Source organism: Prevotella denticola, from assembly GCF_900454835.1.
In the GTDB taxonomy this organism is placed as follows: Bacteria; Bacteroidota; Bacteroidia; order Bacteroidales; family Bacteroidaceae; genus Prevotella; species Prevotella denticola.
In genome coordinates, this window is the sequence record NZ_UGTM01000002.1 from 980,412 (window position 1) to 1,038,082 (window position 57,671).

Sequence of the window (57,671 nt, forward strand, 5' to 3'; positions counted from 1 at the left end):
GACTTCGATATCCGCGATTTTGTATAACCCGTTAACAAGAAATGACAATGAAGGAAAAAGACTACGGATAAGGCGCACCTGCTGCCACTATATCCACAAGAAAGTTAAGTAAGACAATTTCAATTCAACCCCGACGGGCGGTGTATGACCGTTTTTCATGCACGCCCGTCACCAAACAAAGCTTTATGAACAACAAGCAAAAACCATTTCTCTCGGCAGTATTGCTTTTTACTGCCGCTTCCGCCCTTGCGCAGGGCAACGGTCTTTCGGGCATCAACCAAGCCACCAACATGGTGACCTCGTACTTCGATCCCGCCACGAAACTCATCTACGCCATCGGCGCCGTCGTGGGGCTTATCGGGGGTATGAAGGTGTATTCGAAGTTCTCGTCCGGCGACCCGGACACCTCGAAGACCGCCGCCTCTTGGTTCGGTGCCTGCATCTTCCTCATCGTGGCGGCCACTATCCTGCGTTCCTTCTTCCTCTAAACGACGAAAGGAATAGAAACGATGGCTGAGTTTTCAATCAACAAGGGGATTGGGGCGTCGGTCGAATTCAAGGGGCTGAAGGCGCAGTACCTTTTCATCTTCGCGGCGGGACTGCTCACGCTGTTCGTCCTGTTCGTCATCCTCTACATGACGGGCATCGACCAGTGGTTCTGCATCGGTTTCGGGGTCGTCTCCGCCTCTGCCTTGGTGTGGGGTACGTTCGCCCTGAACCGCAAGTACGGCGCGCACGGGCTCATGAAGCTCGGTGCCGCCCGCAACCGTCCGCGCTACCTGCTCCACCGCAAATCCCTTCCCCGTATCATCAGACACAAGAAACTTAAAAAGAAAGACGAAAATGAGGAACATTCTTAAAGCCACCACAGTGGAGAATAAACTGCCGCTACTTGCCGTGGAGAGCGGGTGCATCATCTCCAAAGATGCCGACCTGACGGTCTGCTTCGCGGTGACGCTGCCCGAACTCTACACCGTCACGGCGCAGGAGTACGAGGCGATACACGCCGCGTGGTGCAAGGCCGTCAAGGTGCTGCCCGACTTCTGCATCGTGCACAAGCAGGACTGGTTCATTAGGGAAAGCTACCGCCCCGATTTGCAAAAGGAGGACATGAGCTTCCTTTCCCGCAGCTTCGAGCGGCACTTCAACGAACGTCCGTACCTCAAGCACAGCTGCTACCTCTACCTCACCAAGACGACCAAGGAGCGCAACCGCCGCGAGAGCAACTTCTCCACGCTCTGCCGCGGACACATCGTGCCCAAGGAGATAGACAAGGAGACGGCAGGCAAGTTCTTGGAGGCTACGGAGCAGTTCGAGCGCATCATGAACGACTCGGGCTTCATCACGCTGAAGAGACTCTCCGACGAGGAGCTGGTCGGCACCGACGACACGGCGGGCATCATCGAGCGGTATCTCTCCCTGCTACCCGAGGGCGACACCTGCCTGCAGGACATCGACCTCTCGCCGCGCGAGATGCGGGTGGGCGACAACCGCCTGTGCCTCTTCACCCTCTCCGAGCCAGGCGACCTGCCCGCCAAGGTGGGCACCGACATCCGCTACGAACGGCTCTCCACCGACCGCTCCGACTGCCGCCTGTCGTTCGCCGCACCCGTGGGACTGCTGCTGCCCTGCAACCACATCTACAACCAGTACCTCTTCCTCGACAACAGCGAGGAGAACTTGCAGAAGTTCGAAAAATCCACCAAGAACATGCAGTCGCTCTCGCGCTACAGCCGCAGCAACGCTATCAATCAGGACTGGATAGAGGAGTATCTCAACGAGGCACGCTCCTTCGGGCTGACCTCCGTCAGGGCGCACTTCAACGTCATGGCATGGAGCGACGACGAGGAGGAGCTCAGGCACATCAAGAACGACACGGGCAGCCAGCTGGCGAGCATGGAGTGCATGCCGCGCCACAACACCGTGGACTGCCCGACGCTCTTCTGGGCGGCCATGCCCGGCAACGGCGCCGACTTCCCCGCCGAGGAGAGTTTTTACACGTTCACCGAGCAGGCGGTGTGCCTCTTCACCGAGGAGACCAACTACCGCAGCTCGCCCTCGCCCTTCGGCATCAAGATGGTCGACCGCCTCACGGGCAAGCCCCTGCATCTGGACATCTCCGACCTGCCCATGAAGCGTGGCGTCATCACCAACCGCAACAAGTTCGTGCTCGGTCCCTCGGGCAGCGGCAAGTCGTTCTTCATGAACCACCTCGTGCGCCAGTACTACGAGCAGGGCACGCACGTGGTGCTCGTGGACACGGGCAACTCCTATCAGGGGCTCTGCGAGATGATACGGCGCAAGACAGGCGGGGCGGACGGCGTCTACTTCACCTACACGGAAGAGAAGCCCATCTCGTTCAACCCCTTCTACACCGACGACTACGTCTTCGACGTGGAGAAGAAGGACAGCATCAAGACGCTGCTGCTCACGCTGTGGAAGAGCGAGAGTCAGGAAGTCTCCAAGACCGAGTCCGCCGAACTGGGCAGCGCCGTGTCCGCCTATGTGGAGCTGATTCGCACCGACAGGAGCGTCACGCCCTGTTTCAACACCTTTTACGAGTATATGAAAGGTACCTACCGGCAGGAGCTGGAGGCACGCGACATCAAGGTGGAGAAGTCCGACTTCAACATCGACAACTTCCTCACCACGCTCCGGCAGTACTACCGCGGCGGACGTTACGACTTCCTATTGAACTCGGCGGAGAATATCGACCTGCTTTCCAAGCGTTTCATCGTCTTCGAAATCGACAGCATCAAGGAGAACCGCGAACTCTTCCCCGTGGTGACCATCATCATCATGGAGGCGTTCATAGGCAAGATGCGGCGGCTCAAGGGCGTGCGCAAGCAGCTCATCGTGGAAGAGGCGTGGAAGGCGCTCTCCTCGGCAAACATGGCCGAATACCTGCGCTACATGTACAAGACGGTGAGAAAATACTTCGGCGAGGCCATCGTGGTGACGCAGGAGGTGGACGACATCATCTCCTCGCCCGTGGTCAAGGAGAGCATCATCAACAACTCCGACTGCAAGATACTGCTCGACCAGCGCAAGTACATGAACAAGTTCGACCAGATACAGGCGCTCTTGGGGCTCACTGACAAGGAACGCGGGCAGATACTCTCCATCAACATGGCCAACCACCCGGGGCGGCTCTACAAGGAGGTGTGGATCGGGCTGGGCGGCGTGCAGAGTGCCGTCTACGCCACGGAGGTAAGTCCCGAGGAATACCTCGCCTACACCACCGAGGAGACCGAGAAAGTGGAAGTGCGCGCACTGGCGGAGCAGTACGGCGGCGACATCGAGAAAGCCATCCGGGAGCTGGCCGGGCGAAGACGGGCGGCACGGAGCGGTTAATCCCGTCGGATATATCATTGGATGTATCGGTTTAGTCAAACGTGGATAAATAATTGGACAAACGTGTCCAAACACTTGGACTAACTTGTCCAGCTTATTGGACAAACGTGTCCAATCAATTAGACAGGCGTGTCCAAACGGTTGGACTAATGTGTCCAATGAATTATACAAACGTGTATAATGAGCTGTACAAGTCTGTATAAGTAATTATACAAGCCTGTATAACCGGTTATACAAACGTGTATAAGCTGCCTTGTTCACGTATGCGAGGCTGACACATCCTTATCTTAGTCAAGAGACAGCATATTTAGTATTCACATCAACATCAACAAAGAAATGAAAACAAGAGTATTTACCATCATCGCCCTTTGCCTGCTCTTTGCGGGCAGGGCAAGCGCGCAGTGGGCGGTCATCGACCCCTCCAACATCGCACAGAGCATCATCAACGCCGGGAAGAACATCGCACAGACCACGACCACGGCGCAGAACATGGTCAAGAACTTTCGGGAGACCGTGAAGATTTACGAGCAGGGCAAGAAATACTACGACGCCCTCAAATCAGTGAATGGTCTCATCAAGGACGCCCAGAAGGTGCGCAAGACCATTCTGATGGTGGGCGAGATTACCGACGTCTACGTGAACAGCTATCGCCGGATGCTGCACGACAGCAATTTTTCACCCGCAGAACTCAGTGCCATCGCCTTCGGCTATACCAAGCTCCTCGAAGAGAGCAACGACGTGCTCAAGGAACTCAAGCAGGTGGTGAACATCACCACGCTCTCGATGACCGACAAGGACAGAATGGACGTGGTAGACCGCTGTTACATGCGGATGAAGAACTATCGCAACCTCGTGAATTACTACACCAATAAGAACATCTCCGTGAGCTATCTGCGCGCCAAGAAGAGGAACGACCTCGACCGCGTGATGGCGCTCTACGGCAATGCGAACCAAAGATACTGGTAGGCCATGAACTTCGACAACCTTCACGAAATCCTCCGTTCGCTCTACGAGGAGATGATGCCGCTGTGTGCCGACATGGCGGGCGTGGCGAAGGGCATCGCCGGTCTGGGTGCGCTCTTCTACGTGGCTTACCGCGTGTGGCAGTCGCTCGCCCGTGCCGAGCCCATCGACGTCTTCCCGATGCTCCGCCCGTTCGTCATCGGGCTGTGCATCATGTTCTTCCCCACGGTGGTGCTCGGCACGCTTAACGGCGTGATGAGTCCCATCGTCAAGGGTACCAACGGGATGTTGCAGGAGCAGACCTTCGACATGAAGAAGTACCGCGAGCAGAAAGACAAGTTGGAATACGAGGCGATGGCGCGCAACCCCGAAACCGCCTACTTGGTGAGCGACGAGGCGTTCGACAAGCAGATCGAGGAGCTGGGGTTCTCGCCTGCCGACTTGGCGACGATGACGGGGATGTACCTCGAACGGGGTGCTTACAACCTCGAAAAGAAGGTGCGCGACTTCTTCCGCAGCATCATGGAGCTGCTCTTCGAGGCCGCCGCGCTCATCATCGACACCCTGCGCACGTTCTTCCTCGTCGTGCTGGCGATACTCGGTCCGATTGCCTTTGCCATCTCCGTGTGGGACGGCTTTCAGTCCACGCTCACGCAGTGGGTCTGCCGCTATGTGCAGGTGTACCTCTGGCTGCCCGTGTCCGACCTGTTCAGCACCATCCTTGCGAGGATACAGATACTGATGCTGCAGAACGACATCACCGAGTTGCAGAACAACCCCGCCTTCTCCATCGACGCGAGCAACGGGGTGTACATCGTCTTCCTCGTCATCGGCATCGTGGGCTACTTCACCATCCCCACCGTCTCGGGCTGGATCATTCAGGCGGGCGGCATGGGCAGCTACAACCGCAGCATCAACAACATGGCGAGCCTTGCCGGCAAGCGTGCGGCAGGTGCAGCGGGAGCCGTGGCGGGCAACGCCGCCGGACGTGCGGGACACCTCATCAAGTCCGCTTACCAGCGCATGAAATCGTAAAACAGAAAAGAAAGAAACGAATAGAACAATGGAATTCAAATCTCTAAAGAACATCGAAAGCTCGTTCAGGCAGATACGCCTGTTCGGCATCATCTTCCTCTGCCTGTGCACGGCCATCGTGGGCTACACGCTGTGGAGCTCCTACCGGTTTGCCGAGCGGCAGCGCGAGAAGATTTACGTGTTGGACGGGGGCAAGAGCCTGATGCTCGCCCTCTCGCAGGACTTGTCGCAGAACCGCCCCGCCGAAGCGCGGGAGCATGTGCGGCGTTTCCACGAACTCTTCTTCACCCTCTCGCCGGACAAGAGCGCCATCGAACACAATGTCCGCCGCGCCCTGCTCTTGGCAGACAAGAGTGCCTACGACTGCTATGCCGACTTTGCTGAAAAGGGCTATTACAACCGCATCATCGCGGGCGGCATCAACCAGACGCTCCGGGTGGACAGCGTGGTGTGCAGCTTCGACGCCTATCCCTATCGCGCCGTGACCTATGCCACACAGCTCATCATCCGGCAGAGCAACGTCACCCGACGGAGTCTCAAGACGGAGTGCCGCCTCCTGAACGCTGCCCGTTCGGACGACAATCCCAACGGCTTTACTATCGAGGGTTTTAATATTCTCGAAAACAAGGACCTTCAAACCGTGAAGCGATGAAAAGGAAAAAGACCAGCAAAGTATTGTGGTGGGCATTGTGGAAAGCCTACGACTTCCGTAAACGCGCTTTACGGCGGTTGCGGGCTTACCACGACAGCCTGTCCGAGCGGACGCGGCGGCGCATCGTCCTGACGATGCTCGTCCTTTTCGCCCTGCTCTCGCTCTATACCGTCGGCAAATCAGTCTATGGTCTGCTGCATGGTGGCGGCGAGCACATGGAAATCAAACATATTCAAACGTTCAAACAAAAACGATAATGACACTGACAAGTAAAGAAAAACAGAAACGACCGCTCACCGAAGCCGAGCGGCAGCGGAGGATGAAACTGCTCGTCTATCCGCTCATGGTGCTGCTCTTCGCCGGCTCGATGTGGCTCATCTTCGCGCCCTCGTCCGCGGATAAGGCAAAGGAAGACGCAGGCAAGGGCTTCAACATAGAGATGCCTGCTGCTGACAGCACGGGCATCATCGCCGACAAGCGGAAAGCCTACGAGGCGGCAGAGATGGAGCAGCGGCAGCAACAGCGCAACCGAGACCTGCAAGACCTCGGCTCGCTCTTTTCCTCGGATAATACGAGCACAGCCCATACCGCCATCGATGATTTCGGCACGGGCGGGCAACCCGCCCCGCAGGACAATGCACAGGGCAGCACATCTTCCGTACGCTCTTCATTGGGTGCCTACCGCGACCTCAACACCACGCTGGGCGGCTTTTACGAGCGCGAACAACCGAGGCAGGACACGGAAAAGGAAGAACTCAAAGTCCGCCTGCACGAATTGGAAGAGCGTCTGAATACGCAAAGCAGCCGTTCCTCTGCGATGGACGAGCAGGAGGCGCTCTTGGAAAAGTCCTACCGGCTGGCGGCGAAGTACATGCCCGCTTCGGGCGGCTCTGCACCTTTCGGCAAGGCTGCCACGGGCGACACGCTGCAAGCGGCCGCCTCGGCAGGCGTACACAGGAAAGCCGTGATGACACCCGTCAAGCGGGTGGTGCGGCAGGTGGTATCTGCGCTCGGGCAGCCTATGACGGACGAAGCTTTTATTGCTGCCCACTCCCAAGCGCGTAACTACGGCTTTCAGACGGCAGTAGGTGTGCAGGCTGCGGCGGAGAAGAACACCATCGCCGCCACCGTCTACGGCAACCAGACCGTCAGCGACGGACAGGCGGTGCGCCTACGGCTCTCTGAACCGATGGCAGCGGGCGAACGTATCCTGCCGAAGAACACCCTTATAACGGGCGCGGCCAAGATACAGAGCGAACGGCTCACCATCGTCATCGAGACGCTCGAATACGGCGGTACGCTCATCCCCACCGCTCTCTCGGTCTATGATACCGACGGACAGGAGGGCATCTTTATTCCCAACTCGATGGAGCGCAGTGCCGCCAAGGAGATTGCCGCCAACATGGGCACCGCCGCAGGCAGCAGCGTGAACATCTCCACCGATGCGGGGGCACAGCTCGCCGCCGACGTGGGCAAGGGACTGCTGCAAGGCACGTCGCAGTACTTCGCCAAAAAGGTGCGCGCCGTCAAGGTGCATCTCAAGGCGGGCTACCGCGTGCTACTTTTTCAAAAGAAAGATTAATCGACAATGTTTTTATTACCAACTAAATCCAACAGTAAAATGAAGAAAATGTTATTTGTCCTCGCCCTCTTCATGGGCGTAACATGTGCGAATGCACAGCAACAGGGTATCAAACAGGTAAAACCGGTGGGCGTTGCCGCCGCTGCACCGTATGACGGGCTGACGCGGCAGCTGACCTTCGAGCGGATGATACCGCCCCACGGATTGGAAGTGACCTATGGAAAGACGGTGCACATCCTTTTTCCCGCAGAAGTGCGCTACGTAGACCTCGGCTCGCCCAACCTCATCGCCGGTAAGGCGGACGGAGCGGAGAATGTCATCCGCGTAAAATCCACCGTCAAGGGCTTTCAGGGGGAGACGAACATGAGCGTCATCACCGAAGATGGCTGCTTCTACACTTTTAATGTGCGCTATGCCGACGAGCCGCTGCTGCTCAATGTGGAGATGACGGACATCATTCACGACGGTGAAAGTGCGAACCGTCCGAACAATGCGCAGGAGGTGTACCTTAACGAACTGGGCAGCGAGAGCCCGATGCTCGTGCGGCTCATCATGAAGTCCATTTACAGGCAGGACAGGCGAACAGTCAAGCACATCGGCTGCAAGCGTTTCGGCGTGCAATACCTGCTCAAGGGCATCTATACGCACGGCGGACTGATTTACTTCCACACCGAAATCAGGAACCAAAGCCACATTCCTTTCGACGTGGATTACATGACGTGGAAAATCGTGGACAAGAAAGTGGCCAAGCGCACGGCCGTGCAGGAGCAGGTCGTGCTTCCGCTGCGGGCGCAGAACTACGTTACCTGCGTGCCGGGCGGCAAGAGTGAGCGCACGGTCTTTGCCATGTCGAAGTTCACCATCCCCGATGGTAAGCAGCTCGTTGTGGAGCTGTGCGAGAAGAACGGCGGCAGGCATCAATCGTTCACCATTGAGGACGAAGACCTTGTGTGTGCAAGGGAAATCAGCGAACTTGAAGTGAAGTAATGATGAGAAAGCTTGCATTTTTTCTCTTTGTCGTGTCGCTTGCACTTTTTCGGGGGCAGGCACACGCCCAACGCTGTCTGCCCGGAATGAAAGGCATACGCCTCACGGCTGGCATGGCAGACGGTTTTTATTCCAAGTCTGCAAGTAATAATGCGGGCTATTCGTTCGGGGCTTCGCTTGCCACCTACACCAAAGGCGGCCATCAATGGGTGTTCGGGGCGGAATATCTCCGCAGATACCATCCCTATCGCGAAAGCCGTATTCCTGTGGAGCAGTTCACGGGTGAGGGAGGTTTCTTCTGTGACGTGCTTTCGGACGTCAGCAAGACCTTCTTCCTGTCGGCGGGTGTTTCCGCCTTGGCGGGCTATGAGACGGTCAATGGCGGCAAGAAGTTGCTTTTCGACGGCTCTACGATATGTAATAAAGACGGTTTTGTTTACGGTGGTGCCGTTACCTTACAGGCGGAGACCTATCTGACGGACAGATTGGTGCTGCTGCTCTACGGCAGGGAACGCTGTCTGTGGGGAGGTGCTACGGGGCATTTTCATGCACAGTACGGTGTCGGACTGAAAATCATGATGGACTGACGATGGATGCACGACGAATGAGAGAAATCCCCATTGCGGACTTCCTGAACGCGATGGGGGTTCGTCCGGCAAAACAGCGAGGACAGGTCTTGTGGTATTCCGCTCCGTACCGCACGGAGCGGACGCCCTCCTTCAAGGTCGACACCACCAAGAATGTATGGTTCGACTTTGGAACGGGCAAGGGTGGCGACATCTTCGATTTGGCAGGAGCTTTCATCGGGAGTGAGGATTTTCTTTTGCGGGCGGCTTTTATCGCAAAGAGCGGTGCGTGTCCGCTTCCCGTTATGACGCAATCGACAAGGAATAAAGAAAGAGAGCCTGCCTTTGAGGATATTTGGGTGCGTTCCTTACAGGACAGCAAATTGCTGGGCTATCTGGAAGAACGGGGCATCGATGCTTATGTTGCCATCCCCAACTGCGAGGAGATAAGGTATCGTGTACATGGAAAACGGTACTATGCCATCGGCTTCCGCAACAGGAGCGGAGGACTGGAATTGCGCAATCGCTTCTTCAAGGGGTGCATACCGCCCAAGGATATTTCACTGAAACGTAGCGGTGCAGACGTGTGTGCCGTCTTCGAGGGTTTTATGGATTACCTCTCGGCTATGCAACTCGGCATCATCGCTTCGGATTGGCTTGTGCTTAATTCCGTTTCCAACGTGGAGAAAGCTTTGCAAATGCTTGGCGACTATCAGAGGATAGAATGCTATCTTGACAATGACGATGCAGGGCGACGGACTTTTGATAGGTTGAGGGTAAACTTCGGGGATAAGGTCGTTGACTGTTCCACTCTGTATGCCGGCCACAAGGATTTGAATGAGTACCTGCTCTCTTGGCGAGCAGGATTGAATATATAACGATAAAAAATAACGAACAAATGAGAAAGAAAATTTTTAATATGATTTGGGTAATGGGAGTGCTTGCCCTTGCAGGGTTTTGTCTATCTGCTTGTGATAACGAGTTGGATATTCAAACGGCATATCCGTTCAAGTTAGAAACGATGCCCATACCGGGCAGGATAACAAAAGGGCAGACCGTGGAGATACGCTGCATGCTCGTGCGGCAGGGGCGGTTTGCCGACACGCGCTACAGTATCAGGTATTTCCAATATGATGGTGTAGGCGTACTGCGCATGGATGACGGCACGGTATTCAAGCCCAACGACCGTTATCCGCTTAAACGCGAGGTGTTCCGTCTCTATTACACCTCTACCACCACCGATGCACAGAAACTCACGGTAACGGTGGAGAGCACCGACGGGCAGGCACAGGAGCTGGAACTTAGTTTCAACAACGACACGAAAAAGGACGAGAGTGGTGGGCAGGACACTTCGTCAAAAGAGAATGAGAGGCATTTTGGCGGCAGGCGTTAGGCGGATATTTTGCTTGTGTCTGCTTGTACTCACTGCTCTTTCCTTGCCTGCACAGCCACGACAACCGCTTTCACGCTTCGAACGTGCTGTGCGCTGCGTGAAATACTTCGAGGGCTGGCATGGGCGCGGTCGGTATCCGTATGTCGGTTACGGTCACCGCCTGCTGAAAGGGGAACGGTTTACGGCAAGTATGACCGAACGGCAGGCGGACTCGCTCCTGCGTGCCGACCTGCTCAGCCGATACGCCCTTTTCCGTCGTTTCGGCAAGGATGCTTTGCTCCTGACCGTACTCTCCTACAATGTAGGTACCGGCACGCTGCTCGGTGGTAGAAACCGCCCTAAAAGCCGACTGATACGGAAACTTGAACGGGGCGACAGAAACATCCTGCCCGAATACCTCTCTTTCTGCCGCTATAAAGGCAAGGTGCTGCCTGGTCTGCTCAAACGGCGGCGCGTGGAGTTCGCCTTGTTTTATATCCCATGCGTAAAATTCTAAATACTCCAATAAAACTCCCTCCAACAGTATAAAATACCGATAGAGGGAGTTTTTGTGTGCTATTTTTCTTCGTGTTGCTTTCTGCCATTCGCAGAATGAAGACTTATGGTTTCTTTGCTCCTTTCTTTTCCGCCTTTTTTCTGCTCACGAAAGAAAGGAGAGGGCGGCAGACATACCGCCGTTAAGTACGCTGTTGTTTACTCCTTTTGAATGGTTACTCGCGTGGTCTTTACTTCGGGGTGGGTAGAGAATGCCCAGTTTATCTTTTCATCGGGCAAGGTGCTGTGAATGCTTCCGCCCATCACCAACCCGCAATCTTGCAGGACTTTCTGCCGTGCATTTTCTTTACTATCGGCAAGAACTTCAAACACACCCTCGAAAATATATTGCGTTTGTACTCTGTAAATCCGTTTCTCCTTCATGTATTTAAAACTTTGCCATTAATAATCTGCGTTCCATTGGTTCGCCATTCGATAGCCTGCGATGGGTGAGCCAAAAATGATGTTTACCATATCCATAGACAAAGAACTTGTCGAGTTCCGTTTCTTCGGCAATCTTATGGATTGCATCTTTCAATTCTTCCTTGTTGGTAGACAAGGTTATCGCATTGATAACCCTAACGAAAATGTGGGGTACCTCATTTGCCCAGTTGCATACGATGCTCTCTATTTCTATTTTCATTGCTGTGATAATTTGGTGGTTTATATTTTTCTTTATGCTGTTGCCTTCATTCTTTGGCGGATTAACCTGCTATTGGCATTCACAAGATTTACTATCTGCTCGTGGTACTCCGTATTCTTGTTGCACACGCCACGACTTTGTACTACTTTTAAGGTTTGCAGTGATACTTCGATAGTCTCTATCCGCCTGTCCTCAATGGTCGCCGAAAGGATAAGGGAGTCTTCTCTGAGGTAGTATCTATTTGAAAACACGCAATGATGCATAGCTACCCCTTCTTCCAAATGCTCCTGCACACTCTCCAACACGTGGACTTGGATTGTGCCGTCCGTGAAATGGATACCGAAGAATTTGGATTTGAGTTCTCGGAAACGTTTTTCATCTTCGATTGCTTTTTGCCATTTTTTCTCGATTTCTTCTTTTTCTCTTTTCCTGCGTATTTGGGCTTCTATGCGGTCGTGCTCGGCCTTAAGGTCTTTGGCGCAAAGGTACTTCGGACTGTGAACGTCCTTGCCCAACCTGCGGAGCATATCCACATAATCGCACCATAAGGAAATGTCTTTTATCTCATACCCGTTACGAACGGCAATCTTATACGACTGCCAATAGGCTTCAAATGCCCTTGTGTTGTTGAGGAAATAGCGCAAATGGTCTATGCGTTCTGCCTTGATGAGGGTTTCCACACGGCTGTCGGTGAGTAGTGCTGGAATAAGGGCAATGGGTGCGATTTTGTGAAAATCATTCTTAAATCCATTCCTGCGGAGTGCTTCCGTTGCCTTGAACTTCGGATATATCGGAGAGTACGATATATGGCGGTAGGCTTCGTTGTCGTTTCGCACTGCCATTGGCGAATAGAAAGAGAACGTGTCCACGTAATGCCCCAATATGCGTTGAACGGCTATCACGACCTTTCGCCCTTGCCCGTTCCACCAATACTGACCGATTTCGATTGTCGCATATTTCGCCTTACAACCTTTCTCCATGCCCACTACTATCAGGAACATACGCAACACTTGGTATGCTCCGCAGGTAGTAAGGACTGTGAAGTATTGCTTTTGTTTCAACTTGCGCCCGTAGGTTTCTTCAACCTGCAACCTTGCCCCACAATGGGGGCAGGTGCAAGTTTCTCTATGTTTGTCCATTATCCAACTATGTCCGCAGTCCATACACGTAGTATGACCTTTGGGCAATCGGTAGGCGAAGTGGTCGATGCACTCATGGAATGCCCACTTGCTTTGCGTCTTGGTAATGGGGCGCAAATGCTTGCTTTCAGCAAGCACAGCCTTTTCAAATCTGTTTCTCGGTTTCATACTCTTTCCTCCTTGCTTTATTCGTTACGAAATACATAGCCGTCCTTATACCAATAGTCTGTATCAAAAAGGTCGTCGGCATATTTTGAGAAGTCGAAGTAGCTCAATGCAAAATCGGACAAGTCGTTTTCCATTCTCACAAGTTCTTCAGCAAAGTCCTCCTTGCTCGCATAACTGCCGATATAGGCGGATTGGAAAGACTTCACAAGGCTGTAAGCGTCTTGCGTGAGTTTGATGTTGTTGCCTTCCGCCCATACCCAAAAGGCTTCTTTCTCCGTGCCGTTCAGTCTGTCCAACTCGTCCCGAAGTTCAAAGAAATTTTCTTCCAAGTTGCTCTCGTCTATCAGACTGTCGGGAATGTTCTCCCAATCTTGGAACATATATTCGGGTTCTTCCTCGTCTTCGTGTATCTCGGCACAATACTCCAGAAAGCCGTCCAAATCATAAAAATCCGAAAGGCTTACCCACTCGCCCTGCAAAGTGCCGTTGTTGTACTTGGCATAAGTGCCTACGTAAATCCGTGCTTCGTTCAAGTCCATTGCTTCCATATTGCGATATTGTCTAAGGGTTAAAAATCAAATAGTGAAGGTTGTACAACCTTATTTTCTGTTTTCTTGGTTCGCTCGCTGTGGCTGCGCATCTTGGCAAGCTGTTCGCGTTGGTATTGCTCAATGGCTTGCCTGCGTGCTTCCGCCTTTTCCTCGTCTGTGAGCTGTACCACGTGGTTTACGGCTATGTGGCAATTAAGGGGCTTGCCGATGTCGATATTATCCTCGTCAAAATAATGTACTGCCTGCGAATATATCTCCCCGTCTGAAAAGCCTGCACATCCGCTGTTCTTCACATAGTTGAGGATATAGGTAATGCAGTCGTCAATGTTCTTGCCCTCCTTGCGGTAGCTTACTGCAAAAAGTTCGTCTTCGGCTGCCCTATTGTTCAAATAGGCTTGAATGGTTCGTTTGAAATGGTCGGTTGCTTTCATTGTCGTATGCTGTTTTTAATTGAATAATGTTCCATTGGATAGAAATTCGTAGTTGTTGGCTTCGCAACTCTCTGCAAAGGCTTCCTCGCTGAGTTGGTATTCCATATCGTCCCTGCAAGTTTTGAAAAAGCCATCCAAGCACTTGTCTATAAGTTCGCACAGCGTGGTGTTGTCGGGAGATTTCAAAAAGTCGTATATGGGCTTCAAAATATCATAGTCTATGTAGTAGCCTGTCAGTACGCAATCATTGGTGACGAATACACGGCTCTTGCGTTTCTTCTTATAGTTTTTGCCCCAATAGGTCTTGGAGATATACAAATCGTTCCAATGGTTATTGACAAGGTATTTGAGAAGCCTTATTCCTTTCAAATTGTCTTCTTCCTCGCTATAATGAGAGGTAAAACGATAGTTGTAGGTGCAACTGTCGTATGACCATTTTTCTACTTTGATTTTGAAAACCTGCTCAAAGGCTTGCAAGGTGTTTCGGTTCTCTTCGCTCCAAATATAGTCGAAATGTTCTACCCAATGGCGGTGTGCCTTAACTTGTGCTTCCTTTGTCAGTTCGTGGAACTGATACACCTCGTATATTTTTGTTTCTATTCTCATTGTCGTATGATTTTAATTAAACGATAGCTTGGATAATTTGCATTCTGTGTTGGGGACTGACCATTTCAAAGCAGAATGCGATAAACTCTTTTCTTGCTTCTCTGCGCAACTCCTTGTACAATGTTTTCAGTTGCGAATAGTTGCCGTTGATGTAGGTTTCATACATATACTCGAAGATATTGTCCACTTCGTAGTATCGGCATTGCTGGCTGGGTGTCTTGCTGTGTCTTGTTTTCATCTTGATTTATGTTTATAGGGTGAATATCCAAAGAATAAGGGCGAGAATACTTACGAGGGTGAGCACGTAGAGGACTATTGCCCAAAGGGTGCGGAGAATGCCTGCGACGATTTCCGCAAGTAAACCGACAACCACACCGACCGCCCCAAAGACGATGCTTAGAATGCTTGTGAGCAGCAAACGGAGGGTTGTGCGCAAGGCTCGGTGAATGTTGATTGACTTTTCCATTTTATTCGAGTTTTTAATGTTTAATGCGGATCCAAGAGCTTGAAGGAGTTGAGTTTCACTGCTTATCGGTCTCTCGTTTATCCGACATTTTTTTTAATGCGTCTTCCTGTCGCATCGGTCGTTTTCGTTTCAGGTGCCTCACAAAGGTAGGGATGAGCGAATGCAAGGTTTTTGAGGGAAAATACTACCCGGAGCAAAACGCAGTGGAGCGTAGGCGTGGAGATTTTCTCCAAAACCGAAGGCTCCGACCTTGCAGCAGCGTAACATCCCGGAATTACCTTTGCGCCTGAACGGGGACGACCAGCGGATGCGATACGGTGGAGACCGCATCGAAATGGAGGTAAACGGAAAAGAGACAGATTCGGATGAAAAAGTAAAAAATCTGATTGCATGCCATACTATCAGATAGTAAAAAGCGTAATGAAGCGGGCATGTAAAAGCCACCTATAGAAGACAAAGACGGAAGAGGAAAGGTACGAAGTCTGCCTTTCGGGCTTGCTGCGATGGGCAGGCGTGTACTTTTCCTACGGCTTTGTCAGACAAGTCGGAGGTGTCGAAGGTAGACGGGTGAGGGATTTATCACCACCTGAATAGCTCCGACTTCTCCGACGACAAACAATGCGGCTTTTACGACCGCTTCCAAGAAAAGAAAATACCAAAAGAGAAAAGTATTGAAAATTGTCTTGCTGAAATCCATACCTTAGAAAGTATGGTCGGTACACAGAAAAGTGGCAGGAAGCAGATTTGCCGAAATCCTTTTCGACAGGCAGCTCCCTGCCTCTTTTCGTCGGTCATGAAAGGCAGGAATGTGTTATGCCCGATAGCGAAGTTTACGAAGAGAGGGCATAACTTGTTCCTGCCGAAGATGAGAAGGATTTCAGCAAGACAATTAAACCATCGAAATGACAATGGAAAAGTCTGCCTGATAAGAAAAAATAAGTTTTTCTTTGGTCGTACAGCACATTTTGTTTATCTTTGCATTGATAAAAGAGTTGTTTGAAACGACAGCAAATCAAGGAAGTCCAGGGAATTTGAGTAGTAACCAAATCGTAACCCTTTTCCTTTTTCCAATTTCATAAGTACTTATAATCAAAGAGTTATAAAGAATCGGCACTTTTGCCAAGTAAAAGTATGAAAAATAATCTTTATGAATGGATGCTCTCTCTTATTTTTTTGCTAACTTTGCGACGATGGAATTCAGAACAATCGTCCATATTCCCCGCCCGGCATTTGAGCTGATGCCCTGTGAACGGATTATCTTCGTAGGGTCATGCTTTGCAGACTGCATAGGAAAACGGTTTCAGGAAGAGAAATTCAGGGCTGTAATAAACCCCTCGGGAGTGATGTACAACCCTGTATCCATCCTGCATACAGTGGAGAAGATGGAGAACTGCACATTTGACACCGCCGTATTCACGCTGGGAACAAACCACGTCTATGTGGAACGGGCGACCGGCAAAATCGTTGACAACTGCAGGAAACGTCCGCAGCAGCTGTTCGAGGAACGGGAACTGACCATTGAGGAATGTACCGATGCCCTGCTGAAAGCCATACTGCTGTTGTGGAAGAACAACCCCGCCGGCAGGGTCATCCTTACCGTCAGTCCTATCCGTTATGCCAAATACGGCTACCATGAAAGCCAGCTCTCCAAGGCCGTACTGCTTCTGGCAGCAGACAGACTGGTGAAGGAACTGGGCGATACAGTGTATTATTTCCCGGCCTACGAGATAGTGAATGACGAACTGCGCGACTACCGTTTCTACAAGGCTGATATGCTGCACCCCAGCAGTCAGGCGGTAGACTATATATGGGAGCGGCTCGTAGAGACCTGCTTCTCTGCCGAGGCAAAGAGATTTCTCGAAGCATGGAAACCCATCAGGGAAGCACTGGGACACCGCCCGTTCGACCCCGAATCGGAGGAATACCGGCATTTCCTGACGAAGACGAAAGAAGCGGCAAAGGCACTGAAAAAGAAATATCCGGATATGGAACCGGACCTATAAGAAAAGACGAAATGGACGACAAACAAATTGAAAACCTATTGAGGACACACAACGTCAGAATGACTGCCAACCGCATCCTCATCGCACGGACACTGGCGGCACTGGACTATCCTGTCTCAATGAAGGAGCTGACAGCAATGATCCTGACGATTGACAAGTCGAGCATCTTCCGCACGCTGCTCCTGTTCAAGGACCACCATCTGGTACACCAGCTCGAGGACGGCAGCGACGTAGCGCGGTACGAACTGTGCCTGAGCCATGATCCGGATGAGGATGAAGACGTACATGTACACTTCTACTGCGAGCAGTGCCAACGTACATTCTGCCTCAGCGACACACCTGTCCCGAAGGTCAGCCTGCCCGAAGGCTACGAGCAGACCTCCGTCAACTATATGGTGAAAGGCGTCTGTCCCGACTGTTCCCGCCGTCATTACCATAAGCGGTAAACCGATTCCTGAATCTGGCACATATATGACTCGCTCCTGATTCCTTACCATTCTTCCCCCCTATATCCTGGCCTTTTCCTCTTTCCGTTCTCTTCTCGTCAGTCGTGCAGTCCCGCCACACGCCTTCCCCAACACCTCAGACAGGCCGAAAACCCGGCCCGAAAATATCGGCAGACCATCATGCACAGCCGCCAAAGTCGAAAAAACAGCATGGATGATAGGCTGTATAGAGACTTTTGATTACCTTTGCATCAGAATAAAAACAATTTAGATAGTAATGAATTATACTATTGAGAAAGTAACGACGCTCATCGGCGCACACCGTTATGGCGACAAGGATGCAGACATCAGCTTTGTCCTTACCGACAGCCGCTCCCTATGTTTCCCGGAAGAAACATTGTTCTTTGCCCTCAAGTCCGAGCGCAACGACGGGCACAACTACATCCCGGAACTCTACGGAAGGGGTGTCAGGAACTTTGTTGTAGAAACGGTCCCGGAAGACTGGAACAAGCGTTATCCCGACTCCAACTTTCTGAAGGTCGTCGGCTCGCTGGAGGCTCTGCAGCGGCTGGCAGAACGCCACCGTGACGAATACCTCATTCCGGTTGTCGGCATCACCGGCTCCAACGGCAAGACGATGGTCAAGGAGTGGCTCTATCAGTTGCTTTCTCCGCAGATGGTCGTCACACGCTCACCGCGCAGCTATAACTCACAGATCGGCGTGCCGCTGTCCGTACTGCTGCTGAACGAGAACACACAGGTAGGTGTCTTCGAAGCGGGTATCAGCCAGCCGGGTGAGATGTCGGCACTCCGCGACATCATCCAGCCTACGATCGGTGTGTTCACCTGCCTCGGTTCGGCCCATCAGGAGAACTTTCCGTCCCTGGAGGCAAAATGCAAGGAGAAGCTGCACCTCTTCCACGACACGCAGGCGATTGTCTACTCCCTGGACGACGAGGTGCTGAACCGCTGTCTGGACGAATACGACTACAAAGGAGAGAAGCTCTGCTGGTCGGCAAAGGATGAAAAGGCGGTCTTCTACATCAAGTCTATCGAAAAGAAGGACGTTGAAACCACCGTCACCTACACATGGAAAAACGGAAAGGAAGCACAGTACAGACTTCCGTTCATCGATGATGCCAGCGTCGAGAATTCCATCACCTGTGCCGTGACGGCACTCCAGCTGGGTGTCACTCAGGCTGCCCTCGGAGAACGGATGGCACGGCTGGAACCCGTCGCCATGCGGCTGGAGGTGAAAGAAGGACAGCACGGCTGCACGCTTATCAACGACTCCTACAACTCCGACTTCAACTCGCTGGACATCGCACTCGACTTCATGAACCGCCGTCCCGACCACAAGGGACGCAGACGCACACTGATTCTGAGCGACATCCTGCAGAGCGGCGACACCGACAAGGACCTGTATAACAAGGTGGCATTCCTGTGTGAGAAACGTGGTGTGGAGAAGTTCATCGGCATCGGCGAGGGACTGCTCGGTCAGCGTTCCGCCTTCAGACATCTGGGGAAAAAGCATTTCTTCGCCACCGTCAATGCCTTTATCCACAGCGATGTATTTGCCAATCTGCACGATGAAGTAATCCTGCTGAAAGGCGCACGACAGTTCGGCTTCGACCGGCTGACAGAGCTGCTGGTGAAGAAAGTACACGAAACCGTACTGGAAGTGAACCTCAACGCCGTTGTCGACAACCTCAACTGGTACCGTTCTTTCCTGAAGCCGGAGACGAAACTTGTCTGCATGATCAAGGCCGATGCCTATGGTGCAGGTGCCGTGGAGATTGCCAAGACGCTGCAGGACCACCGTGTGGACTACCTTGCCGTGGCCGTGGCCGACGAAGGCGTGACGCTCCGCAAGAACGGCATCACGAGCAACATCATGATCATGAACCCCGAGATGAGTTCGTTCAAGACCCTCTTCGACTACGACCTTGAGCCGGAGGTATATTGCTTCCGGCTGCTGGATGCACTCGTAAAGGCGGCGCAGAAAGAGGGCATCACCGGCTTCCCTGTCCACATCAAGCTCGACACGGGAATGCACCGGCTGGGCTTCGACCCGCAGAAAGACATGGATGAACTGATCAGCCGGCTGAAGCACCAGAACGCCATCATACCCCGTTCCGTCTTCTCGCATTTCGTCGGTTCCGACGCTGACAGCTTCGACGGGTTCTCTGCCCGCCAGTTCGCTCTCTTCGAGGAGGGCAGCGGAAAGCTGCAGTCAGCTTTCAAGCATAAAATCATCCGCCACATGGACAACTCGGCAGGTATCGAACATTTCCCTGAACGACAGATGGACATGTGCCGGCTGGGACTGGGACTCTACGGCATCAATCCCCGTACGAACAAGATCATCAACAACGTCTCTACCCTGAAGACGACCATCCTCCAGCTGCGCCATGTGCCTGCCGGTGACACCGTTGGCTATTCGCGCAAGGGGACTATCGAGCATGACAGCCTGATTGCCGCCATACCAATCGGCTATGCAGACGGCCTGAACCGCCATCTCGGCAACCGGCACTGCTATTGCCTGGTAAACGGAAAGAAGGCAGCGTATGTCGGCAACATCTGCATGGATGTGGCCATGATCGACGTCACGGGCATCGACTGTAAAGAAGGCGACAGTGTCGAGATTTTCGGTGACCACTTGCCGGTCACTGTGCTCAGCGATGTACTTGACACCATTCCATACGAGGTCCTTACCACGGTCAGCAACCGTGTAAAAAGAGTTTACTTCCAAGACTGACAGGGTTAAAACATCCGTACTGCTGCGCCGTTCTCCCGATGGTGGAAATACCACCGTTAGGCTGCAACATTACCAGACAGTTCCGGAAATCCACGAATCGACGACTTTCAGTCTTGTAAGTTGAGGTTCTCTAAAAGCAAAGAAAAGCCCGTTTCTCTACTCACAGACGAGTTCTGAAATGGGCTTTTCCTATTGAGACGTTTCTGGCTGTAAGACTCTGAAAAAGACATTTGTATCTGCCGCATCCGTTCGTGATACAAGCAAGCATTTTTTCATGCCGGTGACAATCTTCTGAAAGACAATCAATCACAGATGTTACTGTCCGACAGAACTTAAATAACGGACTTTCCCATACAGAATCTCTTTTAAAGAGATAACACCGTATTGTCTTTGGGAAACAAGTTCCCTTATCAAACAAATTTTGATTGCCTTGGGCATCCTGTCTCTTTTCCGAAAACAAGTTGATACCGCATCGGCGGCATATTGCATCGCATTTAGCCCTCAACACCATGGGTGTTCGCCGACAACACAACACGTGACAGGCAACAACACAACGGCTGGAAACAGGTCCTATAACAGATATGAATGACATCCTGATGACAGGCAGACTGAAGAGACGGATGCGCTCGCCAGTCCGAAAGATGAGGTCAGACTGATGAGAACACCTTTTTCTATAAACAGGATGTCTGGAACTCCCTCCTTAGGCTATTCCCCAGAGGGAAGTCGTTTTTTACAGAAAACGCATTGCCTTTCCAGGAAACAAGGTGCCTGTTGTTAAAATTATGCCTGTTCATGTCACTTTTTGTGCGCCGGCAACGTTATATATGTGAATCGGTTCAGAAAGAAAACCAAATGTATAACCTACTTAAAAATGAATGATTATGGATTCTGTAGTTCTCCACACCCTTGCTGATGCTGTTTTCCCCCTGGCCGTTGCAGTAGTTCTTCCTATTGTATATACCTGGCTGACTTACAGGAACAAGCAGCACGAAACAGACAAGAGAAGCCAGATTGTAATGGCTTTCATCGAAAAGAACCCTGATGTCGACATACAGGAGTTCCTCAACAAGCTGAACCCTCCAAGGAAATCATTTAGAGAGCAGCTGATTACAAAAATGCACTATGAAATGCTTTGGGGGACTATCTGCATGATAGGCGGCATAGCGACCCTTCTGGTGATTATAGTCCTGAGTCTCCTGCTTGGCTTTGACGAGACGTATATTCCCATTGGATCCGTCTTCGGCGTACTCCCACTGGCTGTCGGGTGTGGTCTTTTAGCTGCCTGCAACAATGCGAAGAAGACCTTGGGCAACCTGAGGGAAAACGACTAAAAGACTATGACAAGAGAACAATTCGTTAAACAGGTCGGTCGGGAGCAGGCGGCGTTGCGCCGGTTCCTGACGGCCTTGTGCTGCGGCGACAGTGCCGAAGCCGACGATATTGCTCAGGAGACACTCATCAAAGCCTATCTTCACAGCAGTCAATACGATGAGCGCGGACAGTTTGCGGCATGGCTGATGAAGATTGCCTACCGTGTCTTCATCGATTTGCACCGCAGGCAGAAGAGCCGGACTGAACTCCCCATCGAGAAGGCTTTGATGCTGCAGGGAGACAACAGGAGCGATGAAGCCTTCCGCTATCAGGAACTGCACAGTGCCCTGGCAACGCTTTCAGAAATGATGCGGACGAGCATTCTGCTTTATTATATGCAAGGCTATCAGGTCAAAGAGATAGCCGGAATAACCGACAGCAGTGAGAGTGCGGTCAGAAAACAGCTCTCACGGGGGCGGGAAGAACTTAGACACTTATTGGAAAAATGAACGAAGATAAATTCTTGAAGGACTTGTTGACGGACTATCATCCGCAACTGTCGGATGACAGGCAGTTCATGGAAAAGCTGCAACGGCAGATGGAACTTGTTGAAGAGGTAAAGGCTTATCAACGTGCAGAGACCCGTAAGAACAGGCAGCTGTCAGCCTGGATGCTTGCCGTTGGCATTGTTGTGGGCTGTATGGCGACGCTCGCAAGTTTCACACTGCCTGCCATCGTGGAGACATACGTCAATGGAACGGAATCAGAATTCATCCTTCTCTTGCTGCATAACGTCCAGTATATCGGCTTGGCCGTCGGTGCTGCATTCGTCACACTCAGCCTGCTGTTCACCATGAAGATAGCGAGTATGAAACAGCCGGAAACTTCCTGTTAAGAGTCCTCCAGACAGGAAACCTGCAAGGAGAAGTACTGCGTTGGGAATTGCCTGCATACTTTGCAGGGGGACACGGCTATACATGAAGACTCCATGATACTGACGGAGCTGATTCAAAGTAAAGCCGTTCTTCTTGTCAGATAAAGGTTTCCTGTTTTAAACCATATAAAACAAGAGGGTGCATCATGAACCAACTTTCACAAGCTTTACTTCTGATGCGCCCCTCTTGCCATGAGAGAGTTACGAAAAGAGTTTTTATGTGTATCTTTCTGTCTTACTTTCTTTCTCGGGTCCAGTCATGGACGGTATCATCATGCTTGCGATGCAAGGCATTCTCCAGACCGTTCACATGGATGAGCTGTCGTGGAGCACGCTCACCGAACTCATCCACCTTGAGGCTTGCGATGAGGCGGACAGGATAATTTCCACGGTTGTTGTCCCAATGGTTACGTGTGAACCATTGGTTGGAAAAACTGCGCATAATCCATGTCTTGTTAACATTGTCCTCCCATGGATTTGTGCCTCCTCCCTCATAAAATATCCAGTGCGTACGGGTATAGTACCTGCAACTGAAACCGTCGTCATTGCATTTTCCGTCAACAGGGAGTACACGGTAACAGTCAGTATTATAGAGTGGGGCTGACTCTGAACATTTACCCCACCAGCGTTCGTCTTTGAAGTCTGCTATGCTTACAGGAGCATTGCTTCCCCAAGGAAATGTTTTCCAAGACCATGGATAATGTCCTCTTTTTTCATAGGTCAGCCCCGGCCGATATTCAAGAGATGCCCGGTTGACATCCAACCAAGGCTTAGTCGGCTCTCAACCAAGGCTTAATTGAAGCCCGATTAAGGCTTAGTTGAAGTCCAACTAAGCACCTTCTTCTTTCTGCTTTATAACCATTTGGTTTCCTGATGGTTATAGTTGTACATGCTGGAGTCCTTTTCTTCTGTCTGGGAAAAGAAAGGCACGGATACATGTAAAGATATTTTACGATATGAAAAAGGCATCCTCATTATATGAGAATGCCTTTTTCATATTGGGTATCTGCCGTTTACCTGACCTGTACGACCAGGTACTTGCTCGTGCTCCAGAAGGTCTGCGGGTCTGTGATACGGAGGACATACTGCCCGTTGGTATCGGTCGTCAGCGTGTAGCTGCTTCCCGGATGGGCCGTCAGCAGGCGCACACTCTTGCTGTAGAGCTTGATCTCCTTGTTGACACGGATATCAATCTTCGTGAAGTAGTTCTTGTTGAACGCACCCTGCAGCACCTTTCCGCCGTCGAGAATACGCTGTGCCTTCAGTTCGCTCTTCGTGCCGAACACATACCAGCCCGTGTTCAGCTGCTTGTCCTGAGTGTTGATGGTCTCGGTCTTCTGGTTGCTTTCCGTCTGGAGATTTTCCTTCTCTTTAGTAAGGTTCTCCTTCTCCGTAGTAAGGTTCTCCTTGTCGGTCTTCAGCGTAGCGACATCCGTGTTCAGCCCCGTGATGGTCTCGTCAAGCTCCTTGATGTGGATGTTCTTCGATTCCAGTTCGGCACGCAGCTGTTTCAGGTCTGTTTCCTTGCGGCTCAGCTGGTTGGTCAGCTGGCTGAGTGTCTTCTTCATCGCATCCCCCTTGAAGCCTGTTTCGCGCAGCTGCTGCTGCAGCTTCTTGATGAGTACGCGGTTTTCTTTCATGCGCTGGGCAATGAACTGTATGTTTTCCTTCACCTGTGTAGCTTTGTCGGCACGTTCGCCGTCTTTGGCTATGGTGACGCGGTTCTCTGCCTCGTTGATTTCGGCGAATCCCTGCTGGATGTCGTTCAGTGTCCCCATCATGTCGTTGATTTCATTGTCCCGGGCACTGATGATGGAACGCAGGGAGTCGTTTTGTATCTCGGCCGGGTTCAGCGCCGATTTCTTGTCCTGATTGCAGGATGCCAGTGCAAGAACTCCGCATACTGCCATAATTAATAGTTTCTTCATACGTTATAAGTTTTTATCCGTTTGCTTCTTCCTGCTGGAAGACTTGACTCTTTCCTTTCCTGCCACCACGATGACAAACTCGCCGCGCGGCTCGGTTTCTTTGAAATGGGCTGTCAGCTCGGCCAGTGTTCCCCGCACGCTTTCCTCGTGTACCTTCGAGATTTCCCGGCAGCAGCTTGCCTGTCGCTCTGCCCCGAACACCTCGGCGAACTGCTCCAGTGTCTTCACCACCCGGTAAGGCGATTCGTAGAAAATCATCGTCCGTGTCTCTTCCGCCAGGCTTTCCAGATGGGTCTTGCGCCCTTTCTTCTGGGGCAGGAAGCCTTCGAAGCAGAAACGGTCGCAGGGCAGGCCGCTGGAGACGAGCGCCGGTACGAAAGCCGTCGCACCCGGCAGTGTCTGGACGGTTACGCCGCAGGCTGCCGCCTCTCGGGCGAGGAAGAAGCCGGGGTCGCTGATGCCCGGTGTCCCCGCATCGGAGATGAGTGCGACGGTCTCACCTGCTTTCAGGCGGTCGACGATACCGGCGGAAGTGCTGTGCTCGTTGAACTTGTGATGCGACATGAGATGGTTCTTGATCTCAAAATGCTTCAGCAGGATGCCCGATGTACGGGTATCCTCGCACAGGACAAGGTCAGCCTCCTTCAGGATTCTGATGGCACGGAGCGTCATGTCCTCCATGTTTCCGACCGGTGTCGGTACGAGATAGAGTATTCCCATTGCTGTCTGCAAATGTAAAGTAAATAAGCAGAAGGGCAAAATAAATTAGCTTTTTTTACAGCTATAACGTCCTTGAAAAGCTATTTTCACTTAATAAAAGTAATAATTTCGCCTTCTCTCCTGTAAGTCATTATGCAAAAGAGGAACAGCCGGACTGCTCCGGCTCTGTTCCTCCTGAAAGAAGTTTGATGCCATCACTGTCAGTTTCAAATACATTGTATGGCAGACAAGGAGTGACTTTTCCCTCGCTTACACTTTGTATTATTTTCAGACAAATGCAAAGTTACAGTTTACTTGTATCCCTCCCCTTGTCAAAACAGCATAAATAGAAACCTGATGTATTAAATTACCAATATATATGCACTAAAAGACATTCATATACAACTAAAACACACTAAAACCGCAGAAAGTAAAGTAAAAGAAGTACTGAAAAAATTGTTCAACAGACAGATTATATGTATTTTTGCGAATCGAAAAAGACCTTTCATTAAAGAGTTGTAATATCATTCTCAATTGAACCAAAAGCCTGCCAGTATGAAAATATTTCAATGGATAGAGAAAAAACTGTACAGATTGGATGGAAGTACCTTTAATTTCGACAACGACATCATCAACAGGCAACGCCGTTTCGTTCTTCGATCCACGACCGGCTTCATTGTCGCAGGGGCCATGCTCAATCTGGCCGGGCTGACCGGGATTGACGCTTTCCGGATTCCCAACATCGTATTCCTTGCCATAACACTGACAAGCTATTTCCTCACCAGACATGGGAAGCTGTCGCTTCTTGCTGGACTATACGTGGTATTCATGGCTGCATTGTCCGACCTGTCGGGCGAGATGCTCTATCTCTGCTTTTCCGGCAACAAGGAGATAACCTATTACATACTGGCTGACTGCATTCTCTATGCAGCCCTGATGGCTATGACCATTGTCACCTATATGCCGATAACGACCGTAATAAGCTTTTGCATAGGGGGCATCTGCTACGGTATAATATGTGTCTATGCCCAGTCAGACAAGCTTGCAGACATCTTCATCATTCTGCTCCTGCTTTACACGGCCACCGTCATCCTCTCATTTTTCCTGAAACGGAACATCATGAAGATGATGGAGGAAACGCAGCGGCTCAAGGACGATGAAAAAACAATTCTCGACTTCTTCCAGATGGACAAGACGCAGATTCTCAGTTACATTCAGCTCGCAAACAAAAGAGGGCTGTCCGCACATGAGACCAATATGCTTCTCAACAGTTTCTCTGAAGGAGCAAGGCAGGAAATCATAGACAATGTTACCACGCTCATCAATCAGCGGAAAGGCAGAATCGAGCGTCTGCACCAGGCGTTGCCGGAACTGTCACAATCAGAGCTTGAAATAGCATCGCTCATTGTTGTCGGGAAAAAGCTAAAAGACATCTGCCTGCAACTGAAAAAAACAGAAAGCAACGTCACCTGCCAGCGCACCAATATCCGGAGGAAAATGGGACTGAAGAAAGGTGACGACCTTTATGAGGCGCTTATACAGAGGATCCAATGACTAACCCTGCACTTCAGGGAGAGGACACAAAGCCCTCTGCAAGTTCTAACAGGATAAGAGGACGATACGCTGTCAGACGGCCTTCCGCCACCTCGGAACAACATTCTTTTCAGCAACTTTTAACGCTTCATGTTTATCCATTCTTTATAAAATATTTATCTTTCCTCTAAAGGGAAAAACATTTTCTTTATCCAACTGGCTTATAAATCACAGTTTTTATGTAAATTTGCATATAAACTTATGACAACGATGGACAATCTCAACGGTGAAAGGCGTCGGCAGGGGCGCATAGAAGTGATTTGTGGAAGTATGTTCTCCGGCAAAACCGAAGAGCTTATCCGGCGTATGAAGCGGGCGGAGTTTGCCAGACAGAAGGTGGAAATCTTCAAGCCTTCCATTGATACACGCTATTCGGACGAAGATGTGGTCAGCCACGACTGCAACACCATCCCTTCTACACCGATTGACTCGTCCGGCAACATTCTTCTCCTTGCCTCCGATATAGATGTCGTCGGCATCGACGAGGCACAGTTTCTGGACGAAGGACTGACAGAGGTCTGCAACCGGCTGGCGAACAATGGGGTGAGGGTTATCATTGCCGGACTTGACATGGACTACCAAGGAGTCCCCTTCGGCCCTATCCCCGCCCTGTGCGCCATTGCCGACGAAGTGACGAAGGTGCATGCCATCTGCGTGAAGTGCGGCTCTCTGGCTTACGTGAGCCATCGCCTTATTGCCGACGAGCGGCGTGTCATGCTGGGCGAACAGCAGGAATACGAACCCCTGTGCCGTGCCTGTTATCAGGAAGCCATCAGGAAGGGAAATCTGCAGAAAGGGAAATAAACGACTATGAAACAGACGATAACATTCGACAAATTCATTCGATGGGCATTGATAGCCCTTGCCGTCATAACTGCCGGCTTCATCATCAATGCTCTCTCCGGCGCTCTTTTGCCTTTCTTCATAGCGTGGCTGCTTGCCTATCTACTTTATCCTATCGTGAAGTTCGTGCAATACAAACTTCATGTTCCGGGCAGAGTCTTGAGCATCATCATCACGCTCGCTTTTGTTGCTGCAGTCATCACGGCCATCTTTCTTTTCATTGTCCCGCCGATGATCGACCAGTTTGACAGGCTCATGCACGTCGCCAACCGCTATCTGCACGAGACGACCCATGCCAACAACATCTCGGCAATGGTTCAGAGATGGGTGATGGAGAACCAGTTTGAGATAGAGAAGTTCCTGAAGAGTCCGGACTTCACCAATGCCATCAAGACGGCCATGCCCAAACTTTTCTCCGTGATAGGGCAGACAGCAAGCATCGTGATTTCCGTCATTGCCTCGTGCATCACCTTATTATATATGTTCTTTATCCTGCTTGACTACGAGACGCTGACCGAGAACTGGATAAAGATATTCCCCAAGAGGGTACGCCCCTTCTGGGCGGGGCTGGCACAAGATGTAGAAAGAGAATTGAACAACTATATCCGCGGACAGGGGCTGGTATCGCTCTGCTTAGGAGCTTTGTTCTGCATCGGCTTTACCATCATCGATTTCCCGATGGCCATCGGCATGGGTGTCCTTATAGGTATCCTCAATCTCGTTCCCTATCTCCACACCTTTGCCCTTATCCCTACCGCTTTCCTCGCTTTGCTCAAGGCGGCTGATACGGGTCAGAACTTCTGGATCATCTTCGGGTCGGCTCTGGCGGTTTTTGCCGTCGTGCAGATACTGATGGACATGGTGATTACACCGAAGATCATGGGAAAAGCCATGGGACTGAATCCTGCCATCCTGCTGCTCTCCCTCTCTGTGTGGGGCTCTCTGCTGGGCTTCATCGGACTGATTGTCGCCCTTCCGCTTACCACGCTTATTATTGCCTACTGGCAGCGATATGTGACGAAAGAGAAGGAAGAGCAGGGTTCATGATAGTGTAGATGCCGTTTATCCGCTGTAATCCCACTGTCTCCTTTTTCCTCAAGGAGTGCGGAGCAAGAGACGATTACCGGGACCGTTCTGGTATCGGCACGCATGGGATAAACCTTGTTTCATGAGGTCAGGGTGCCTGACATTGTTTTTGCAAGATGTGGAAAGGCATCTGTAATTTAGCGCAGTCCGGTAAACATTTCATGTATCGGTTACTCTTTAGTGTCTTATTACTCTTTAGTGTCTTGTTAATAATGGCAGTCATGAAGTAGATAATTAATGGGATTATCATTTACACACACTGATTCTTTCCTGTCAGTGTGTCGAGGACAAACACTAATGGTGTTGAGGGTGTACACCCATGGTGTCAAGGCTCAGTACGGATCACGTTAAGCATGATAAGAATCAGATAGAAGTTGTTTGTTTGGAAATAAGCTTTCTGAATAAACATCATGATTCTCTGATAAAGAGGCTACCGCAGAAGAATATACTTTAGGATAAAACATAGTCTGACACTCATCCACGGCAGATGCACCTGTGATCGGTCTGCCGTGAATTTATTTTCCTGTCACTGCCGTCACTCTGTAGATACATATAATATACTGATAAAGAATGTGTTAGTGAAGAATGTTAAAAGTGACAGCAAATGAGAAATAAACTTTTGCAGTAAACAGTCGGTAATTCTGTCCTCATTGTCAGCATCCTGGCCACTATAAACTTTAGAAGATTTTTTATAAGTAGAATGCGTCTACCCCCACGAAAGAGCTACTGTCCCGTTTTTTATCCTTCCCCTGTTGAGGGGAGTCCCAGGCCTCGTCTCCATCTGTCCCCGGAAATCCTGCTTCACCCAATTCCAGTCTCCCCCATACAGGGGTATCCCGCCGTCTACTCCCCTCTCCATTCGGAGAGGGGCCGGGGGTGAGGCTTCCTTATTCCTCCATCAGTTTTCTGTACCGTCCTTTCTTTATCTCCTCATTGCCCAGACGGCGTGCCTTGTTGATTTCGTAGTCGGAGAATCCACCTTCGAAGAAGACCACTTCACCGTCACCCTCAAAGGCCAGGATGTGCGTACAGATACGGTCGAGGAACCAGCGGTCGTGGCTGATGACGACCGCACAGCCTGCGAAAGCCTCGAGACCTTCCTCCAGAGCACGGAGCGTATTCACATCAATGTCGTTCGTCGGCTCGTCGAGAAGAAGCACATTGCCCTCCTGTTTCAGTGCCAGTGCCAGCTGCAGGCGATTGCGTTCGCCGCCGGAGAGGACGGAGCAGAACTTGCTCTGGTCGGTGCCGGAGAAGTTGAAACGTGAGAGATAGGCCCGCGAGTTGATGTCGCGCCCGCCCATACGGATGGTTTCGTTGCCCTGTGAAACTACGTCATATACTGTCTTGTTCGGGTCGATGTCCTTGTGCTGCTGGTCGACGTATGCCAGCTTCACCGTCTCACCTACCTCGAACGTGCCGCCGTCGACCTGTTCCAGTCCCATGATGAGGCGGAAGAGCGTTGTCTTGCCCGCACCATTCGGCCCGATGACACCCACGATACCGTTCGGCGGCAGCATGAAGTTGAGGTCGTTGAAGAGCACCTTCTCACCAAAGGATTTCTTCACGTGCTGCGCTTCGATCACCTTGTTTCCAAGACGCGGACCATTCGGGATGAAGATTTCGAGTTTCTCCTCACGCTGCTTCTGTTCCTCGTTGAGCATCTGCTCGTAAGAGTTCAGACGTGCCTTTCCCTTTGCCTGACGTGCTTTCGGTGCCATGCGCACCCATTCCAACTCTCGTTCCAGCGTCTTGCGCCGCTTGGAAGCCGACTTCTCCTCCTGTTCCATGCGCTTTGTCTTCTGGTCGAGCCATGAAGAGTAGTTGCCTTTCCATGGAATACCCTCGCCACGATCGAGTTCGAGAATCCACTCGCTCACATCGTCCAGGAAGTAGCGGTCGTGCGTAACGGCGATGACCGTACCTTCATACTGCTGCAAATGCTGCTCCAGCCAGTCGATGCTTTCGGCGTCAAGGTGGTTCGTCGGCTCGTCGAGCAGCAGCACGTCCGGTTTCTGAAGAAGCAGACGGCAGAGTGCAACACGACGACGCTCACCTCCGGAGAGGTTGGTCACAGGCAGATCGCCCTTCGGACATCGCAGCGCATCCATCGCACGTTCCAAGCGTGAATCGATGTTCCAGGCATCCGTAGCGTCGATGATGTCCTGCAGTTCTGCCTGCCGCTGCATGAGCTTGTCCATCTTGTCGGCATCCGAATAATACTCTTCCTGTCCGAACTTCACGTTGATGTCGTCGTATTCCTTCAGTGCGTCATAAATCTGCTGCACACCTTCCATGACGTTCTCTTTCACGGTCTTTGTTTCGTCGAGCGGCGGGTCCTGCGGCAGATAGCCCACGGAGTACCCCGGACTCCATACCACTTCGCCCTGTGTAGGCTCCACCAGTCCGGCGATGATCTTCATCAGCGTGGACTTTCCGGCACCGTTGAGACCGATAATGCCTATCTTTGCACCATAAAAGAATGAGAGGTAAATGTTCTTCAGAATCTGTTTCTGGTTCTGCGGGATGATCTTCGACACCCCCACCATTGAGAAGATAATCTTCTTGTCGTCTACTGTTGCCATTGGTTGTTTCGTTTGTTTTGTTGACAAAGATAACGAAAATAATCCGTATCGGCAAATTTACGTCTTTTGAGGTATCTGTATACTGCGTGTGCTGCCGCAGTCGGCCCTGTTTTTCCGTATTAATGATGTTTTTACTTGCGGGATGTTATAGAACTAAGGAAACAGACCGGAGTCCTACACCTTTATTACTATTACTGTCAATAGGAAGTCTGTGGAGATGTTGTCGACCAGCCCCCTTTAACTCCTCAATATTCCGCCTCCGGCTCCGCTGCCATATACATCCCTGTTCCATCTTCGGGAATCTGATAGGATACAGAGCGGTCCTCGAGATAGATATGGTTGAGCGTATAAGCCAGAGAAGCAAGGGTCTGTTTACGTTTTCCTTTCTTCAGTTCGCATTCCCACACCGTAATGCAATGCCAGCCCATGCGTGCAAGCTGTTGTTGTTCTCGTCTGTCACGCTCCTTGTTACGTGCCACCTTCTTCACCCAAAAGTCGGTGTGGGTCTTGGGGACGACATAATAACGGCATCCTTCATGTCCATGCCAGAAACAGCCGTTCACGAAAATGCAGGTCCTGTACTTGCGCAGCACGATGTCCGGATGCCCCGGCAGCCGTGGACTGTTCACCCTGTAACGGAATCCGCACCGCCACAGATATTTCCTGACAATCATCTCTGGCTTGGTGTCCCTGCCTTTGACGGCTGCCATGTTGTCGTGCCGCTGTTGCCTTGAGAGCGTATCCATAACTGTACCTCTTACGCTATTACGGTTCAAAGGTAAGCATTAATTTGCAGAAGGACAAGGCCCGACAATTCTTTTTACAGGCTTTGCTGCCGATTGGCAGTCTATTGCCAAAGAATTGACGACAGACTGCCAAAAAGCTGACAAACGCCCGTACGGTCAGAGTAATGCGATATAGTAGAAAGCAGCAGGGACAGATATCCCCTCCATCTGACCAACAGCTTGTCGTAGACGGGGAATCTGTCCCTGCGGAATAGAAATCTGAATGGGAGTCTGGGCTTCTTCCTATTACAGCTGTTCCGGTATCTGTTTCTTCGGCGTGATGCCTAATGACTTCATGCCTTCCAGACGGCGGATAATATTGCCCTTGCCTTCGCTGAGCTGTCCCTTGGCCTTGCTGTAATCCTGCTGGAGTCGTTCGATGCCCGTACCGACCTTGAGGAAAGTCTCGCCGAAGGTGACGAACTTGTCGTAGAGGTCGTTGGACTGCCGCAGGATTTCGTCTACGTTGTTGTTCAGACGGTAGTTCTGCCACATGGTGCGGGTCAGCTGCAATGCCATGAGCAGGTTGCTCGGGCTGAGCACGATGATGTGCTTGCGGAAAGCGTATTGCAGGATAGCCGGATCCGTCTTCATGGCAGCCGAATAACCGCTCTCGTAAGGAACGAACATCAGCACATAGCCTATACAGCCCGGCACGAGCTTCTCGTAGTTCTTTGCCGACAGCTCGTCGATATGCCTGCGGACCGATGCGGCGTGCTCCTTCAGCAGCCTGTCCCGCTCACTGTCATCGGTCTCCCTGAGCGCAGCCTGATACGCCGTCAGCGACACCTTTGAGTCGACGACCGCCCGTTCGTCGCTGGGAAAGACGATGACGGCATCGGGGCGGAAGTTGTTGCCGTTCTCGTCCTTGTAGTTCTCTTGCAGGAAGAACTGCTGGCCCTTTACCAGTCCGCAGTCTTCCAAGGTCTTTTCGAGAATCATCTCTCCCCAGTCGCCCTGCATCTTCGAGTCGCCCTTGAGTGCTTTCGTCAGCGAAGCGGCATCGTTGCCGATGCGTTCTGTCTGTTCACGAAGCTCCTTCACGGTACGTTCCTGATCCTCACGCATCGCCTTGATGGTCATTTCCTGTTCGGCGTGCAGCCGCTTCATCGCCTCCTCGAAGGTGGTTTTTATCTCCGTCTTGTTGGCAGTGCCCTCCTTGCTGTTGTTCGCAACGGTCTGGCTGAACGCTTCCAGCCGGTCTTTCAGCGGTGAGAGCAGGGCGTCAAGCCGTTCCTTGTCGGCATTGTTCATCTTTTCCCGGCTCTCTGCCAGCATCTGTGCAGCCATGTTGCGCACCTCCTCCTGCAACAGCCGGTTCTTCGCCTCCGCCTGCTTCTGCAGTTCGCTGCGCAGCTCTTCGTTGTGCTTGCGTTCCGCTGCCAGCTGCTGTGCGGCATACTCCTTTGCAACGGCAAGGCGTTCGTCCATGCCTTTCCGCTCCGTATCGAGCCGGCTGCGGAGGGCCGCCAGTTCCTCACCGGCCTTGCCGCTTTGCTGTGCCGCCTTGTTCTTCATCCACAGCAGCATGACGACTGCACCGATGATGATACCGGACACCAGATAGATTATTTCCATAGTCCTTCTCTGTTTATTCTAAAAAACAGCCCCATGGGAGAGGGGCTGATGACCAAGACATTGCATTTTCACACATACGATTCCAGGAACTTGACGGTTCCGGAAACCTTCACGGTCGTTGCCGTAGCAGGCAGAAGTACGCTCTCGCCGGCACGGAAAGCGACGGTATTGCCCTCAGCATCGGTAAGTTCACCCTCACCTTTCAGTCCTACGAGGATGACGAATGAGTCCAGGTCGCTGTAATCGAGCGTCATCGGCTCTGTGAGGTCGTAGACGGAAGTCGTGAAATACGGACAGCGCACCAGTTCTACCGGTTCGTCCTTCCGTGCCTCATACTGCGTGCGGTAGTCAGGATAGACGGTGTAGTCGATGCACTCGGCCGCCTCCCGGGTGTGCAGCTGCCGGTAGTTGCCCTCTTTGTCCTTGCGTTTGAAATCGTAGATGCGGTAGGTGACGTCGCTCGTCTCCTGTATCTCCGCCAGGAAACAGCCGGCGCCGATAGAATGGATGCGTCCTGCCGGGAGGAAGAACACATCGCTTTCCTTGACAGGATATTCAGCCAGTGCATCGGTGATGGTGTCGTCTTCCACCATCGACTTGTACTGCTCCGGCGTAATCTGCCGCTTCAATCCGCTTCGGAGGGAAGCGTCGGTGTCGCTCTCCATGACATACCACATTTCCGTCTTGCCGCGTCCCAGCCCTTTTGCCTGTGCCTGCGCATCGGTGGGATGCACCTGTATGGAGAGCTGCTGCCGGGCATCGATGAACTTCACGAGCAACGGAAACTCATTGCCGAAGCGCGCATAGTTCTCCTTGCCTACCAGCCGCTCCTTCAGCGTGTCGACAAGTGCGTTCAGCGTCCAGCCTTTGTACTTGCCGTCTGCCACGACACTCTCGTTATTCTTCACGCCGGAGACTTCCCAGCTTTCGCCTACCTGCTTCTGGTCTGAAGCAAGATGCTTGAAAGGTACTATCTTTTCACCGCCCCAGAGGGTTGACTTCAACAGAGGATTGAACTTAAACATTTCCATTTCTTTTTCGTTATATTGGGTTATACTAAACAAGTCCTGTGGCAAATCCGCCGAGCGGATTCGTTCGGTCTTGCAAAGTTACATTTTATTCTGGACATGGCAAAACTTTGAGGTTTGAGGTTTGAGATTTGAGATTTGAGATTTGAAGTTTGAGATTTGAAGTTTGAGGTTTGAAGTTTGAGGTTTGTCCACTGTATGCATACGGTTGCATCTCTCAAAAAAGGTTCTCCCGTTAAATTCATAGAGCAGGAAACAAAAACAGAGGATTATAATGCCGGTCGACAGCGTCTTACCATAACATTATACAGCGACGAGGATAACGCTGTCTCCTCATTTCCTGCCGATGTGCCGGTGCTCATCACTTACGGAGTTGTCGGTAAACACCAACCGTGTTGAAGCCCCGCCCCTTTGCTGTCTGTCGTCGGAACGGGAGCGGCTTACCGCCAGTGTACTGACACAAAAAGGTCCCGTCGAGACGAATTATGCCTCAACAGGACCTTTCTGTATCTGTCATGTGCATTCACGCCTGATGCACCATGCTTGTCTGTTCAAGGGAAAGTTACTTTACAAGCACCTTCCGGGTTGTTCCGTCAGAAGACTTCACGATGTTCAGCCCTCTCTGCAAGTGCTGGAGCCGCCGGCCGTCAACCGTATAATACTTCTCGGTGGCATTCTTGTTGACGGCGGCATCCTCGATGCCGGCAGTGACGACCGGAGTCGTCATCGGATCACTGGAATACTTCTTGCCGTCTTCCTCGTAGACCATCACGACAGACAGCTTCTTGACGGATGCATCGTAGAAGTGGATAATACGCTGATTGTCTACCACCTTGATGTCATAGTTCCGCTTGTCCTTATAGCTGAAAGGAATATCGGTCATGTCCTTCTCCAGATCCGTGTACTTTGCCTTCAGAAACTTGAACGGCTCCTTGCTGTCATTGACGTAGACGTTATAGTACATCTTGGCCGGGTCGAGGTACTTCCCTTCGACATCTACATTCTTCACATAGAAAGCCAGGGTCGTGGTAGTCGTGGTATAGTCGTAGCTTTCCACTGCCGAACAGTAGTGCAGCTTCGGGGTCTCCGGCTTAGCAGCCTTGTGCCTGTAAGGGGTCAGCACAAGGTTCTCGTAGCTCTCAAGGTCGCTGTCGAGCAGATTCTTCGTGCTGCTTCTGCCCTGCACCACACCGAGAATGTTGTCAGCCGTCAGCACGCCGCTTGTCGCATCCACACTGAATCCGATGTTGTCAACAACATTTGCAGCATCATTGAAAGCGGCGGCATAGGTGTGATACTCCGCCTTATCATAGGAATAGCTCTTGAAATCCGTCTTCTTCGTCGTACCCAGATACTGGTTCGTCTGCATCACGTACTTGTCGCCGTCCTTGGTGAGCTTCACCCATACGCCGGCAAGTTTGGCACTCTTGAAGATTCCTTTCAGGTAAAGGTCGTTGCCGTCGACAGCCGCCTCCACGATGCGCGGAGAAGTCACTTCCTTGGCCGTAAGCGTGTACTGCTCCTTCCTGGCCGATGCCGGAGGGGTGACGAGTTTGTCTTCGAGAGTCTGAATCGTGACAGCCCAGTCGCCGTAGCGGTCTTCCCATACATTCTTGTAAGTCATTCCCAAGATTTCGCTCTTGGAGCCTACGCCCTGCATCGTGAGCGTCTTGCCGTCCCAGGTGAATATCATGTAATTTCTGTTCTTTGCAACAACCTCGTACTTGTCATTGCCTTTGTTTCTCAAACGGTTGAGTTCAAGAATACGCTCCGAACCAGAATCATCGTCGTCGTCACCGTTGTCGTCCTTGTGGATAGCCTGCGGCAGGACGGCTTTGTACTGGCCGTCGCTTACCTTGTCCAGCTTCAGCCATGACTTGCTGTCAAGTCCAGAAAGGGGATTGTAGACGTAGAGGCAGCCATCATCGCCCACCACGATCTTGGAGACCAGCCCCTCGTACCTGCCTGGTGCCGTGCCTGTCCAGCTCTTCTGTTTCCACGAATCGCTGGTGCGGTACATGTTATCAATCAGTGTTCCCGCCGGTGTATCCATCCGCTGTGCAGAAGCGGTAAGAGCCAGAAAGAATGCACAAATAGAGAATAAAGTTTTCTTCATAATCTGATATTTTAGATGAAATAAATTATTTGTCCGTGTCTGTCAGAAATCATATCCGATACCGACAGTGCAATAACTGCTACCGGCATCAGCCGTTTTCAGCAGATAGGCTCCGTTCAGGCACAGTCCGTGATACCTGAAACCGGCACCCATCGTAACATGGCTGAGGTCGTGAGAGCCGTATTCATACCCGGCACGCACTGATACCATCTTGTCATAAGTATATTCAAGTCCGCCGCCAGCCATGAGGGTCGTGTAATCTGACGGCTGGAAGAAGTAGCGGGAAGACAGGGCAGCCGCCACCTGGTGCCTGTCCGCCACATCCACCGACAACGCCCCTCCAACGGCAGCATACGTAGGCATTGATGTCTTGCTGCCGTTTCCATAATCGAGCCGGGGACCGATTGCACCCACCTTGGCATCTACCATGAGACGTGCAGACTTACGAGCGACGGTCACGCTGCTGTTCTGATAGGAGGCACCCACGGTGAATGCACCTCCGGTGGCATTCTTCGACAGGTGGCTGAAGAGGACGCTTCCCGTTGCATAGGCAGCGAATCCCTTGCCGATCATACAGGCATAACCCATGTCGATGGTCCAGTCGTAGGGCTTGTAATCCTTGGTCGGTTCACCGAGCATATCGTACCCCTTGAACTTCAGACCGCCAGCATACCGGAAGCCGGCAAACGCTGCATGATGCCTGGCGAATTGCCAGCCTACGGTGGCTGTATAGAGTCCGAATGTTCCGTCAGCCCCTTCTGCCTTTTCGTATAATGAGGCGGAAGCGTCTGCCGTGAACCTCTTGTCTACTGCAAAGAAAGCAGCAGGATTATTGTAAAGATACATCCCCTCGGCCGCTGCCGACACATTGCCCATAGCAGCAGTCCGTGCATCGGTGCTGGCAGTCAATATCGGGAGGTTCTGTCCCTGTGCATGGGCCTGCACAGCACAGAAGAGTGCTGTACAAGCTGTTAGAATGATATGTTTTGAATTCATACTCGTTTGTAATTATCGTTTGATGAACATCTGGGTGTGATTTCCCTTGCCCGTATGCACCGTAAGTCTGTAGGTTCCCGGATTCAGTCTGGAGAGATCCAGTGTTGCCACATGATTCCTGTCAGGAGTCACGTCAGCTTTCATCAGCCGTTCGCCTACGGTCGTGCTGACGACAAATTCCGCCTGCTTCACCTCGGGGTTGAGCAGCACATGGATGTCTTTCCTGACAGGAATGGGATAGACCGCATAAACCGGTGCGGACTTCCGTTCAACGACACGGATCTGGAAAGAAGCGTCAGAGGAGGTCTGGCGGCCATCTGTCGCAGACACATTGACACGTGTGATGCCCTTTGCCAGCGGCCGCAGCTGAAGATTGTCATTGCTGACGGCGGTAGAGGCGATGCTGCCGTTAGAAACATCGGCTTTGTACGTAAGGCGGTTCTTACCGCTGTATGCGTAATGTTCCGTCAAGGGAATTGTCACGATGCCTTCATCCAGGCCGATGATACAGTTGTCGAACGGCTTTTCCAACTGCGGCGGGATATACTTGACGATCCGGAACGTAAAGCTCTTCTCTGCCTTTGCTCCCAAGTCGTCTGTGAGAATGAACGTACAGGTATAACTGCCTGCCGCAAGCACAGGGACAAGGTGTACGGTCACCGTAGACCGGTTCAAGGTGTAGGAAACGCCCTTGGTCTCGCCCGCAGTCTTTATGTCCCAGCCATGTCCGTCAGGGTCGGAAACATTGAAACTGAAGGACTTCCGCTCGTCTTCGCCCACTTCGATGACCCCTTCCGGGAACCCGCTCGTCTCCGGAGCATGGTTGAGCTTCGTCGTACATTGCCGTATGACCGGTGCCGAGAGATTACCCCAACGGTCCACAGCCACTACGGCAATGCTGTACGTCTTGTTGTCCTGAAGGTCGTTGAAAGTGTATTTCAACGTTTCGCCCAGACGGTGTCCCACACCGTTCACCTCCTTGTAGTTCATGTCCTTGAGACTTTCAGGCGTCAGATCGCCGGGGCTGATGTACAGCCGGTAGAAGGCTGCCGTCTTGTCCTCGTCCTTCGCAATGCTCCATTCAGCGGTGACATCCACGAAGTCAGGGGTCAGCGACAACGTTCCGACTTTCTCAGGTGCAATCCCCGTATCGGTCTCAAAGGCAGCCTCGGCGTCGATATATCCCCGGCCTAACTTCCCTTTGTATGCCGGGTTCTGTTCGTCGATGTTGTAAGGTCTGTATGCAGTCGTCAGCCGCGACTTCAATTCCTCGTTGGTGAAGCCCTGCTTCCCGAAGTAGGATGCGATAAGTGCGGCAATACCCGAAACGTGCGGGCAGGCCATGGATGTCCCCTGGAAGTAGGCGTAACCGGAAGCTGCCTTGCGCTTAGGGACAGTACTCAGCACACCAGCCTCCGTACCGTAACGGTCCTGATCACCGCCCGGTGCCATGATCGTGACCCATTTGGCATAATTGCTGTAGCTGGCCTTGGTGAAATCCCAGGCCATAGCAGAGACCGAGACGGCCGGGGGATAGCAGGCGGGGTAAGCCGAGAACTCCTTGTTCTCGTTGCCGGCAGCGAATACGACTACGCCCCCCTTCATCGGAGAGTCCGCCCGCTGCTGTCCGTTGGCATCACAGCCCGCCATCTTGATGAAGTAGTCGACAGCCTCCTTGAGCAGCTGCGGCATTGCCGTGACACCCGCTGTGGACGCATATCCCCATGAGTTCTGGCAGATGACGGCTCCGTTGTCAGCCGCATACTTGATGGCAGCCGCCGCATCGCCCTGCTCGTTCTTCCTCCGGAAAATCTGACAGCTCATCAGCCGTACGCCGCTGCCGGCTGTCCCATCACCGCCGGCTATGCCGGCAACACCCTTTCCGTTGTTGTTACGTGCGCCGACCGTGCCGGCGACGTGTGTGCCGTGTCCTTCGTCGTCAGGCTCTATCGTGCCTCCGACAACATCCTTTGCTTCAACAAAGTTGTAACCGTAGACATCGTCTATGAAACCGTTGCCGTCATCGTCGACACCAGGCTGTCCGTTCTTTTCCTTCTCGTTGATGTAGAGATTGTCCACAAGGTCCTCATGGGTAACGTCAATACCGCCGTCGACAATGGCTACAATGACATTCTTCCTGCCGGTTGTGTATTTCTCCCATACCGGCCTGACGTTGCAGTCAGCCCCCTTCTTTGCACGGACGCTGATCGACCCGTCATTGTAATAATGCCACTGCTTTGCCAGAAGCGGGTCGTCAAATCCGCCTGCCGCCGCCTGCTGCATGGAAGCATCCGCGCCAGCTGCCGTATAAGGCTTTGCAGTGATTCCCGGCCGTGCAATGGGCAGGACACGTTCGGCGTATTCCACTCCCTTCGCCTTGCTGAACTGCTGTACGACAGCAGCAACATCCTTGCTGTCGTCGAAATAGACAGTGTACCAGCGGTCAAGTCCCGCTGCCACGGTCCGTGCCTCATAGACTCCTGCGGGCTTGAAGACCCTTTCCATCCTGTAGGCACCGGCGTATTGCATGGCGGAAGACATTGCCGAGGGCACGCTCTGCATCTCTACCTCCCCGCTTCGGGTAGCAGGCAAGGCGGCACTGGCAGCCTTCGACAGCTTCACGTGGACACATCCCTTTACTGCAAAGAGATCCTTGTCAATGTTAACGGAGCGTGTACCGCTGCCGGCTGCTTCCATGTCGATACTGTCCTGACACGACATGAGCATCATACCCGAGAGCGCACACGCACATAAAAATATAATGGTTTTCTTCATTACTGTTCTCTTCTATATTACTTCCTTACTTTGTGCTCCTTGAGCATACGCTCTATCTTTGCCATCCGCTGCTGCTTGCTTCCTTCAAAAACATTCTTCTTGTAAAGCACGCTGACCTGCATGACCGGCTGTCCGTCGTTCACATCGGAGAACTTACCGCCGGAGATAGCCAGCGTCAGATAATCGGAGCGGCGGGCATAGACATGATGCTGGCCGTTGTAACTGACGAACTCGAAACCGTTTGAAGTGAGCAGCCTGTCAAACTCACGGGTCACAAACCATTCGTTGCCATACTGCCAGATGCCCAGATTCGGCCGGCTGAAGCTCATGCTGTACTGCTCGACACTCCCTTCCTTGTCCTGCGGAGCAGGATTGTCACCGCCACGGGTATAGAAGTAATAGATGCGGGCTACCAGCGTCGGATCGGTCGTCTTGTAGACGATTGCCTCAACCTCACTGCTCTTGGAAACCTGCCGCTTCACCTCTTCGCTCTTCTTGCCTGCTTCGTACTCCTCTACCGCACCGACCTTCTTGTCAGCCTTGTCCAGAAGCTCGAGCGGGCCGAGCTCAAGGTGCCGGAACGTCTCATAATCACGGTCCTGCTCATGCATCTGATAGAAGAACAACACGACACTGTTGTTGCTCTCCATAATGTCGACGTCCATGGTGAAGTGTTCCCGCACATTGATGTAATGGTTCGGGTCTTTCTCGTCCCTCACGTAGCCGCTGCCTTTCAGGAAGTCCTGGAAAGCCTGCGACTTCACCGCATCGACGCCTTCCTTTACCAGCGAACGCGTATAAATGCGGGTGGGAACGAAATGCTTTGTGTCGTGAACGTAGACAACATCCTTGAACAAGGGAGAGGGGGTCTTGAAGAAATAGCTTTCCTCATAGATTCCGTTCTCCGCATCCGGCGCTCCGTACTCCGAGAGAATACTTCCCCGGCGGATTTCAAAGTCCATCATCCTGTGCAGGCTGAAAGGATTGCCCGGGTTGCAGGCCAGGATGAAGGTTGCCACACCCGGCTGCCTGACAGCAATGTCATGCGTTTTCCCACCGACTGATACAGTCAGCTTCGTTGTCCTTTCCACAGTACCATAGTTCGGTTTGGAAATGAATTTCAGGCCACGCTTCTTCTTGATGACCTGCATCCATTCGGGCTGTTCGCTCTGGTGCAGCTCGTACAGACTGCTTTCCATGTTCACGTCGACGGTCGTCGTACCGCCTGCCTGCGGCAGGACAACCTCGCCGTTGGCAATATCCAGTGAAAAGTCAGCGGCACTCTGCCTTACCATGATTTTCTCCACTGCCAGACCGCCGTCAACGAGGATGTAACTGCTCCGTTCCACGCCGGTCGTATTGGCATCCACCCTTACGGCAATTTCGTTCCCGCTCTGTGTGAGATGAATCCACGGCTTGGGTGTCGTGGCAATCCATTCTTTGCAGTCCGTGTTTACGGTAATGGTCTTCTCTCCCATCTGGTTGGAAAAGGTGATGTCTTTCTCTGAAACATTCAGCTGCGGTTGCTCAAAGCTGTCCTTTTCAGAACAGCCCGCCACCATCGCCAGTACCAGACACAGGAAGGCGAACTGCAGCAGCTTATGTAAATTCATTATACGCATATCAGGATAACATTTAAATAAGGTATAACCACCTGGCTAAAACTTCAACGTCTGCTTTGCCTCCATGAAGTTCCGGACCATCCTTGCCTGCGCCTTCACGGCCTTGCTGCCTGCACCAGACACTGACGGGTCGTAGCTGTAGAGCAGTGCGAGTGTCGGCACATTGTTGTCGGCTACGCAGGTGACAGCGATGACAAGATGGTCACGCTCGCGGGCGAAGAAGTGATTGTTGCCGGAAGAACGGAGGTAAGAGAAACCTTCCTCACCGAGTTTCTTCTTGATTTCATTCGTGGCAATCCATTTGTTCCCATATTTCCATACACCGAGACTCGTGTCTTTGAAGAGCAGCGCACCGATCTGTACGCTCCCCAGTTTTGCAGGGACGTTGCCGTCCTTGTCCGTCGTATAGAAGATGTGGATGCGGGCATAGGGAGCCGACGGACTTTCGTTCTTCTTCAACGTGTACTGAAGCTGTGACACTTCCGTGTCCTTGTTCTCGTTCATCGTGCGCTCTTCTTCCTTGCTGCCGGCATTCTTTTCATACTGTTCCACCTGGGCTACCTTCACGTTGTCGGCCTGCAGAAGCTCAAGCGGATAATAAGGAATCCTGTCGAAGGTCTTGTATTCTCCCGTCTGCTTCATCACCGGCGTGAAGGTAAGGTTGACGCCTTCATTGTTCTCCTTTTCCGAGATGTAGATCTTCAACGAGAGCAGCTCCTTCTCGTTCATATATTCTCTGTCCGACTCGGAGTTGCTGCGCACATAACCGTTGTCGGCAAGGAACCGCCCGAAAGCCTTGTCCTTGACGGCCGCTATGGCCTTGGTGCCGTCGCCGACAGTGATGATCTGCGAGGGCGTAACGCCGTCAGAGCTGCAATACTGTATCAGTGTGAAGATCGGTGAAGGAGTGATGAACGTGTACATTTCCTCCAGACCGTATGCCGGCATCGCCGTCTGGTACTCGCGCAGATAGCTGCCGCGTCCCAGCTCGTATTCCATGATTCTGTGTACATCCTGCGGCGCACCGGGATTGATGGGAAGGATATAACGCTGGATGCCCGACTGCGACACGACGATCTCACGGGTGACGCTGCCGCTCTTGGCATACAGCTTCACCTCACGTTTCTGATAAGTATCGTTACGTCCGGCAACCAGCTTTATCTCTTCGTCAGACTTGACGATCTTGAGCCAGTCGACCTCTTCACTCGGCGTAACCTCGTAAACCGACGAATTGGTCGTTACGTCGATTGTCTTTTCGCCGCCTGTCTGGGGCAGATAGATGGCGGTCGGGACAACGTCGAGCGTCACGTCGGCCGCACTCTGCTTCACCTCTATTTTTCCCGTGGCTCCGTTGGCGTTCACGAGCACGTAACCGGTACGCTCCACCCCCATCTTGTTTTCTCCCACCTTCACTTTCAGGAGATTGCCGTCCTGCACCAGCGAAATCCAGTCGCCCTCCTGGGGAGACGAAGCGACCCAGCTGCTCTGGTTCGTTGTCACGCTGATGTTCCTTTCACCGACTCCCTTGTCAAACGCAACATTGTTCTCCGAGAGAACCAGTGTCGGCAGCTCAAACTCGTCTTCCTTTGCACAGGAGAACAGGCAAAGAAGGATTCCACCAAGGAAAAGGGAGTAAAAAGTCTTTCTTAAATTCATACTCTTCAAGGTTTTTGTCAGATAAAAATTAATTTGGATGATGTTCTGAAATTATATTGATAATTCCGGGCAGGGACATGAATAATGGCTTGACGACATCGCACCGGCATATCGATTCGGATGGGCAAAGCCCTTTGCGAAGCGGCTCGGGCAGGTGAAAATTCTTCATCGGTTATTGCGGATATGTAAATTCCTGTGCAAAGGTACTCCCTTCTTGCTGATACGGCAATACTCATTTATGAGTAATTTCCAGCAGTTTATGCGTGAAATCACATGGAAGCACGACACAAGCAAAAGTCAAGACAAACTATAGACTGACACCTCCCAACCGTCAGGGAACTCTGTTCCCAGCCGTCGGGAACTGGATTCCCAGCCGTCGGGAACAGAATTCCCGGCTATTGGGAATATCCTTCCTCGTAAATTGTTTCTTTCAGACTTACTTTCCATTTTCTCACTTTTATTTGCTACCTTTGTAGCCCGATGCTGTCGGCACAACAGACATAAGGAGGCTGCTGAACGACAGGACATTTCTACACCGCCTCGATTGCGGCAAGCATACATGGAGTGACGGGACGGATTCTGTAGAAATGCTGTCCGCATCACAGGACGATAACATAATAACATAAAACAAGAGGGAAGATGGACTTTTCGGATGTCATAGGACAGGATGCGGTCAGCAACAGGCTCGTGCAGATGGTGAAGGAAGACCGACTGCCGCACGCACTGCTCTTCTGCGGTCCAGAGGGGACAGGCAAGATGGCACTTGCCATGGCGTTTGCCTGCTATCTGCTTGCCGGTGACGAAGCCGGAGATGCCGTTCCGACCTCTGTCTCCAACGCCAGAGCCATGCTCCGGCAGTGGGAACATCCCGACCTTCACTTCTCCTACCCCACCATAAAACTGCCCGGCATGAGCAGCGAACACCAGCCTGTAAGCAGCGATTTTGCCAAGGAATGGCATGATCTCATCATGCAGGGAGCCTACTTCACCATGAACCAGTGGATGAAGCAGATGGGAGCGACCACGCAGCAGGCCATCATCACGGGGGCCGAGAGCGATGAACTGGCACGTGTACTGGCACTGAAATCAAGTCAGGGAGGCTACAAGGTCGCCATTATCTGGCGACCCGAACGGATGAATCTCACCTCGGCCAACAAACTGCTGAAACTCCTCGAGGAACCCCCGCAGGGCACCGTCTTCCTCATGGTAAGCGAAGAACCGGAGAAGCTGCTTGAGACCATCGTCAGCCGTACACAGCGCATCGATGTGAAACGCATCGACGACGAAGCAGTGGAACAGGCGCTCATCGCACGGAGAGGAATCGATGCCGATGCGGCACACCGCATTGCACGCATCGCACACGGCAGCTGGCTGAAAGCCTTGGAGTCGCTGGACACCGGCAATGAAAGCCGCGAGTTCCTCAATATGTTCCAAATGCTCATGCGTCTCTGCTACCTCCGCAACGTGAAGGACCTCAAGCGATGGAGCGAGGTGACGGCAGGCTACGGACGCGAAAAGGAACGTCGTATGCTTGTTTATTTCCAGCAGCAGGTACGAGAGAACTTCATGTTCAACTTCCGCAATCCGGAACTCAACTACATGACACTGGAGGAAGAGAACTTTGCAAAGAACTTCGCCCGGTTCATCAATGAAGCGAACGTCATCGAAATCAACGAACTGTTCCAGCGGGCCGGCCGGGACATAGGACAGAATGCAAATGCCAAGATCGTCCTCTACGACATGGCACTGAAGCTCATTGTCCTGCTGTTGAAGAAGTAAATAAAATCGGCAGCTGGCCATCAACGCCTATCAACGTCCCCCTCCCCATCACCGCTTATTATTGCTTATCACTGCCCGCCACATCCCCTCTCTCCGAGGAATCCGGGGGCTTCTTAAAATACAAAACAATGGATTACAAAGATATGAAATTCAAGGTCTGGCACGGTTGCGACCGTGGTTTATGCCACAAGGGATGCGGCAGACAGGACCGCCAGCTGAACACCTTCGACTGGCTGGCCGACGTGCCGGGCAATAACCAGACAACCGACCTTGTCGAAGTACAATTCAAGAACACCCGAAAAGGATACTACCACAATGCCAATAACCTTGACCTCAAGAAAGGAGACATCGTGGCTGTGGAGGCCAACCCCGGACATGACATCGGGGTCGTCACACTGACGGGACGGCTTGTCAAGCTACAGATAAAGAAAACCTCCTGCGTGAAGTCGCCCGACGACATCAAGCGTGTCTACCGCCTTGCAAAGGAGGTGGATATGCAGAAGTACCGTGAGGCAAAGGCACGTGAACACAAAACGATGATCGAGAGCCGGCAGATTGCCAAAGGACTGGGACTGAAGATGAAGATCGGTGACGTGGAGTATCAGGGCGACGGCAACAAAGCCATCTTCTATTACATCGCCGACGAGCGGGTGGACTTCCGCCAGCTCATCAAAGACCTTGCAGCTGCCTTCCATGTACGCATCGAGATGAAACAGATCGGGGCACGGCAGGAAGCCGGACGCATCGGCGGAACAGGTCCTTGCGGACGGGAACTCTGCTGTGCCACATGGATGAAGAGTTTCTCCAGCGTCTCCACCACGGCAGCACGCATCCAGGACATCTCGCTCAACCCCACCAAGCTGGCGGGTATGTGTGCCAAGCTGAAATGCTGTCTGAACTATGAGGTGGACGACTACATGGAGGCTGCCCGCAAGCTACCGAGCAAGGAAGTGCTCCTGGAGACAATGGACGGTGAATACCATCTCTTCAAGACCGATATCCTCAGCGGACAGTGTACTTACTCTACCGACAAGAACCTCGGGGCCAACCTCGAGACCATCAGTGCCGAGCGCGCCAGGGAAATCATCGAAATGAACCGATGCGGAGAGAAACCGCTGTCGCTCCTCGAAGACGGAAAGGCCAAACCCGTCAGGAAGCCTGTCGACCTGCTGGCCGGTGCCGACCTCAGCCGGTTCGACAAGGCAAAAAAACGCAGAAAGAACAATACACAGCGTAACGGCAACACACAGCAAGGCAACCGCCGCAGCTCACGTGAAGGGCAGGACGGTTTCCGCCCCCAGAACGACAGAAGACGCTCCCAGAGCGACAGCCGCCGGACACAGAACGGCAACCGGCGTCCGTACAACGGGGCACATCCTGCACAACAGCGGAGTGCAGCCGCAATGCCGGAGACAGACAGGAGAATCGAACAGGGACAACCTCAGCAAACGGAAAGAACACAGGAATGAGACATAAGGTTTCCACCTTATTATATATGGCAGCACTCACGGCAACCGTCGCTGGTGCTGTCTCGTGCAGCGATTCCCGGACCTACGACCACTACGAGAGTGTGCCGCTTCAGGGCTGGCTGCGCAACGACACGCTTGTCTTCGATGTACCCCGGCAATGGGAAGGCACCTATCAGTTAGGCCTCGGCATACGTGCCGCACAGACTTACCCCTACCGCAGCATAAGTATGCTCATGGAACGAAAGGTAATCAACTGCAGGCACCGGAAGAAGCTGGAGACCCTCTACCATGACACCATCAACTGCGAAATCATCACCGACAAGGGGGTGCTGGCAGGGCAGGACGGCATCAGCAGCACCGAAATCCTCCATCCCGTCACCACCTTTCAACTGAACCGCAACGACTCTCTGCACATTACCGTACACCATATCATGAGCCGGGATGCCGTTCCCGGCATCAGTGACATCGGCCTCAGAATGGAACGGAAATAACCGTCCCGACCGTCTTCTACTGGTCGACACGGCCTGTCTGCCAGTCTGCAAAAGCTGTATGCCTGCCGGACAGGAACTGACAGGAATCAGTCTTTAGGGCGGAGATAGCCCGTTGGTATGGTCTTCTGAGGCTCATCTACATTACGGTCAAGTTTCTTGCGTCCGAAGTCAAAACAATAAGACAGCTTGACGACGACGGACGGGGAAATGTCCGGCGATATAAACCTGTCAGTACGCTGGTAGATTTCCGAGTTGATGTATTCCTTTCCATAAGTCTTACGATTGAAGAAGTTAGCCAGTGACACCGAAGCGAACCACCTTCCTTTCGCATAAGACGCAGAAAGACTGTAGACACAGGGGAGATCAGAATAAGCGGATGAGGTAAAGTCCATGCTTTTGTATTTTGACACATAGCTCCCGGAGAACGTAAAGCTACCACAGCTGTACATCGCATCAAACGAACAGACAAAGCCCCTTAGAGGATTCCTGAAATCATCGTTGGTCTTCATCGTGTAATACGAAATCCCCCCAGACACCTGCAGACTGTTGTCGAGAAGGAAAGAAGTCACTTTATAATCGAACATAAACTGACACAAGGACTTTCCTAAAGCGTAGGAATGAATCAGCCGGTTATTTTCCTGATAATAGACATCATGTATGCTGTGCCGCGACAGAAAAGCGTTTACCGACGCATTCATCATCAGTCTGCTGAAGCTGTACGAATAGGACACTGACGGCATATAAGCTACCACGTGCTCCAGTTCCTTGTTTCCTTTCACCTGCTCATAGGCATTCACATTCTGATAAAGATCGCTCTTCCATTGGATAGGGGGAGCGACATATCCGGTCTTGGCGTTTACGACAAGATGTCCCTTCTCCCCTGTCTTGCAGGAAACATACAGTGTGGGGAGGAAGAGCCAGGTGTTCTCTTCCGCATCACTGACCTTGGACGACACATGGCGCAACGTAAGCTCCGTCTGGGCAAACAGCCGCTCGGAGAAAGAATAACGGTATTGAAGGTCAGCCTGTATATAATTGTTGACAAGCCGCTGCCTGCTGTCCACGTCACCTCCATACCGATCTTTATAGACATTCCCGAGGTCATAGAGCCGGAATGTAAAACCGCCGTTCTTTTCCGTATTATGGATATAGGTCAGCCCCACGCTGAAATCATGGCTGTTCTCCATCGTCGAAACAGCCGAGCCGTAAGCACCTTCTGTCATCGTTCTGTCGAAATCATTATGCCCATACTGATAGGAACCTGCAAGCATCAGATAATTCTTCTTGTCCAAGGTGTAATACGTATAGCCGTTAAGATAAACACTCGCATTTCTCGCATTCTCCCTCACGACAGACAGAGAGGGAGAATACACAGCTGGAAGATAGGCTGACGAGGAGACATTGTCACTATGAGGGATGTGCTCCATCACACCACCGACCTTCAAGGAAATCTGCACCCTGTCGGTTATCCTGTTCATACCCCAGTAGAAATAAGGTTTTGTCGAGGAAAGCCTGTAGTCATCCGTTACCGACTTTCTCTTGAAAGACACCGGCAGTCCGACCTTCTCTTCCACCTCATTCTCATTTTTCCTGTAGTCGGTAAAATCCGTTCCCGCAATTAGACTGTGCGTCCACGTGTTACAGTTGTATTTAAGTACAGCACCATATTCTCCTGCCGTGTTCAGCAGCGTCGTAGACGATCTCAGCTCAAGATATCCGCCATGGCGATAGCTTCTCACGATGTAGTCGACAACTGCTTCATAACCGGCAAACTTTCCTGTCGGAACAGAATGATAGTCTATCCTTATGACATCATTCGGTCTCACCGCATTGATTTCTTCCCGGCTTGCCGGTACGCCATTGATACACAATGTCACGTTCTTCCTATCCGAAGTAGAGACCGTGCCGGAAGTCTTACTGATGCGGAGTTCCGGTATCATCATGTTAGCCAGAAGGCCCAGCCCCGTATTCGTTCCTTTCCGTTGTTTCTGTACCGGGAAATACATCGATTTGCTATTCCCATGTATGACCCTGCTTCCTTGTACGACCACCTCCTGCAAGGCGACGGCATCTTCCTCCAGTACGAAATCCCGCCTGATTTCCACCTGCTTTCCTCTGAAGACAGCTTTCTGCGACTTGAAACCCTCATAGCTCACACTTACCACGATACTGTCAGAACAGGGAACGGTGAGCGAGTAGAGACCTGTCACATCCGTCTGGACAGTTCTTGCTTCTCCAAGGCTGACCGCCCTTACCGTTGCATAAGGAAGTCCGGCACCACCCTTGTCCGATACGATACCCGAAAGCGTCGTCACATCCCCTCCATAACAGGCTATGGAAGAAATTACCGCCAGAAACAAAGAAAAAATACGAATCATAGTCTTCTGGATTATTTGTTTTTCTGCTGTAAATAGTACTGGAAGAGCATTTCTTTAAGGCTCTGTCTATTTTCTAGGATATAGTGATCACATAAGGTGTTCTTTCCTCCATCAAATTTATTTTCAAGTCGACTTCTAGGACACCCCCCACTACAAATCGGCAATATACTACATCCAAGACATCTCTTATCATTAACAAAAGTGCCATGAATCATATATCGTTTGAAAAGGGATGAGTTCCTAAATTTATCATCAACAACAGAACCAATTTCTCTTTCCCGAATACCTATATCTTCCAAGCATTTGTAAAGCTCTCCCTTCGGTCCTATAACAAAAGAATTACTTTGAGTTGCTATACATCCTTTGCAGATAGAAGTAGGGAAAAAAACGTTTTCATCATTTCTTGATAAAGAAGTATGGAATGTAGACAATTCTTTTGTTGAAAAAAAATTTGTCTTATAACCACAATCGTTATCTCCCCTCAAAATACCTGGATAAACATATATATTCGCTGCTTTAGGATACTTCCTGGCAATAGTCTCCTTAAACTCAAAGTAATCATGAGAATTATGCTTTCCAACATTAACCCTAATACTTATAAAAGAACTTGGACACCTTACTACAAACTCGTCTAAATTACACATTATCACATCAAATGAGCCTTTGCCTGTCGGGTAGACACGTAATTTATCATGATTATCCTTTACTCCATCAAAAGTAATCTGAATGTGGTTTAAGGGAAATCTCTCAAAAACATCAAGTACTTTTCCCCGTAATAGAGTCGCATTAGTTATAATTGAATGAAAATTAATCTTAATATTATTCAGCTCTAACCTCTGTAGGATATACTCCATTCGATCAATTGCTAATAAAGGCTCTCCTCCAAACCAAGTAAGATTCACAAAAGAGTTATCAGAATTCCTTTTAATAAATTCAAAAATATCATTACATATCTCATAAGAAATGATACTTTTAGGCTTTGAAACCTCAAAACAATATGGACATCTAAGGTTACATTGGATAGTTGGGGCAATCGTCAAATTCATTATTTGTCTTGAATAAGACCAAATGTTTTGTTTCAAAATTATACCATCTAAAAAGGACTGGTCATCAATATCTGTCGTTAGCACCCCCAAATCTACTAAACTTTTTACAATTGCATCATCTTCTAACAAAAAAGAGTCTTCTCCCTTTTTGAAAGATAACAATTCCTCATACAAATCTTTATTTAACTCCAAGAAACTATTGTTCTTGGAGTTAAAAAGAAAATACATATTATCTTGCTCAAAAAGCAATACATATTTAGATACTATCATACGACAGCTTCCATAAATTTAACATTATGCTATTCAAATACAATTGGGCTTAGGTTGAGGTGGGGGACCAGGATTTGGCTTAGGCTGAGGTGGGGGAGCCGTATAAGTGTGGCAAACCACTAAGCGCCTACAAACAATGACACAAAATCCTGTATCAGTTCCTGTATCCGATTTTCCACCCAGGACCTTTGACATGGACTCTTCTCCAATAACATCAGCCGGTTTTATAACCGTCAAATTGAATTTCTTTTTCATAAAGAATCAATTTAAGTTTCTTCTACTCGTATAGTTTTTCGATGCTACTCCTTTTTGACAGTCTGGTCTGCTGAGAAATATGTCGACAAATTAATCATTTAGGTTTATGGTGCAAATCTAATATTATGAAACAAGAAAAGCAAGGAAAACATTAGATAAATGGAAATCATTACAAAAGTTTAACATTTCAACAGTATCGAGTGGACTGTCCAACAGGAATCACCTGGTTGCAGCCCCAATCAATTCATTAAGAAGAACTGATTTTCTTTGACACGGACACCGTCATATGTCTATATTATGAATCGTGAGAACCTTTATACATCAGTTCTGATTTCAGACTCCGGACATCAACCTTACATACGCAAAGCTGACTGTGCGAACCATCTGATTTCCAGTACATTACAAGAAACATAACAAAAGGTGCTTAGTTCCATCGCAAGTAACGCCTGATTGACGTGCAAGTAAGCCTTGGTTGCAAGCCAAGTAACGCCTGATTGAAATCAAGACAGGCATGGGTTGCAATCCACATCCCGGCCGACCCTGAATTGTAATGCCGTTTACGCATTGAGACCGCATAATTTACTGCAACAAACAAGAATTTCCAGAAACTGAACTGGAAATTGAAAAAAATACCGTAAGTTTGCACCTGTTATCTCTATAGAATAATGAAACGGAACTTCTTAATCACGATATTTCTGGGCATAGGGCTGGGTGCCGCCGCCCAGGTTCACCGTCCCGTGTCCGTCCGTAAGGATATAAAGCCGCATACGGAGAGCATACAGGCGTATGCCGACTCTCTGGATGCCGCAAGAGACAGCATCTTTTCACGCAAGACACCAGGCTGGAAGCGTGACAGCCGGCTGCGCCGGAACAAAATGCAGCTGTTCATGCCGCTGACCTATTACGGCAATGTGGCAGAGAACCTGTTTACACGTGGCAGGAAAGACAATCCTTTCCTTGCAGAGCTGATGCGCCTCTATCTGTCGCGTCCCGACCTCGTGGCAGGGACAGACCGCGCGCTGCGCTCCCAGCAGACGAAGCTCGACGAGATTGAGACACCGATCCATCACGATGTGAAGCTGGTGGAGAAAGTCCCCCTGCGCCCTGCCGACCCACAGACAGTACCGGTCGAAGTCATGGTGCTGCGCCCTAACTTCTGGACTTTCCAGGGCGACTATGCCCTGCAGTTCCTGCAGAACTATGTGACAGGGAACTGGTACAAAGGAGGCGAAAGCAACTATTCGGCACTGGCCTCACTGGTGATGCAGGCCAATTACAATAACAAGCAGAAGGTAAAGTGGGAGAACCGGCTGGAACTGAAGTACGGCCTGCAGAGCAGCCGGTCGGACTCGCTGCACAACTTCAAGAGCACGGAAGACCTGATACGCCTCACGTCGAAACTGGGCCTGCAGGCAACGAAACGCTGGTATTATACGGTGCAGTTCATCGGCAACACACAGTTCTCCCGTTCCTACCGCTCGAACGACCCGAAGGTGTATGCCGCCTTCCTCTCGCCGCTGAACCTGAACCTCTCCCTCGGTATGGACTATGCCGTCGACTGGCTGGATCACCGCCTGAAAGGCAACTTCCATCTGGCCCCGTTGGCCTATAACATGAAGTACGCCCGTATGCTCGAGCTTTCTGACCGGCTGGGAATCGATGAAGGACGGCATTTCCTGCACGACTTCGGTTCAGAGTTCACCGTCGACCTGGAATGGCGGCTGCTGGAGCAGCTGTCATGGAAGACACGCCTATACGGCTATTCCACCTACAAACGTTCGGAACTGGAATGGGAAAACACCTTCACCTTCCAGTTCAACCGCTATATCTCGAGCCGCATCTTCATTTATCCACGCTTCGACGACGGTGTAGGACGTGACGACCATCATGCCTACTGGCAGCTGAAAGAATTTGCCTCGATAGGATTCCAGTACAGCTTCTGAACGCCTGCATAAAGGCTTCTGGTGCCGCCGCCGTCAACGGAAAGGCAATTTTCAAGGTCGCTCATTAGCATTTTCCGAATTTTATAACTACCTTTGCCATGTGGCAGTCTGTACAGACCCGGACAGGGGGAAGCACGCTGCCACACATGAAGACAAGCCATAACAGAAGCATACCGAATGAAAGAATTCATCATATCTGATGTCAAGGCAGAGACCGCCGTCCTCGTCGGTCTGATTACCAAGGAGCAGGACGAAGCCAAGACAAAGGAATACCTTGACGAACTGGAGTTCCTGGCCGATACGGCCGGCGCCGTCACCGTGAAACGCTTTACACAGCGTGTGAACGGCCCGAGCGCCGTCACCTATGTCGGCAAGGGAAAACTCGAAGAGATAAAAGAATACATCAAACAGAAAGAAGACGAGGATGATCCGGTCGGCATGGTCATCTTCGACGACGAACTTTCTGCCAAGCAGATGCGCAACATCGAACACGAACTCAGTGTGAAGATACTGGACCGCACCTCGCTCATCCTCGACATATTTGCCATGCGCGCCCAGACGGCCAACGCCAAGACACAGGTGGAACTGGCGCAGTACCGCTATATGCTCCCCCGCCTGCAGCGTCTGTGGACGCACCTGGAACGACAGGGCGGCGGCTCGGGATCGGGTGGCGGCAAGGGATCGGTAGGACTGCGCGGACCGGGCGAGACCCAGCTGGAGATGGACCGCCGCATCATCCTGCAGCGTATGTCGCTTCTGAAACAGCGGCTGGCCGAAATAGACAGACAGAAGAACACGCAGCGCAAGAACCGCGGACGGCTGATCCGTGTCGCCCTGGTGGGCTATACGAACGTAGGCAAGTCGACGACGATGAACCTGCTGGCGAAGAGCGAGGTCTTTGCCGAAAACAAACTCTTCGCCACACTGGACACGACCGTACGCAAGGTGGTCGTGGAAAACCTCCCCTTCCTGCTGGCAGACACCGTGGGATTTATCCGCAAGCTGCCGACCGACCTGGTCGATTCGTTCAAGTCGACACTCGACGAGGTACGGGAAGCCGACCTGCTGCTGCACATCGTAGACATTTCCCATCCTGACTTTGAAGAACAGATACAGGTCGTCAACAAGACACTGGCCGACCTCGGCTGTGCCGACAAGCCGTCGATGATCGTCTTCAACAAGATTGACAACTATCACTGGGTAGAAAAGGAAGAAGACGACCTCACGCCTGCTACGAAAGAGAACATCACGCTGGACGAACTGAAACGGACGTGGATGGCAAAGGAGCACGACAACTGCCTGTTCATATCCGCCAAGAGAAAGGAGAATATCGACGAGTTCAGGGAGGTGCTCTACAAGAAAGTGCGCGAGCTGCACGTCCAGAAATATCCCTACAACGATTTCCTCTATAACATAGAGGAGTAAAAAACGACGGGACAGCTCATTCCCTATGCTCACCCATCTGTCAGGACAATTAAAGAAAAGAAGTATGCAATACCGTTCCCTTACCTTTGAAGAGATAGAGACACTGGAGAAGAACAGCTGCTGGGCTGAAGACTGGAACCGGGTGGAGGTTTCCGAAGACGGATTCCAGGCGAAGTTCTTCCACCGGGTCATGTTCTACGGCGACATCCGGCTGGGCTGCTGCCAGAAGAATGTCGAGATTACCAAGGACTTCTTCAAGCATTCCGGCATCAACGATGCCACCCTGCGCAATGTGACCGTGGGCAATGACTGCCTGATAGAAAAGGTGGGGAACTATATCAACAACTACACCATCGGCGACGACTGCCTCATCTCCAATATCTCCGTCATGGAGACGACTGAAGGAGCGAGCTACGGTGAGGGCAACCTTATCTCAGTACTGAACGAGGTGGGCGATGGCAACGTGATTCTCTTCCACGACCTCAACAGCCAGTTCGCCGCCTTCATGGTGAAACACTTCAACGACAAAGACCTCAAGAACGCCATCCGCCGGCTGGTGTCGGAGGAAATTACCCGCACCAATCCGGAGCGCGGGACAATCGGCAACAACGTGAAGATCGTCAACACAAAGGAGATTACGAATACCGTCATACAGGACGACTGCGAGATTTCCGGAGCCAGCCGGCTGAGCGACTGTACCATTCTGAGCTCCGAGAACGCCAGCGTCTACATCGGGACGGGCGTCATCTGCGAAAACTCCATCATCTCTGACGGGTCGAGTATCGTGAACAGCGTGAAGATGCAGGACTGCTTCGTGGGTGAAGCCTGTCAGATAGCCAACGGCTTCACGGCATCACAGAGCGTGTTCTTTGCCAATTCGTTCATGGCGAACGGGGAAGCCTGTGCAGCCTTTTGCGGTCCGTTCTGCGCCTCCCATCACAAGAGTTCGCTGCTTATCGGCGGTATGTTCTCATTCTACAATGCAGGATCGGGGACCAATTTCTCCAACCACGCTTACAAGATGGGGCCGATGCACTGGGGCATACTGGAGCGCGGCACGAAGACGGCAAGCGGAAGTTACCTGCTCATGCCGGCGACCATCGGTACATTCTCCGTGTGCTTCGGCAAGCTGATGCACCATCCCAACACCACCGCACTGCCTTTCTCCTACCTCATCGCCGAGGCCGACAAGATGTTCCTCGTGCCGGGCAGGAACATCACCACCGTCGGTCTTTACCGTGACATACGGAAGTGGCCGAAGCGGGATATGCGCCCGCAGCAGTCGCAGAAGAGCATCGTCAACTTCGACTGGCTGTCACCTTTCTCCGTCGGCGAGATTCTCCGGGGAAAGAAGATACTTGAGAATCTGCGGCAGGCAAGCGGCGACAACGTCTCGTCGTACAACTACCACGAGTACGTCATCAACGCCAGCAGTCTGCGCAAGGGCATCAAATACTACGACATCGCACTGCGCATCTACATGGGAGCCGTACTCAAGCGGGCACACAAGTGGGGCTTCTTCGGGAAGCCGGAGACCGAAACAGGCACCGGAAGATGGGACGACCTGTCAGGACTTCTGCTCCCCGTATCGGAGGAGCAGCGGCTGATCGACGACATCAAGAACGGCAGTCTGGAGACGATACAGGAAGTGGTCGAACGCTTCTGCGAAATCAACGACAACTACCGGATTTACCAGTGGGCATGGACTTACCGCCTGATCTTAGAATACTACGGCATCACGGAGATTACCGATGAAGATGATGCACGTATCAGGCAAGACTATGTCGAGGCGCGCCGGGCATGGATTGCAGAGATACGAAAGGATGCAGAGAAGGAGTACGAGATGGGCGACGTTGACAGAGAGGTCTTCGAGTCGTTCGTCAACAGCCTCGATCATGAGATTGACTTTGAGAACTGACAAATCATACCTTATAGTATTGTATAAAACAACTGACTTATGAAAAAACATTCCATTAGCCTCACCCTCCTGAAGGAAATCGGTCTGGGAGCAATGCTCCTGATGACCACCCTGACTGCACAGGCACAGCGTTACAGCTATGAAAGTGTACCGGGCGACCCGATGCAGACACGTATCTACACGCTGAAGAACGGACTGAAAATCTATCTGTCCGTCAACAAGGAGAAGCCACGTGTACAGACGTACATCGCCGTACGGACCGGTTCACGCAACGACCCGAAGGAGACGACGGGTCTGGCACACTACCTCGAACATCTTATGTTCAAGGGCACGACACACTTCGGCACGTCGAATGCCGAGGCAGAACGCCCTTACCTCGACTCCATCGAGGCCCGCTTCGAGCAGTACCGCCACATCACCGACCCCAAGGCACGCAAGCAGCGGTATCACCAGATTGACTCCATCTCTCAGCTGGCAGCCCGCTACAACATCCCCAACGAGTACGACAAGATGATGACTGCCATCGGCAGCGAGGGCACGAACGCCTATACCAGCAACGATGTCACCTGTTATGTGGAGAACATCCCGTCCAACGAAATAGACACATGGGCGAAAGTGCAGGGCGACCGCTTCCAGAACATGGTCATCCGCGGCTTCCACACTGAATTGGAGGCCGTGTACGAGGAGTACAACATCAGCCTCTCCAACGACTGGCGCAAGATGTATGCGGCTCTGTTTGCCAAACTCTTCCCCACCCATCCCTACGGAACACAGACGACCCTCGGGCGGGGTGAACATCTGAAAAACCCGTCCATTGTCAACATCAAGAACTATTTTCACAAATACTACGTCCCCAACAACGTGGCCATCTGCATGTCGGGCGAT

General features: G+C 51.6%; 52 protein-coding genes (2 of these 52 cut by a window edge). 30 read left to right on the forward strand and 22 right to left on the reverse strand.

The annotated features are described in order from the left end of the window. The 14 genes from DYH27_RS12210 to DYH27_RS12275 form a co-directional block, all read left to right on the forward strand. Positions 1 to 27: the 3' end of a hypothetical protein gene (locus DYH27_RS12210; RefSeq protein WP_025067476.1), read on the forward strand. 663 nt of this gene lie to the left of the window's left edge; the window shows 27 of its 690 coding nt (coding positions 664–690); its start codon lies beyond the left edge, outside the window; the stop codon is at positions 25 to 27. Positions 28 to 185: 158 nt separating this feature from the next. Then, on the forward strand, positions 186 to 488 hold the full coding sequence (locus tag DYH27_RS12215; RefSeq protein WP_025067477.1) for a DUF4134 domain-containing protein: 303 nt from the start codon (positions 186 to 188) through the stop codon (positions 486 to 488). Positions 489 to 509: 21 nt separating this feature from the next. Continuing rightward, entirely contained in the window at positions 510 to 860 is a 351-nt protein-coding gene (locus DYH27_RS12220; RefSeq protein WP_004351903.1) for a DUF4133 domain-containing protein, read from the forward strand. Continuing rightward, positions 844 to 3,354: a TraG family conjugative transposon ATPase gene (locus DYH27_RS12225; protein WP_029216415.1), complete on the forward strand. Its 2,511-nt coding sequence runs from the start codon at positions 844 to 846 to the stop codon at positions 3,352 to 3,354. The genes DYH27_RS12220 and DYH27_RS12225 overlap by 17 nt, the downstream gene beginning before the upstream one ends. A gap of 336 nt (positions 3,355 to 3,690) precedes the next feature. Further along, positions 3,691 to 4,320 (forward strand): DUF4141 domain-containing protein, encoded by a 630-nt coding sequence (locus DYH27_RS12230; RefSeq protein ID WP_019969161.1) that lies wholly within the window; start codon positions 3,691 to 3,693, stop codon positions 4,318 to 4,320. A 3-nt stretch (positions 4,321 to 4,323) separates the two neighbouring features. Further along, complete coding sequence (gene traJ, locus DYH27_RS12235) at positions 4,324 to 5,352, forward strand: conjugative transposon protein TraJ (RefSeq protein WP_004351926.1); 1,029 nt, start codon at positions 4,324 to 4,326, stop codon at positions 5,350 to 5,352. A gap of 28 nt (positions 5,353 to 5,380) precedes the next feature. Then, complete coding sequence (gene traK, locus DYH27_RS12240) at positions 5,381 to 6,004, forward strand: conjugative transposon protein TraK (RefSeq protein ID WP_009161585.1); 624 nt, start codon at positions 5,381 to 5,383, stop codon at positions 6,002 to 6,004. Continuing rightward, a complete protein-coding gene (locus DYH27_RS12245; RefSeq protein WP_025067478.1) occupies positions 6,001 to 6,261 on the forward strand; it encodes a TraL conjugative transposon family protein in 261 nt (86 codons plus the stop codon). Before traK ends, DYH27_RS12245 begins: the two co-directional genes overlap by 4 nt. Beyond that, complete coding sequence (gene traM, locus DYH27_RS12250) at positions 6,261 to 7,586, forward strand: conjugative transposon protein TraM (RefSeq protein ID WP_025067479.1); 1,326 nt, start codon at positions 6,261 to 6,263, stop codon at positions 7,584 to 7,586. Before DYH27_RS12245 ends, traM begins: the two co-directional genes overlap by 1 nt. 39 nt (positions 7,587 to 7,625) lie before the next feature. Next, positions 7,626 to 8,573: a conjugative transposon protein TraN gene (gene traN, locus DYH27_RS12255; protein ID WP_025067480.1), complete on the forward strand. Its 948-nt coding sequence runs from the start codon at positions 7,626 to 7,628 to the stop codon at positions 8,571 to 8,573. 2 nt (positions 8,574 to 8,575) lie between these two features. Next, positions 8,576 to 9,160 carry a conjugal transfer protein TraO gene (locus DYH27_RS12260; RefSeq protein WP_025067481.1) on the forward strand — a complete coding sequence of 195 codons (585 nt, stop codon included), beginning with the start codon at positions 8,576 to 8,578 and terminating at the stop codon, positions 9,158 to 9,160. Positions 9,161 to 9,162: 2 nt separating this feature from the next. Then, on the forward strand, positions 9,163 to 10,017 hold the full coding sequence (locus DYH27_RS12265; RefSeq protein ID WP_025067482.1) for a toprim domain-containing protein: 855 nt from the start codon (positions 9,163 to 9,165) through the stop codon (positions 10,015 to 10,017). A gap of 20 nt (positions 10,018 to 10,037) precedes the next feature. Further along, the gene (locus DYH27_RS12270; RefSeq protein WP_025067483.1) at positions 10,038 to 10,532 is read left to right on the forward strand and encodes a DUF3872 domain-containing protein; all 495 of its coding nucleotides are present in this window, start codon (positions 10,038 to 10,040) and stop codon (positions 10,530 to 10,532) included. Next, positions 10,504 to 11,028 carry a glycoside hydrolase family protein gene (locus DYH27_RS12275; RefSeq protein WP_244595184.1) on the forward strand — a complete coding sequence of 175 codons (525 nt, stop codon included), beginning with the start codon at positions 10,504 to 10,506 and terminating at the stop codon, positions 11,026 to 11,028. Before DYH27_RS12270 ends, DYH27_RS12275 begins: the two co-directional genes overlap by 29 nt. Positions 11,029 to 11,225: 197 nt before the next feature. Here DYH27_RS12275 and DYH27_RS12280 read toward each other — a convergent pair whose 3' ends face one another. Genes DYH27_RS12280 through DYH27_RS12315 form a run of 8 tightly spaced genes read right to left on the reverse strand, consistent with a single transcriptional unit; the run spans position 11,226 to position 15,070 of the window. Then, positions 11,226 to 11,450 (reverse strand): hypothetical protein, encoded by a 225-nt coding sequence (locus DYH27_RS12280; protein ID WP_025067485.1) that lies wholly within the window; start codon positions 11,448 to 11,450, stop codon positions 11,226 to 11,228. A 4-nt stretch (positions 11,451 to 11,454) separates the two neighbouring features. After that, positions 11,455 to 11,709: a hypothetical protein gene (locus DYH27_RS12285; protein ID WP_025067486.1), complete on the reverse strand. Its 255-nt coding sequence runs from the start codon at positions 11,707 to 11,709 to the stop codon at positions 11,455 to 11,457. A 32-nt stretch (positions 11,710 to 11,741) separates the two neighbouring features. Then, positions 11,742 to 13,016, reverse strand: coding sequence for a PcfJ domain-containing protein (locus DYH27_RS12290; protein WP_029216414.1), 1,275 nt, complete (start codon positions 13,014 to 13,016; stop codon positions 11,742 to 11,744). Between the two features lie 17 nt (positions 13,017 to 13,033). Further along, positions 13,034 to 13,564 carry an antirestriction protein ArdA gene (locus DYH27_RS12295; protein WP_025067487.1) on the reverse strand — a complete coding sequence of 177 codons (531 nt, stop codon included), beginning with the start codon at positions 13,562 to 13,564 and terminating at the stop codon, positions 13,034 to 13,036. A gap of 20 nt (positions 13,565 to 13,584) precedes the next feature. Then, positions 13,585 to 13,998 carry a PcfK-like family protein gene (locus DYH27_RS12300; RefSeq protein WP_025067488.1) on the reverse strand — a complete coding sequence of 138 codons (414 nt, stop codon included), beginning with the start codon at positions 13,996 to 13,998 and terminating at the stop codon, positions 13,585 to 13,587. 15 nt (positions 13,999 to 14,013) lie between these two features. Beyond that, positions 14,014 to 14,604, reverse strand: coding sequence for a hypothetical protein (locus DYH27_RS12305; protein ID WP_025067489.1), 591 nt, complete (start codon positions 14,602 to 14,604; stop codon positions 14,014 to 14,016). Between the two features lie 16 nt (positions 14,605 to 14,620). After that, on the reverse strand, positions 14,621 to 14,842 hold the full coding sequence (locus DYH27_RS12310; protein WP_025067490.1) for a hypothetical protein: 222 nt from the start codon (positions 14,840 to 14,842) through the stop codon (positions 14,621 to 14,623). A gap of 12 nt (positions 14,843 to 14,854) precedes the next feature. Continuing rightward, on the reverse strand, positions 14,855 to 15,070 hold the full coding sequence (locus tag DYH27_RS12315; RefSeq protein ID WP_029216413.1) for a hypothetical protein: 216 nt from the start codon (positions 15,068 to 15,070) through the stop codon (positions 14,855 to 14,857). A gap of 1,151 nt (positions 15,071 to 16,221) precedes the next feature. Between DYH27_RS12315 and DYH27_RS12335 the strand changes: the two genes are divergently transcribed. The 6 genes from DYH27_RS12335 to DYH27_RS12360 all read left to right on the forward strand — a co-directional run bounded on the left by DYH27_RS12335 (position 16,222) and on the right by DYH27_RS12360 (position 22,483). After that, positions 16,222 to 17,073 carry a GSCFA domain-containing protein gene (locus tag DYH27_RS12335; protein WP_025067491.1) on the forward strand — a complete coding sequence of 284 codons (852 nt, stop codon included), beginning with the start codon at positions 16,222 to 16,224 and terminating at the stop codon, positions 17,071 to 17,073. A gap of 11 nt (positions 17,074 to 17,084) precedes the next feature. Then, on the forward strand, positions 17,085 to 17,519 hold the full coding sequence (locus tag DYH27_RS12340; protein WP_004353858.1) for a Fur family transcriptional regulator: 435 nt from the start codon (positions 17,085 to 17,087) through the stop codon (positions 17,517 to 17,519). Between the two features lie 277 nt (positions 17,520 to 17,796). Further along, a complete protein-coding gene (locus DYH27_RS12345; RefSeq protein WP_025067492.1) occupies positions 17,797 to 20,277 on the forward strand; it encodes a bifunctional UDP-N-acetylmuramoyl-tripeptide:D-alanyl-D-alanine ligase/alanine racemase in 2,481 nt (826 codons plus the stop codon). Between the two features lie 881 nt (positions 20,278 to 21,158). Then, positions 21,159 to 21,608: a hypothetical protein gene (locus DYH27_RS12350; RefSeq protein WP_013672071.1), complete on the forward strand. Its 450-nt coding sequence runs from the start codon at positions 21,159 to 21,161 to the stop codon at positions 21,606 to 21,608. Positions 21,609 to 21,614: 6 nt separating this feature from the next. Further along, complete coding sequence (locus DYH27_RS12355) at positions 21,615 to 22,097, forward strand: RNA polymerase sigma factor (RefSeq protein WP_025067493.1); 483 nt, start codon at positions 21,615 to 21,617, stop codon at positions 22,095 to 22,097. After that, positions 22,094 to 22,483 carry a hypothetical protein gene (locus DYH27_RS12360; protein ID WP_025067494.1) on the forward strand — a complete coding sequence of 130 codons (390 nt, stop codon included), beginning with the start codon at positions 22,094 to 22,096 and terminating at the stop codon, positions 22,481 to 22,483. Before DYH27_RS12355 ends, DYH27_RS12360 begins: the two co-directional genes overlap by 4 nt. Positions 22,484 to 22,757: 274 nt before the next feature. Here DYH27_RS12360 and DYH27_RS13320 read toward each other — a convergent pair whose 3' ends face one another. The 3 genes from DYH27_RS13320 to rsmI all read right to left on the reverse strand — a co-directional run bounded on the left by DYH27_RS13320 (position 22,758) and on the right by rsmI (position 25,170). Continuing rightward, positions 22,758 to 22,964 (reverse strand): hypothetical protein, encoded by a 207-nt coding sequence (locus DYH27_RS13320; RefSeq protein WP_147287467.1) that lies wholly within the window; start codon positions 22,962 to 22,964, stop codon positions 22,758 to 22,760. 571 nt (positions 22,965 to 23,535) lie between these two features. Next, positions 23,536 to 24,450 carry a Cbp1 family collagen-binding glycoprotein adhesin gene (locus DYH27_RS12370; protein WP_025067496.1) on the reverse strand — a complete coding sequence of 305 codons (915 nt, stop codon included), beginning with the start codon at positions 24,448 to 24,450 and terminating at the stop codon, positions 23,536 to 23,538. Positions 24,451 to 24,453: 3 nt separating this feature from the next. Next, positions 24,454 to 25,170 carry a 16S rRNA (cytidine(1402)-2'-O)-methyltransferase gene (gene rsmI, locus DYH27_RS12375; protein WP_025067497.1) on the reverse strand — a complete coding sequence of 239 codons (717 nt, stop codon included), beginning with the start codon at positions 25,168 to 25,170 and terminating at the stop codon, positions 24,454 to 24,456. Between the two features lie 534 nt (positions 25,171 to 25,704). On the opposite strand from rsmI, the gene DYH27_RS12380 reads away from it, so the two are divergent. The 3 genes from DYH27_RS12380 to DYH27_RS12390 all read left to right on the forward strand — a co-directional run bounded on the left by DYH27_RS12380 (position 25,705) and on the right by DYH27_RS12390 (position 28,632). Further along, positions 25,705 to 26,703, forward strand: a complete 999-nt coding sequence (locus tag DYH27_RS12380; RefSeq protein WP_025067498.1) for a LuxR C-terminal-related transcriptional regulator — start codon at positions 25,705 to 25,707, stop codon at positions 26,701 to 26,703. 240 nt (positions 26,704 to 26,943) lie between these two features. After that, positions 26,944 to 27,546, forward strand: a complete 603-nt coding sequence (locus DYH27_RS12385; RefSeq protein ID WP_025067499.1) for a thymidine kinase — start codon at positions 26,944 to 26,946, stop codon at positions 27,544 to 27,546. 6 nt (positions 27,547 to 27,552) lie between these two features. Further along, positions 27,553 to 28,632, forward strand: coding sequence for an AI-2E family transporter (locus DYH27_RS12390; RefSeq protein WP_013672031.1), 1,080 nt, complete (start codon positions 27,553 to 27,555; stop codon positions 28,630 to 28,632). Between the two features lie 926 nt (positions 28,633 to 29,558). Here DYH27_RS12390 and ettA read toward each other — a convergent pair. The 9 genes from ettA to DYH27_RS12440 all read right to left on the reverse strand — a co-directional run bounded on the left by ettA (position 29,559) and on the right by DYH27_RS12440 (position 43,812). Then, positions 29,559 to 31,256 (reverse strand): energy-dependent translational throttle protein EttA, encoded by a 1,698-nt coding sequence (ettA, locus tag DYH27_RS12395; RefSeq protein ID WP_025067500.1) that lies wholly within the window; start codon positions 31,254 to 31,256, stop codon positions 29,559 to 29,561. A 245-nt stretch (positions 31,257 to 31,501) separates the two neighbouring features. Beyond that, positions 31,502 to 32,002, reverse strand: a complete 501-nt coding sequence (locus DYH27_RS12400; RefSeq protein ID WP_025067501.1) for a very short patch repair endonuclease — start codon at positions 32,000 to 32,002, stop codon at positions 31,502 to 31,504. Between the two features lie 285 nt (positions 32,003 to 32,287). Further along, positions 32,288 to 33,619, reverse strand: coding sequence for a DNA recombination protein RmuC (locus DYH27_RS12405; RefSeq protein ID WP_025067502.1), 1,332 nt, complete (start codon positions 33,617 to 33,619; stop codon positions 32,288 to 32,290). Between the two features lie 68 nt (positions 33,620 to 33,687). Beyond that, positions 33,688 to 34,650 (reverse strand): type I phosphomannose isomerase catalytic subunit, encoded by a 963-nt coding sequence (locus DYH27_RS12410; RefSeq protein ID WP_025067503.1) that lies wholly within the window; start codon positions 34,648 to 34,650, stop codon positions 33,688 to 33,690. Positions 34,651 to 35,209: 559 nt separating this feature from the next. Further along, positions 35,210 to 36,763: a hypothetical protein gene (locus tag DYH27_RS12420; RefSeq protein ID WP_025067505.1), complete on the reverse strand. Its 1,554-nt coding sequence runs from the start codon at positions 36,761 to 36,763 to the stop codon at positions 35,210 to 35,212. Positions 36,764 to 36,805: 42 nt separating this feature from the next. Continuing rightward, positions 36,806 to 37,759, reverse strand: coding sequence for a PorV/PorQ family protein (locus tag DYH27_RS12425; RefSeq protein ID WP_025067506.1), 954 nt, complete (start codon positions 37,757 to 37,759; stop codon positions 36,806 to 36,808). A gap of 12 nt (positions 37,760 to 37,771) precedes the next feature. Then, on the reverse strand, positions 37,772 to 40,534 hold the full coding sequence (locus tag DYH27_RS12430; RefSeq protein WP_029216412.1) for a S8 family serine peptidase: 2,763 nt from the start codon (positions 40,532 to 40,534) through the stop codon (positions 37,772 to 37,774). 17 nt (positions 40,535 to 40,551) lie between these two features. Continuing rightward, positions 40,552 to 42,156, reverse strand: a complete 1,605-nt coding sequence (locus tag DYH27_RS12435) for a BACON domain-containing protein (RefSeq protein WP_029216411.1) — start codon at positions 42,154 to 42,156, stop codon at positions 40,552 to 40,554. A 36-nt stretch (positions 42,157 to 42,192) separates the two neighbouring features. Next, positions 42,193 to 43,812, reverse strand: coding sequence for a BACON domain-containing protein (locus tag DYH27_RS12440; protein ID WP_025067507.1), 1,620 nt, complete (start codon positions 43,810 to 43,812; stop codon positions 42,193 to 42,195). A gap of 639 nt (positions 43,813 to 44,451) precedes the next feature. On the opposite strand from DYH27_RS12440, the gene DYH27_RS12445 reads away from it, so the two are divergent. From DYH27_RS12445 to DYH27_RS12455, 3 genes are all read left to right on the forward strand, one after another. Further along, positions 44,452 to 45,591: a DNA polymerase III subunit gene (locus tag DYH27_RS12445; protein WP_025067508.1), complete on the forward strand. Its 1,140-nt coding sequence runs from the start codon at positions 44,452 to 44,454 to the stop codon at positions 45,589 to 45,591. Between the two features lie 128 nt (positions 45,592 to 45,719). Then, positions 45,720 to 47,060 carry a PSP1 domain-containing protein gene (locus DYH27_RS12450; RefSeq protein WP_025067509.1) on the forward strand — a complete coding sequence of 447 codons (1,341 nt, stop codon included), beginning with the start codon at positions 45,720 to 45,722 and terminating at the stop codon, positions 47,058 to 47,060. After that, positions 47,057 to 47,551 carry a gliding motility lipoprotein GldH gene (locus tag DYH27_RS12455; protein WP_025067510.1) on the forward strand — a complete coding sequence of 165 codons (495 nt, stop codon included), beginning with the start codon at positions 47,057 to 47,059 and terminating at the stop codon, positions 47,549 to 47,551. Before DYH27_RS12450 ends, DYH27_RS12455 begins: the two co-directional genes overlap by 4 nt. A gap of 86 nt (positions 47,552 to 47,637) precedes the next feature. Here DYH27_RS12455 and DYH27_RS12460 read toward each other — a convergent pair whose 3' ends face one another. Together DYH27_RS12460 and DYH27_RS12465 are read right to left on the reverse strand one after the other, a co-directional pair. Continuing rightward, positions 47,638 to 49,929 (reverse strand): carboxypeptidase regulatory-like domain-containing protein, encoded by a 2,292-nt coding sequence (locus DYH27_RS12460; protein ID WP_029216410.1) that lies wholly within the window; start codon positions 49,927 to 49,929, stop codon positions 47,638 to 47,640. A gap of 11 nt (positions 49,930 to 49,940) precedes the next feature. Next, complete coding sequence (locus DYH27_RS12465; RefSeq protein WP_025067511.1) at positions 49,941 to 51,245, reverse strand: radical SAM/SPASM domain-containing protein; 1,305 nt, start codon at positions 51,243 to 51,245, stop codon at positions 49,941 to 49,943. 920 nt (positions 51,246 to 52,165) lie between these two features. Here DYH27_RS12465 and DYH27_RS12470 point away from each other — a divergent pair. From DYH27_RS12470 to DYH27_RS12485, 4 genes are all read left to right on the forward strand, one after another. Further along, a complete protein-coding gene (locus tag DYH27_RS12470; protein WP_004353879.1) occupies positions 52,166 to 53,443 on the forward strand; it encodes a DUF3078 domain-containing protein in 1,278 nt (425 codons plus the stop codon). Positions 53,444 to 53,620: 177 nt separating this feature from the next. Beyond that, positions 53,621 to 54,868, forward strand: a complete 1,248-nt coding sequence (hflX, locus tag DYH27_RS12475) for a GTPase HflX (RefSeq protein WP_025067512.1) — start codon at positions 53,621 to 53,623, stop codon at positions 54,866 to 54,868. A 64-nt stretch (positions 54,869 to 54,932) separates the two neighbouring features. Beyond that, entirely contained in the window at positions 54,933 to 56,786 is a 1,854-nt protein-coding gene (locus DYH27_RS12480) for a DUF4954 family protein (RefSeq protein WP_029216409.1), read from the forward strand. A 39-nt stretch (positions 56,787 to 56,825) separates the two neighbouring features. Further along, positions 56,826 to 57,671: the beginning of a M16 family metallopeptidase gene (locus tag DYH27_RS12485; protein WP_025067513.1), read on the forward strand. 2,085 nt of this gene lie beyond the right edge of the window; 846 of the gene's 2,931 nt are visible here — the first part of the coding sequence; its start codon is at positions 56,826 to 56,828; the stop codon falls past the right edge of the window.

What these genes read in the sequence shown, in the direction of transcription:
- DYH27_RS12315 (WP_029216413.1), bottom strand. Translation starts at nt 15,070, where the DNA reads ATGGAAAAGTCAATCAACATTCACCGAGCCTTGCGCACAACCCTCCGT.
- DYH27_RS12355 (WP_025067493.1), top strand. Translation starts at nt 21,615, where the DNA reads ATGACAAGAGAACAATTCGTTAAACAGGTCGGTCGGGAGCAGGCGGCG.
- DYH27_RS12280 (WP_025067485.1), bottom strand. Translation starts at nt 11,450, where the DNA reads ATGAAGGAGAAACGGATTTACAGAGTACAAACGCAATATATTTTCGAG.
- DYH27_RS12285 (WP_025067486.1), bottom strand. Translation starts at nt 11,709, where the DNA reads ATGAAAATAGAAATAGAGAGCATCGTATGCAACTGGGCAAATGAGGTA.
- DYH27_RS12230 (WP_019969161.1), top strand. Translation starts at nt 3,691, where the DNA reads ATGAAAACAAGAGTATTTACCATCATCGCCCTTTGCCTGCTCTTTGCG.
- DYH27_RS12400 (WP_025067501.1), bottom strand. Translation starts at nt 32,002, where the DNA reads ATGGATACGCTCTCAAGGCAACAGCGGCACGACAACATGGCAGCCGTC.
- DYH27_RS12420 (WP_025067505.1), bottom strand. Translation starts at nt 36,763, where the DNA reads ATGAAGAAAACTTTATTCTCTATTTGTGCATTCTTTCTGGCTCTTACC.
- DYH27_RS12430 (WP_029216412.1), bottom strand. Translation starts at nt 40,534, where the DNA reads ATGAAGAAAACCATTATATTTTTATGTGCGTGTGCGCTCTCGGGTATG.
- DYH27_RS12360 (WP_025067494.1), top strand. Translation starts at nt 22,094, where the DNA reads ATGAACGAAGATAAATTCTTGAAGGACTTGTTGACGGACTATCATCCG.
- traJ (WP_004351926.1), top strand. Translation starts at nt 4,324, where the DNA reads ATGAACTTCGACAACCTTCACGAAATCCTCCGTTCGCTCTACGAGGAG.
- DYH27_RS12215 (WP_025067477.1), top strand. Translation starts at nt 186, where the DNA reads ATGAACAACAAGCAAAAACCATTTCTCTCGGCAGTATTGCTTTTTACT.
- traN (WP_025067480.1), top strand. Translation starts at nt 7,626, where the DNA reads ATGAAGAAAATGTTATTTGTCCTCGCCCTCTTCATGGGCGTAACATGT.
- DYH27_RS12410 (WP_025067503.1), bottom strand. Translation starts at nt 34,650, where the DNA reads ATGGAAATGTTTAAGTTCAATCCTCTGTTGAAGTCAACCCTCTGGGGC.
- DYH27_RS12220 (WP_004351903.1), top strand. Translation starts at nt 510, where the DNA reads ATGGCTGAGTTTTCAATCAACAAGGGGATTGGGGCGTCGGTCGAATTC.
- DYH27_RS12225 (WP_029216415.1), top strand. Translation starts at nt 844, where the DNA reads ATGAGGAACATTCTTAAAGCCACCACAGTGGAGAATAAACTGCCGCTA.
- DYH27_RS12440 (WP_025067507.1), bottom strand. Translation starts at nt 43,812, where the DNA reads ATGAATTTAAGAAAGACTTTTTACTCCCTTTTCCTTGGTGGAATCCTT.
- DYH27_RS12460 (WP_029216410.1), bottom strand. Translation starts at nt 49,929, where the DNA reads ATGATTCGTATTTTTTCTTTGTTTCTGGCGGTAATTTCTTCCATAGCC.
- DYH27_RS12290 (WP_029216414.1), bottom strand. Translation starts at nt 13,016, where the DNA reads ATGAAACCGAGAAACAGATTTGAAAAGGCTGTGCTTGCTGAAAGCAAG.
- DYH27_RS12345 (WP_025067492.1), top strand. Translation starts at nt 17,797, where the DNA reads ATGAATTATACTATTGAGAAAGTAACGACGCTCATCGGCGCACACCGT.
- DYH27_RS12370 (WP_025067496.1), bottom strand. Translation starts at nt 24,450, where the DNA reads ATGAAGAAACTATTAATTATGGCAGTATGCGGAGTTCTTGCACTGGCA.
- traM (WP_025067479.1), top strand. Translation starts at nt 6,261, where the DNA reads ATGACACTGACAAGTAAAGAAAAACAGAAACGACCGCTCACCGAAGCC.
- rsmI (WP_025067497.1), bottom strand. Translation starts at nt 25,170, where the DNA reads ATGGGAATACTCTATCTCGTACCGACACCGGTCGGAAACATGGAGGAC.
- DYH27_RS12310 (WP_025067490.1), bottom strand. Translation starts at nt 14,842, where the DNA reads ATGAAAACAAGACACAGCAAGACACCCAGCCAGCAATGCCGATACTAC.
- DYH27_RS12270 (WP_025067483.1), top strand. Translation starts at nt 10,038, where the DNA reads ATGAGAAAGAAAATTTTTAATATGATTTGGGTAATGGGAGTGCTTGCC.
- traK (WP_009161585.1), top strand. Translation starts at nt 5,381, where the DNA reads ATGGAATTCAAATCTCTAAAGAACATCGAAAGCTCGTTCAGGCAGATA.
- ettA (WP_025067500.1), bottom strand. Translation starts at nt 31,256, where the DNA reads ATGGCAACAGTAGACGACAAGAAGATTATCTTCTCAATGGTGGGGGTG.
- DYH27_RS12380 (WP_025067498.1), top strand. Translation starts at nt 25,705, where the DNA reads ATGAAAATATTTCAATGGATAGAGAAAAAACTGTACAGATTGGATGGA.
- DYH27_RS12465 (WP_025067511.1), bottom strand. Translation starts at nt 51,245, where the DNA reads ATGATAGTATCTAAATATGTATTGCTTTTTGAGCAAGATAATATGTAT.
- DYH27_RS12275 (WP_244595184.1), top strand. Translation starts at nt 10,504, where the DNA reads ATGAGAGGCATTTTGGCGGCAGGCGTTAGGCGGATATTTTGCTTGTGT.
- DYH27_RS12405 (WP_025067502.1), bottom strand. Translation starts at nt 33,619, where the DNA reads ATGGAAATAATCTATCTGGTGTCCGGTATCATCATCGGTGCAGTCGTC.
- DYH27_RS12350 (WP_013672071.1), top strand. Translation starts at nt 21,159, where the DNA reads ATGGATTCTGTAGTTCTCCACACCCTTGCTGATGCTGTTTTCCCCCTG.
- DYH27_RS12385 (WP_025067499.1), top strand. Translation starts at nt 26,944, where the DNA reads ATGACAACGATGGACAATCTCAACGGTGAAAGGCGTCGGCAGGGGCGC.
- DYH27_RS12340 (WP_004353858.1), top strand. Translation starts at nt 17,085, where the DNA reads ATGGACGACAAACAAATTGAAAACCTATTGAGGACACACAACGTCAGA.
- hflX (WP_025067512.1), top strand. Translation starts at nt 53,621, where the DNA reads ATGAAAGAATTCATCATATCTGATGTCAAGGCAGAGACCGCCGTCCTC.
- DYH27_RS12435 (WP_029216411.1), bottom strand. Translation starts at nt 42,156, where the DNA reads ATGCGTATAATGAATTTACATAAGCTGCTGCAGTTCGCCTTCCTGTGT.
- DYH27_RS12265 (WP_025067482.1), top strand. Translation starts at nt 9,163, where the DNA reads ATGGATGCACGACGAATGAGAGAAATCCCCATTGCGGACTTCCTGAAC.
- DYH27_RS12390 (WP_013672031.1), top strand. Translation starts at nt 27,553, where the DNA reads ATGAAACAGACGATAACATTCGACAAATTCATTCGATGGGCATTGATA.
- DYH27_RS12260 (WP_025067481.1), top strand. Translation starts at nt 8,576, where the DNA reads ATGAGAAAGCTTGCATTTTTTCTCTTTGTCGTGTCGCTTGCACTTTTT.
- DYH27_RS12445 (WP_025067508.1), top strand. Translation starts at nt 44,452, where the DNA reads ATGGACTTTTCGGATGTCATAGGACAGGATGCGGTCAGCAACAGGCTC.
- DYH27_RS12335 (WP_025067491.1), top strand. Translation starts at nt 16,222, where the DNA reads ATGGATGCTCTCTCTTATTTTTTTGCTAACTTTGCGACGATGGAATTC.
- DYH27_RS12245 (WP_025067478.1), top strand. Translation starts at nt 6,001, where the DNA reads ATGAAAAGGAAAAAGACCAGCAAAGTATTGTGGTGGGCATTGTGGAAA.
- DYH27_RS12450 (WP_025067509.1), top strand. Translation starts at nt 45,720, where the DNA reads ATGGATTACAAAGATATGAAATTCAAGGTCTGGCACGGTTGCGACCGT.
- DYH27_RS12300 (WP_025067488.1), bottom strand. Translation starts at nt 13,998, where the DNA reads ATGAAAGCAACCGACCATTTCAAACGAACCATTCAAGCCTATTTGAAC.
- DYH27_RS12455 (WP_025067510.1), top strand. Translation starts at nt 47,057, where the DNA reads ATGAGACATAAGGTTTCCACCTTATTATATATGGCAGCACTCACGGCA.
- DYH27_RS12470 (WP_004353879.1), top strand. Translation starts at nt 52,166, where the DNA reads ATGAAACGGAACTTCTTAATCACGATATTTCTGGGCATAGGGCTGGGT.
- DYH27_RS12295 (WP_025067487.1), bottom strand. Translation starts at nt 13,564, where the DNA reads ATGGAAGCAATGGACTTGAACGAAGCACGGATTTACGTAGGCACTTAT.
- DYH27_RS13320 (WP_147287467.1), bottom strand. Translation starts at nt 22,964, where the DNA reads ATGCGCAGTTTTTCCAACCAATGGTTCACACGTAACCATTGGGACAAC.
- DYH27_RS12305 (WP_025067489.1), bottom strand. Translation starts at nt 14,604, where the DNA reads ATGAGAATAGAAACAAAAATATACGAGGTGTATCAGTTCCACGAACTG.
- DYH27_RS12425 (WP_025067506.1), bottom strand. Translation starts at nt 37,759, where the DNA reads ATGAATTCAAAACATATCATTCTAACAGCTTGTACAGCACTCTTCTGT.
- DYH27_RS12480 (WP_029216409.1), top strand. Translation starts at nt 54,933, where the DNA reads ATGCAATACCGTTCCCTTACCTTTGAAGAGATAGAGACACTGGAGAAG.